We start from the raw sequence: 48,847 nt of genomic DNA on the forward strand, positions 1-48,847 counted from the left end.
GGCCGTGCCCGCCGGCCGGCGCGGAGGCGGCCCGGCCCCGGCGCGGGGCCGGGCGGCCGGACCCGCCGCCGCGCCGCGCGGCCTGTGGTCCGACGCCTGGCGGGACCTGCGCCGCAACCCGGTCTTCGTGGCCTCCGCCCTGATCATCCTCTTCCTGGTGCTGATCGCGATCTGGCCGCAGCTGATCACGGACGGAAATCCGTACCGCGGCGACCTGGCCAAGGCCCAGGACGGCCCGGCGCCCGGCCACCCCTTCGGCTACGACCTCCAGGGCCGCGACGTCTACACCCGCACCGTCTACGGGGCCCGCGCCTCCATCACCGTCGGCATCTGCGCCACCGCGGGCGCGGCCCTGCTCGGCAGCGTGCTCGGCGGGCTGGCCGGGTACTACGGCGGCTGGTGGGACGCCCTGCTGTCGCGGATCGCCGACGTCTTCTTCGGCATCCCGATCCTGCTGGGCGGCCTGGTGTTCCTGTCCGTGGTCACCAGCGGCTCGGTGTGGCCGGTGGTCGGCTTCATCGTGCTGCTGGGCTGGCCCCAGATCTCCCGCATCGCGCGCGGGGCCGTCCTGACCGCGAAACGGCACGACTACGTCCAGGCGGCGCGGGCGCTGGGCGCGAGCGACCTGCGGACGCTGCTGCGGCACATCGCGCCCAACGCCGTGGCCCCCGTGATCGTCGTCGCCACCATCGCGCTCGGCACGTACATCGCGCTGGAGGCGACGCTGTCCTTCCTCGGCGTGGGCCTCAAACCGCCCACCGTCTCCTGGGGGATCGACATCTCCTCCGCCTCCACCCAGATCCGCAACGCCCCGCACATGCTGCTGTGGCCCGCCGGGGCGCTGAGCGTCACCGTGCTGGCCTTCATCATGCTCGGCGACGCGGTGCGCGACGCGCTCGACCCGAAGCTGCGGTGAGGGGGCCGGGGATGAGCCGCGCGGACCGGGACGCAGAGCAGGACGCCGGGCAGGACGCCCAGGGGCCGCCCGCCGTGCCCCGGCTGCTGGAAATCCGGGATCTGCGGGTGGAATTCCGCACCCGGGACGGCGTCACCGAGGCGGTGAGCGGGGTGTCGTACGGCGTGGACGCGGGCCGGACCCTGGCGGTGCTGGGCGAGTCCGGCTCGGGCAAGTCGGTGACCGCCCAGGCCGTCATGGGCATTCTCGACTCCCCGCCCGCCCGGGTGACCGGCGGACGGATCCTCTTCCGGGGCCGGGACCTGCTGCGGATGGGCGAGGACGAGCGCCGCCGGGTGCGCGGCGCCAGGATGGCGATGATCTTCCAGGACGCGCTCTCCGCGCTGAACCCGGTGCTCTCGGTGGGCGCCCAGCTCGCCGAGATGTACGAGGTCCACCAGGGCCTGTCGCGCCGCGCCGCGCGCGCCAGGGCCGTCGAGCTGATGGACCGGGTGCGCATCCCGGCGGCCAAGGAGCGGGCCGGGGACTATCCGCACCAGTTCTCCGGCGGGATGCGCCAGCGCATCATGATCGCCATGGCGCTGGCGCTGGAGCCGGACCTGATCATCGCCGACGAGCCGACGACCGCGCTGGACGTGACCGTCCAGGCCCAGGTCATGGACCTGCTCGCGGAGCTGCGGCGCGAGATGGACATGGGCCTGATCCTGATCACCCATGACCTGGGCGTGGTCGCCGACGTGGCCGACACGATCGCGGTGATGTACGCCGGCCGGATCGTGGAGACCGCGCCCGTGCGTGACCTGTACCGACGCCCGGCCCACCCGTACACCCGAGGGCTGCTGGACTCGGTCCCGCGCCTGGACGGCGGGGGCCGGGAGCTGTACGCGATCAAGGGGCTGCCGCCCGGCCCGGCGGACCTCCCGCCCGGCTGCCCCTTCGCCCCGCGCTGCCCCCGCGCCCAGGACGTCTGCCGCGCCGAGAGGCCGCCGCTGTACGAGGTGGCATGCGGGGACGCGCCCGTGCGGCGGGCCAGCGCCTGCCACTTCTGGAAGGACGAGCTGGATGCCCGCGACCCCATCGCCGCCCCCTGAGCCCGCCGCCGAGCCCGGCGCTCCCCTCCTGGAGGTGCGCGACCTCACCAAGGTCTACCCGCTGACCCAGGGGGTCCTCGTCAAGCGCCAGGTCGGCGCGGTCAGGGCCGTCGACGGGGTCTCCTTCGACCTGCGGCGCGGCGAGACCCTCGGCGTCGTCGGCGAGTCGGGCTGCGGCAAGTCGACCCTCGCCAGGCTGCTGGTCACCCTGGAGCAGCCGACCGCGGGGGAGATCCGCTACCGGGGCGAGGACATCACCAGGCTGTCGGGGCGGGCCCTGAAGGCCGTCCGGCGCAACATCCAGATGGTGTTCCAGGACCCGTACACCTCGCTGAACCCCCGGATGACGGTGGGCGACATCATCGGTGAGCCCTTCGAGATCCACCCCGAGGTGGCCCCGAAGGGCGACCGGCGCCGCAAGGTGCGGGAACTCCTGGACGTGGTGGGGCTCAACCCGGAGTACATCAACCGCTATCCGCACCAGTTCTCCGGCGGTCAGCGCCAGCGCATCGGCATCGCGCGCGGCCTGGCCCTCAACCCGGAGATCATCATCTGCGACGAGCCGGTCTCCGCGCTGGATGTGTCGGTGCAGGCCCAGGTCGTCAATCTGCTGGCCCGGCTCCAGGAGGAGTTCGCGCTCTCGTACCTCTTCATCGCGCACGACCTGTCCGTGGTCCGCCATATCTCCGACCGGGTGGCCGTGATGTATCTGGGCCGCTTCGCCGAGACGGGCACCGGACCCCAGATCTACGACCACCCCACCCACCCGTACACCCAGGCCCTGCTGTCCGCCGTCCCGGTCCCCGACCCCGACTCCCACCGGGGCCGCGAGCGCATCATCCTGGCCGGAGACGTGCCCTCCCCGGCCGACCCGCCGTCCGGCTGCCGCTTCCGCACCCGTTGCTGGAGGGCCCGGGACAAGTGCGCCAAGGAGGTCCCCCTCCTGGCCGTCCCCGAGCGCTTCGCCGGCGCGGACACACCGGCGGCGCACGAGTCGGCGTGTCATTTCGCCGAGGAGCGCCTGGCCGCGCCGAGCCGCTGACCGCCGCCGCTCAGCCGCGCGCCAGCCGCTCCCGTCCGCCGTCCGCCCGTCAGCCGCGGGGCTCCGCCGCCTCCACCGCATAGCCGGGTACGGACGGCCAGCGCACCGTCAGCACCACCGACTCCTCCTCCGCGACCCAGGAGTGGTCGACCCCGCGCCCCCACACCACGTAGTCGCCCTGCTGCTCCAGCAGCACGCTGCGGCCGGGCAGCTCCACGCGGAAGCGGCCGCTGATGAGGACCAGCAGGGCCGTTCTCTCCTCGCCCCTCACCCACTCGGCCCGCTCGTCACCCGGGGGGTGGACGCCCCACTTGATCTCCACGGCGTCGCTGTGGCGGGGGTCGCCGGCGTCCTTGAAGTGCCCGAGGAGCCAGCCCCGGTCCAGCGCCGCGTCCTTGCCCGCGTTCCCCACGTACACGGTCTCGTTCACGTTGTCGTTCACGCTGTCGTTCACAGACGCGGACGCTAGCAGCTCTCAGTCCTTGTGGATGTCCTCGGCGGCTATCAGGGCCGGGTCGAGGATCACGTCCTCCTCGCGGGCCGCGACGCTCGGGGCCTCGGGGAAGTGGCAGGCGGACAGATGGCCCTCGTGGTTGCCCTCGAGGCGGACCAGCGGGGGCTCCTCGCGAGCGCACTTGTCCTGGGCCTTCCAGCAGCGGGTGCGGAAGCGGCAGCCGGAGGGCGGGTTGATCGGGGAGGGCACGTCGCCGGCGAGGCGGATCCGCTCGCGGCGGGCTATGTCGCCCCCGTCCGGGTCCTCACTCAGCAGGACCGGCTCGGGCACCGCCGAGAGCAGGGCGTGGGTGTAGGGATGGCGGGGTCGGTGGTAGATGGAGTCACGGTCGCCCACCTCCACGATCTTGCCGAGGTACATGACCGCGACGCGCTGCGAGAAGTGGCGCACGACGGCGAGGTCATGGGCGATGAACAGGAAGGCGATGCCCAGCTCGCGGCGGAGCTCCTGGAGAAGGTTGACGACCTGGGCCTGGATGGAGACGTCGAGCGCGGAGACCGGCTCGTCGGCGACGATCAGCTTGGGTTCGAGGGCCAGCGCGCGGGCCACCCCGATGCGCTGGCGCTGGCCGCCGGAGAACTCGTGGGGGAAGCGGTTGTAGTGCTCGGGGTTCAGGCCGACGGTCTCCAGCAGCTCCCGCACCCGGGCCTCGCGGCCGCCCGGCGGCTCGATGCCGTTGATCTCCATCGGGCCGGAGATGATCGCGCCCACGGTCTGCCGGGGGTTCAGCGAGGAGTACGGGTCCTGGAAGATCATCTGGATCTGGGAGCGGATCGGCGCCAGCTGTTTGCGGTCCGCGTGGGTGATGTCCTGGCCCTGATAGGTGATCGTCCCGCCGGTGGGCTCCAGCAGCCGGGTCAGCAGGCGGCCCGTGGTGGACTTGCCGCAGCCGGACTCGCCGACCAGGCCGAAGCTCTCGCCGGCCCGCACGGTCAGGTCGATGCCGTCCACCGCCTGGACCGCCCCGACCTTCCGCTTGAAGGGGAAGCCACCCATGATCGGGAAGTGTTTGGTGAGCTTCTCCGCGACCAGGAGGGGCTCCCCGGAGGCGGGCGACGCGTTGCTGCTCATGGTCGGGGACTCCTAGGACAGCCGGGGTTTGATCTGCTCGGTGAAGATGGTCTGATTGCGGTCGGCGGCCAGATGGCAGGCCGCGCCCCGCCCCGCGGGCAGCGTCGGGCGCTCGGTGGCGCAGCGGTCGCCCTCGACCTCCGCGGGATAGGCGCAGCGCGGGTGGAAGGGGCAGCCGGGCGGCGGGGCGAGGAGGCTGGGCGGGGCGCCGGGGATGGGGTTCAGCGGCTCGTCGACGGCGGAGGTCAGGCGCGGCATGGAGCCCAGCAGCCCCCAGGTGTACGGGTGCTGGGGGGACCGGAGCACCTCGCGGACCGTGCCGCGCTCCACGGCCCGGCCCGCGTACATGACCAGCAGGTCGTCGGCCGTGTTGGAGACCACGCCCAGGTCGTGGGTGATGAGGATGATCGCGGAGCCGAACTCCTGCTGCAGGTCCTTGAGCAGGTCGAGGATCTGGGCCTGGACGGTGACGTCCAGGGCGGTGGTCGGCTCGTCGGCGATGAGCAGGTCGGGGTCGCAGACCAGGGCCATGGCGATCATCGCGCGCTGCCGCATGCCGCCGGAGAACTGGTGCGGATAGTCGCGCACGCGCAGCTTGGGGTTGGGGATGCCGACCTTCTCGAGCATCTCGATCGCGCGGTCCCACGCCTCGCGCCGGGAGGCACCGGTGTGCTTGCGGTAGGGTTCGGCGATCTGGCGGCCGACGGTGTAGTAGGGCGAGAGGGCGGTGAGCGAGTCCTGGAAGATCATCGCCATCTTGTGGCCGCGCAGCTTCTCCAGGGTGCGCTCGGGCGCCCGGGTCAGCTCCTGGCCGTCCAGCCGGATCTCGCCGCGGATCTCGGTGGTGCGCGGGTCGTGCAGGCCCAGGACGGCGAGGTTGGTGACGGACTTGCCGGAGCCGGACTCGCCGACGATGCCGAGGGTGCGACCGCGCTCGAGCTCGAAGGACAGGCCGTCCACGGCTTTGACGACGCCGTCCTCGGTGGCGAAGCGCACGTACAGATCGCGCACGGACAGGAAGGCGTCGCCCGCGGCGGGCGCCGGGGCGGCCTCGGACTTGGTCAGGGTGGTCACGTCGGTCGTACTCCTAGGCGAGGCGCACGCGCGGGTCGATGACGGCGTACAGCGCGTCCACGATGATGTTGGCGATGACGATCGCCGTGCAGCTGAAGAGCATCACGCCCATCAGCATGGGGAGGTCCTTCTCGGTCACCGACTCCACCGCGAGCCGGCCGAGACCGTGCAGGGTGAAGGTGAACTCCGTGATCATCGCCCCGCCGAACAGCGAGCCGAGGTCGATGCCGACGATGGTGACGATGGGGGCGATCGCGCCGCGCCAGGCGTAGCGGAAGAAGACCGTGCGGCCCGACATGCCCTTGGCCCGCGCGGTGCGCACATGCTCCTCGCTGAGCTGCTCGACCATCTGGGAGCGCGTCATACGGCTGTAGTTGGCGATGAAGATGATGGAGAGCACCAGCCAGGGCAGCAGCAGCCCGCTGAACCACTTGGCCGGGTTCTCGGTGATCGGGTAGTACTCGGGCCGGTCGATCAGGCCCCAGCTGTCGACCAGCAGCCACAGCGCGATGACGCCGACGAAGTAGATCTGGAGGGAGTTGCCGATCAGCGACAGGGAGCTGAAGAACTTGTCGGTGAAGGTGCCCCGCCGGGCCGCCGCGATCATGCCGATGCCGACCCCGATGAGCAGGAAGACGGCGGCGCCGCCGACGGCGAGCGACAGCGTGGTCGGGTAGCGGTCCATGATGGTCTCCCAGACCGGCTGGGAGTTGGTGAAGGAGTACCCGAAGCAGGGGGCCGGGCAATGGCCGACCTCGAAGTCCCGGCCGGCGAAGATGCCCACCAGATAGTGCCAGTACTGGACGGGGACCGGCTCGTCCAGGCCCAGGTTCTTGTTGATGAGGGCGATGGCGTCCGGGCCGCAGTTCTTGCCGCAGGCCAGCTGCGCCGGTTCGGAGGGCAGCGCGAAGAAGCAGAAGAACGTGATCGCGCTGATCAGGAGGATGATGACGATCGCGCCGAGGGAGCGGCGTACGAGGAAACGAAGCATGGCGTCGCGGGTCTTCCGGTACGGGCGCCTTGGGCGACCAGGTCGGGATCGGACGGGCGGCGCCGTCCGTCACCCGCTCGGGGTGGCGGACAGCGTGCCCAGGGAGCTGGTGGAGCGCCACGCGGCGGGGCCGGCTGTGTCGGGACGAGGCTCCGCCGCGTGGCGTTCGCGGTGCTACTTCACATACACCCCGGTCGGGTTCGCGGTTCCGTATACCGGGTGGTAGGTGATGCCGCCGAGCCCCGAACCCCAGATGGACCACTGGCGGTTGTAGAAGAGCGGGACGCCGGGCACGTCGTCGGTGAGGATCTTGTTGGCGAGGGTGACCCACTCACCGGAGGCCTTCTCCACGTCCGCGATCTTCAGGATGCGGGCGATCTCGGCGTCCACCTTGCCGTCCTTGAGGTGCCAGTAGTTCTGCGAGCCGTCGGCGACGGCCTTGCTGTCGAACAGCTGCGGCACCACGGTGGAGCCGACCGGCCAGTCGGCGCCCCAGGAGACGCGGTAGATGTCGAAGCCGTTGTCGACCTTGGCGATCTCGGTGGTGTAGTTGTTGGAGTCGATCTCCTTGCGCTCCACCTTGAACCCGGCGGCCTTCAGGGCCTTGGCGACGACCAGCGAGACGTTCTGGTACTCGGTGGTGTTGGGGTAGGCGTAGACGATCTCCTGCCCCTCCTTGCCCGCCTCTTTCAGCAGCTGCCTGGCCTTCTTGATGTCGCCGCCCTCGTTGCCCTTCTTGGTCTTGCCGAAGGGGTCGAAGTCCTTCCAGCCGGCCAGGGAGGGGGCGACCAGGTTGCCCGCGACCTGCCCGGCCCGCTTGCCGCCGAACTGGCCCAGGATCTGGGCGTTGGGCATGGCGTAGGCGATGGCCTCCCGGACCTTCTTGTCCTTGATCCGGTCCATGTTGATGGCCATGTAGTCGACGTACGGCTGCACCTCGAGGAAGGTGCGCGACTTGGTGCCCGGGTCGTTGGCGACCTCCTCGCCGGCCTCCAGGGTCACCGCGTTGGTGAACGACATGGTCTGCTTGTCGCTGCCCCGGTCGGCCAGCAGCCGGCGGGCCGAGTCGGGCTCCTGGATGCCGAAGCGGATGTCGAACTTGTCCGGGTACTGGTGGCGGACCGGGTCCGTCTTGGGGTCCCACTCCGGGTTGCGCACCAGCGTCAGCGACTTGTCCGGGTTCAGCTTCTCGATCTTGTAGGGGCCGGAGGACACCGGGTGGTTGGTGTACTTGTCGCCGGTGTCCTTCTTGCCGTCGGAGGGCACCGCGCCGATGTTGGGCATGGCCACCGCGTAGGGGGTGTCCGCGTGCGGCTCCTTGAAGTGGAAGACGATCGTCTTGTCGTCGGGCGTGTCCAGTACGTCCTTGGGCAGGTGCTTGCCCTTGTAGGGGCCGTCGGGCAGCGCCTTGCGGAAGCTCTGGCCCTCGCCGGAGAGCCACTGCGGGATGTACAGCGGGCCGTCGGTGGCCCACTTGGCGTAGAGCCGCTCGACCGACTGCCGGACATCGGCGGAGGTGATCGGGGACCCGTCCTCGAACTTGAGGTTGTCCTTGAGCGTGTACGTCCAGGTCTTGCCGCCGTCCGAGGACTTGCCGGTGTCGGTGGCGAGGTCGCCGACGAGCTTGACCCGGCCCTTGGCGTCGATCTTGTAGCTGGTCAGCGACCGGTTGTAGAGCATCTGGACGGTCAGCATGTCGGCGTAGTAGATCTGCGCCGGGTCCAGGTAGGTGAAGGCGTCGCGTTGCAGGACGTTGACCGTCCCGCCCTTCTTGGCGCCCGGCACCTCGGGGGCCGGGCCCGCGGAGTCGGCCGCGGTGCCCAGCGAGTAGTTCTCGGCCCGGTTCTTGTCCGGCTTGTTCTCCAGGGGCTCGTCGCCACTTTTGCCCCCGCCGCTGCTGCAGGCGGAGAGCACGAGGGCCCCGATCGCCAGAGAGACGGCCGCCAGCCGCCCTCTGCCCCGCTGAGATGAGGTCATGTGTCGTTGCACCTGCCTAGCGCTTAGTCTTCGGATCGAATGCGTCCCGGACCGAGTCCCCGAGCAGGTTGAAGGCCACCACGAAGATCACCATGGCCACGCCCGGGAAGAACATGTACGTGATGTCGTTCTGGTAGTGCCGGGCTCCGGTGGCGAACATCCGTCCCCAGTCGGGGGTCGGTTCGACGAGCCCGACGCCGAGGAAGGAGAGCCCGGCCTCGGCGGTCACGAAGGTCGGCAGCATCAGCGTCGACTGCACCAGGATCGGCGTCCACAGATTCGGCAGCAGCTCCTTGCGGATGATCCGCCAGGGGGAGGCGCCGGTCACCTTGGCGGCCTCCACGAACTCCCGCTCGCGCAGGCTGAGCACCTGCCCGCGCAGCAGTCGCGCCAGGCCCATCCAGCCCAGCGCCCACTGGACCAGGATCAGGGTGATGACCCGCAGATACGTCGGCGTCTCCTTCTCCGGGCTGACGAAGAGCGAGTAGACGACCGGGGTGAAGGCCACGAAGGAGAGCTGGGCGGGGAAGGCCAGGAGCAGGTCGATGAAACGGCCCAGGAAGTAGTCGGTCCTGCCGCCCATGTAGCCGGCCGTGACGCCCACGACGATGCCGGTGATGGTGCACAGGATGGTGACGGCGACCGCGATCAGCAGTGACGTGCGTATGCCGTACAGGAGTTGGGTGAACACGTCCCGGCCGAGCTGGGGCTGCAGGCCGAACCAGAACTCGCCGTCGATGCCCCCGTTGGGCTTGATCGGGTAGTAGAACTCGTTGAGCAGCCCGGGCCGGTCGAGTCCGTAGGTGGTGTACGGGTCCTTGCCGTACAGCCAGGCGATCACCGGAGCGAGTAAGGCGATGAGGAAGAAGAAGATCACGACGTAGGCCGAAATCACGCCTGTCTTGTCGCGTTTGAAGCGCCGCCACATGAGCTGGCCGGGCGAGCGCCCCACCGGCGGGGCGCCCTCCTTGCCGACCTGGCCCGTCGGCTCGGCGTCCGGGCCCGGCACGGGGGCGTTCGCCCCGGCCGCGGCGGCCTGGGAAGGACTCGTCATCGCGTAGCGCCCCCCGCACTGATCGCTTGTGTGTCGCGCTTGTCTACTCGCGTCATGTCGCTGCCCGGTCGCCGATCGTGCGCGTCTCGGGATGAGCGGACTTTCGCAATCCTTGAACAGCCCAGTCAAGGGGCCAGCGGAAGCGGAAGGTGCCCACCGGGCAACCTTGAGCGAACATTTTGCAGATCGAGGTCCCGGCGTGCTTGACAGAGATCATCCGAGGGCGGCAAACGGTGAGCAACAGGCATCAACCGCGTTAACAGGCAAGCAACTTGGCCGACGCGAGACCGATATACGGACGCGTCAGGCTGAACTGCGTACGGCCGTGCGGGTGCCGTAGACCGGCCGGGGCGCGCCATGTCGCCCCGGCCGGTCGCCCACCCCGGCGGTGCCGGGGCGCGCCGGACCCTCCCGGGGTGCGCCGGCACATTGGTGGCGCCGGGACGGTTGATCGGGGGCCGGGGCGGGGCAAACCTACAGCCATGGGGCAGGGACGGATTCTCAACCGCGGGGCACGCGTCTTCGGCGCGCTGGTCTGCGCCGTGCTCGGGCTGATCTCACTGGCGTGGATCATCCGGGACTTCGACAAGGCCCACGAGGCCAGTCGCGTGTGGTGGGCCTGGGCCGGGATGCCGTACGGGATCCCCGGCGGCGTCTTCGGCTCCTCCCTCGCCGACCTGCTCCTGCTGGCCGTCTACGCGGTCGTCGGGATGACCGCGCTGCGCTCCCCGGCCGCCGGCGGGGCGCTGGCCTCGGCCGGCCTCGCGACGGTCGCGCTGCGCCTGCCCAGCCTGTGGAACCTGCCCGCCGACTGGATGCAGGGCATCCCCGGTGAACTGAAGACCCGCGCCCAGCTGAGCGCGTGGACGGCGGTCCTGCTCGGGGCCGCCCTGCTGGTCGTCGTGGCCGTCGGCCGGCGCCCGGCCGACGCGGCCGCCCCCGACCACGCCGTCCCGCCCGCCGACCGGCCGCCCGCCCGGCCCACATCCGGGGCCGGGGGGACGGCCGCGCTGTTCCTGGGGGCAGCCGCGGTCGTCGGGGGCGCCTGGCAGATCTACGCCGCCCAGAAGCAGGACTGGGACATCTACAAGCACCAGCTCACCGGCAAGTACATCTTCACCACGCTGCTCGCGCCGCCCAGCGCCTGGGCCGCCTGGACGGTGGCCCTGCTGGCCCTGGCGGCGGCCTTCGCGGCCCTCGGCCGGTCGGCGCCCGCCCGGCCGGTGGGGATGACGGCGGCGTTCCTGGTGCTGGGCTACGGCATCGCCACGCTCTCGCTGTACATCAAGTTCGACTTCGTGGACCACTTCGACGACCTGGCGACCGTCGGCCAACTCTCCGTACTGACCGCGTTCTTCGAGATCCTCGTCGGCCTGGTCGTCCTGATCGCGCTGGCCCAGCCCGGGGTCCCGGCCGACGGCGCGCCGCCCGCCGGGTGGGGACAGCCCGCGGCACCGCCGTACGGGGGCTACGGCGGCTACGGCGGCTACGGCGACTACGGCAACCAGGGTGGCGCGGACGGCGGTTACGGGGGCTACGGCGGCGCGGACGGCGGCTATGGCTACGGCCCGCCGCCCGCGAGCCCGCCCCCGCCCCCGGCGCCCCCCGCGACGCCGCCCACGGTCCCGCCGCCCCCCTCCTCGCCCCCGCCGCCGCCCCCGCCGGGCTGGTAGAGGCGGGGGCGCGCGGGCTCAGCTCACGCCCAGCGAGCGCCTCAGGAAGTCCACCTGCAGCAGGAGCAGGTTCTCGGCGACCTGCTCCTGGGGCGTCATGTGGGTCACCCCGGACAGCGGCAGCACCTCGTGTGGCCGCCCGGCGGCGAGCAGCGCGGAGGACAGGCGCAGGGCGTGCGCGACGACCACGTTGTCGTCCGCCAGGCCGTGGACGACCATCATCGGACGGTGCGGCTCCGCCGCGCCGGACAGTCCCTCGTCGGTCACCAGCGAGTTCTCGGCGTACACCTTCGGCTGCTCGTCGGGATGGCCGAGATACCGCTCGGTGTAGTGGGTGTCGTACAGCCGCAGATCGGTGACGGGGGCGCCCACGATGCCCGCGTGGAAGACGTCGGGGCGGCGCAGCACCGCCAGCGCGGCCAGATAGCCGCCGTACGACCAGCCCCGGATGGCGACCCGGGACAGGTCCAGCGGATAGCGCTCGGCCAGCGCCTCCAGCGCCTCGACCTGGTCCCGCAGCGTCACGGCCGCCAGGTCGTCGCGGACGGCCTTCTCCCAGGCGGGGGAGCGGCCGGGCGTGCCGCGGCCGTCGGCGACGATCACCGCGAACCCCTGGTCGGCGAACCACTGCGAGGTGAGGTGGGCGTTGTGGGCGGCCACCACGCGCTGGCCGTGCGGGCCGCCGTAGGGGTCCATGAGGACGGGCAGCGGCCCGTCCCCCTCACTGTGGCCGTACGGCAGCAGCACCGCGCAGGGGATGTCGCGCTCGCCCGCGAAGACCAGGTGCGGGCGGGCGGTGATGACGGGCCGCTCGGCGTGCGAGGGGATCTCCGCGAGGCGGTCGGCCGAGCCGTCGGCGGCGGGCCTGAGCACCTCCACCGTCGCGCCGGGCCGGTCGAGCCCGGCGTACGACAGGACGACGACCTCGCCGCCGCGCACGGCCGAGGACACGGCCGGGTGGGGCCGCTCGCCCACCGGCTCCCAGCCGCCCTGGTCCCCGCTGCCCCGGAACCAGGCGCGGAAGACGCCGATCTCGCCGGGCCCCTCGGGCAGGGCGGCGTCCGCGCCCGGCGAGGCGGAGAACAGCACGTCCTCGTCGCCGACGTCGAGCACGGAACGGACGTGCAGCGCCCCCGAGGTGAGCTTGCGGTCGCCGACCATCAGCACCCGGGCGCCGCCCTCGTCGGCGATGCGGACCAGCCGCCCGTCCGGCGTCCAGGACGGCACTCCAGGGAAAAGATCAAGCCAGACCGGGTCCTCGTCCACATGCACCGTGCGGGTGCGCCCGGTCGCGGTGTCCACGGCCAGATAGAGCTGGCTGCGCTGGTCGCGCGCCTGGACCAGCAGCAGCGGCGGGCCGTACGCGGACCAGTGCACCCGGGCCAGGTACGGATAGCGCCGCCGGTCCCACTCGATCTCCGTGCGCGACCCGTCCAGGCCCAGCAGCACCAGCCGCACCTCCGCGTTGTCGGTGCCCGCGGCCGGGTACGCGACCTCGGCGGGCCGCCGGTCGGGGTGCGCGGGGTCGGCGATCCACCACCTGCGCACCGGCGCCTCGTCGACCCGGGCGACCAGCAGCGCGTCGCTGTCCGGGGACCACCAGAAGCCGCGCGAGCGGTCCATCTCCTCGGCCGCGATGAACTCCGCGAGCCCATAGCTGACGGTGTCGCCCTCGGGCCGGGCCAGCGCCCGGTCGCCGCCGCCCCCGTCACCGCCCCCAGCCCCCTCGTCGAGGTCTCTTACGCGCAGCGCGCCCTGCGCCACATAGGCGATGCGGCGTCCGTCGGGTGACGGGCGCGGGTCGACCACCGGCCCGGGGGCGGGGAGTTCGCGGGTCACGCCGGCGCGCAACTCGGAGGCGAACAGCCGTCCCGAGAGTGTGAAAGCGGCCAATTCGACGGCCAGGTCGGTCGCGTAGCCGACGATCCCCGCCGAGCCCTCGCGGCTGCGCTCGCGGCGCGCCCGCTCCTCGGCGGACAACTCCTCCTCAGCGCCGCCGAGCAGGGCCGCCGGGTCCGCGGCGGGGTACTCCCGCCGCTCGGCGAGGTCGTACACCCACAGGAGATTGGCCCGATCGGTGCCGGAGCGGGAGCGCAGGAACACCACCCGCGAGTCGTCGGGCGCCACCGTGAAGGCCCTCGGCGCGCCGAGGGTGAAGCGCTGGGTGCGGGCGTGTTGCCGGGGGAACGAGAGCTGTCCGGTCATAGGGCGAGCGTACGGCTCCGCTCCGATTGCCCCCGGCATGTTCAGCCCGTGGCGGACGCGGAGCCCATGTCGTCGGATGTGGCGAGAATCAGGCCTGATGACGAGGCCGACGGTGCGAACAGGCATGCGCCCCTGTCATGCTCCCGTGCACCGAGTCGTGCGCACGGGCCCATAGTTATGATCGATTGCGCATAGTGGGTAGGCCCCCTGTGGCATGAATATGTCGTCCGTTCGAGCGCGTGTACCTGGAGGTGAGCCGCTGTGGCGCTCTCGATTTCGTTGGTCGTGCTGCTGCTGATCATCGTCGTCATGCTCGTCCAGAAGGCTGGGCTGAAGTCGGGGCACGCACTCCTCTGTGTGCTGCTCGGCTTCTACCTCGCCAGTTCCTCGATCGCCCCGACGATCGACGACCTCACGACGAACGTGGCGAACATGATCGGAGATGTCGACCTCTGATCCATGGCTGACCCGCGGCTCAGGCCGCGGGGCTCGTAGGCTGTGCCCATGACCCCGGTCCTTCCCGCCCGTCGCCTGCTTCTGGTACACGCACATCCGGACGACGAGTCGATCAACAACGGCGCGACCATGGCCAAGTACGCCTCCGAGGGCGCCCACGTCACCCTGGTGACCTGCACGCTCGGCGAGGAGGGCGAGGTCATCCCGCCCGCCCTGGCGCACCTCGCCGCCGACCGCGACGACGCGCTCGGCGCCCACAGGGTGGGCGAACTCGCCGTGGCGATGAAGGCGTTGGGGGTCAGCGATCACCGCTTCCTGGGCGGGCCCGGCCGGTACCGCGACTCCGGGATGATGGGCGCCCCGCAGAACGCCCGCCCGGAGTGCTTCTGGCGGGCGGACGTCGACGAGGCGGCCGCCCACCTGGTCGAGGTGATCCGCGAGGTGCGCCCGCAGGTCCTGGTCGCCTACGACCCGCACGGGGGCTATGGCCACCCCGACCACATCCAGGCCCACCGCGTCGCCATGCGCGCCGCCGAGCTGGCCGCGGAGCCGGTCTACCGCCGGGACCTGGGCGACCCCCACGAGATCGCCAAGGTCTACTGGAACTGCGTCCCGCGCTCGGAGCTCGAGGAGGGCTTCGCCCGGCTGCGCGCCGCGGGCGCGGACGCCCCCTTCCCGGGGATCGCCTCGGCCGGCGATGTGCCGGGGGTGGTCGACGACGACCGGGTGACGGCCACGGTGGACGGCTCCGCCCACGCCGAGGCGAAGGCGGAGGCCATGCGGGCCCACGCCACCCAGATCGTGGTGGACGGGCCCTTCTTCGCGCTCTCGAACGATCTGGGTCAGCCGCTGTTCACCAGGGAGCACTATCTGCTCGTCAAGGGGCGGGCGGTGCCGCCGCCCGGCGCGGACCGGGGCCGCGAGGACGACCTGTTCGCCGGGGTGACGGCGTGAGGGCCGGGCGCGTGGCGGCGTATGTGCTGCTCGGAGTGGTGGGGGTGCTGGTCGCCGCCGCGGGCGCGCTGGTCCAAGCGGCCTGGTTCCCGGGCGGGTTGCTGCTCGCGCTCCTCGCGGTGGGTGCCCTCTGCTACGGCGGGGTCAAGGCCATGGGCACCCGGCTGGGCGGGGCGGTGCCGGCCGGGGCGTGGGTGATCGCGGTGCTGTTCCTCACGGTGGCCCGTCCCGAGGGGGACTTCCTTTTCGGTGCCGGAGCGGGTTCGTATGCTTTTCTCCTGGGCGGAATGTTCGCCGGTGTGATGTGTGCCACGATGCCGAAGGTGTCGCAACCGGGCAGCGGCCCGGCCCGACTTGGTAAGTGACGTCACGTTTTCGCCGGGGCGTTCCCAGGACGGCGGGCGGCGCCCGCCGGTGCGCGGGCTGCGGCGATACAGCGGTCGTCAAGTGCGTGCCCGTGTGGCCCAGTAAGGTGGTGCCGCCGCCGAGCCGCCCGCGCGAGTCTGACGGGCGGCGGAGCTAACTGGGAGAACCTGCTTTGAGCCGTGAATCTGACAGTTCGTCCTCCGGGGCCCGGAAGGGCAGCGGCGCCGCCGCCTACCCGCCCGGCACCCCGCCGTACGGATCCCGCCAGTACCCGTCGCCGAACCCGACGCAGGAGGCCCGGCAGGGCGGTTCCGGCGACGGCGAGGCGCGTGCCGCGGCCAGGCCGGAGGAACCGAAGACCGAGACCACGCTGACGACCCGGATCAAGATCAACATCCCGGGCTCGCGACCCATCCCCCCGGTCGTCATGCGTACCCCCGTCGGCGAGGAGGGCGTGCCGGGCCCCCGGTCCGCCGACGACGCCGAGAGCGCCGGCGACGCCGCCCGGCCCGGCCCCGCCCCGGCGGCGGGCCCGGGAGCGGCCGGGGCGGCGCGCGGGGAGCACCCGGAGAAGCCGGAGAAGAAGGAGGAGCGGACCAGCGACTGGTTCGCGCCCCGCAAGCCCAAGGGCGGCGCCGCCACGACGGGCGGCTCGCCCCAGCCCCCGGCCCCGCCGTCCGGCGCCACGCAGTCCGGGCCCGTGCCGTCCGGGTCGGGGCCCTCCCGGACCGCGCCCGAGACCACGCAGCAGTTCCCCGTCGTCGCCGAGGCCACCCAGCCGATTCCGACGGTGGAGAGCGGGCAGCCGTTCCCGGGCTCCGACTTCTCCTCGCCGCAGACCACCCAGCAGTTCCCCGCCGTGTCGCAGGACGGCGGGCCGGGCGCCGACCTGCCGTACTTCACCGACACCCCGCAGGGCGGCTTCCCCAGCGCGCCGGAGCCCAGCGGCCCGACGACCGGCCCGGTCACCGGCGAGATGCGGCTGCCCACGCGGGCCCCGGGCGCCACCCGGCCGCCGGCCGCGGGCGGCGGCGGGGGCGCGGCGCAGCCGCCCACCCCGCCGAACGGCTCGCCGCTGTCCGGCAGCCTCGGCGCCACCACGGGCACGGGCCCCGCGCCGTCGTCCGGGCCGCTCGGCGGCCTCGGCGGCAAGCCGGGGCAGGACTCCGCGACGACCCCGCCGATCTTCCGCGACCCCGACCCGACCCCCGGCGGGGGCGCGCCGGCCGAGCATGTCTCCGGAGAGACGCTGGTCAGCGGCATCCCCGTCGTCCCGCCCACGGGCAACCGGCCCGGCTCGCCCTTCCCGCCCGCCGGGAGCGGCACCGACGCGCCCGCCCCGGCCGCCGAGGACCCCACCCCGCCGAGCGGCCCCAAGCCCCCCGCCGCCCCGGCGCCCGCCCGCCCCAAGAAGAAGGGGCGCTCCAAGCTGGTGATGGCCGTGGGCGCGCTCGTCGTCCTCGGCGGCATCGCCTACGGCGCGGGCCTGGTGATGAACCACGCCGACGTCCCGAACGGCACCACCGTGCTGGGCGTCGACATCGGCGGCACCTCCAAGGAGACGGCCGTCCAGAAGCTGGACACCGCGCTGGAGGGCCGTACCACCGCCCCGCTGAAGGTGTCCGTGGACGGCCAGCAGAAGGAGATCAAGCCGTCCGTCGCGGGCCTGACCCTGGACACCGAGGCCACGGTCCGCGGCGTCGCCGGCCGCGACTACAACCCGGTCACCGTGATCGGCTCGCTGTTCGGCGGCACCCACCAGGCCGAGCCCGTCGTCACGATCGACGAGGAGAAGCTCAAGGACGCGCTGGAGCGGCTCGCGGGCACCTCGGGCACGGCCCGCGAGGGCACGATCAAGTTCGAGCCCGGCAAGGCCGTCGCGGTGTACGGCAAGGCCGGCAAGGCGCTGGACGTCGACAAGGCGGTCGCGGCGGTGGACGAGGCGTTCCGGCAGCGGGCCGCCACCGGGCAGAACAAGGTCATCACCCTGCCCGTCGTCACCAAGCAGCCGCAGATCAGCAACGCCGAGGTGGACCGGAAGATGCGGACCTTCGCCAAGCCCGCGATGTCGGACCTGGTGAAGGTCCAGACGGACCCGGCGCACTCGCTGCCGCTGAGCCCGCAGAACTCGCTGTGGAAGGTCCTCTCCATGCGGGTGGTGGACGGCAAGCTGGTGGAGCACTACGACCTGAACGCCCTGAAGGAGCTGTACGGCGGCTTCTTCGACGGCGTGCTGGTCGAGCGCGGCAACGGCAGCAAGCAGCCCGTCGCCCCGACGGACGTCGCGGTGGCGCTGGCCAAGGCGCTGCAGGGCAAGACCCCGGCCGAGCGGATCGGGATCATCCAGACCAACGGCAACTGAGCCCGGCGCGTACCACGGCCCCCGCCCGGCACCGGGCGGGGGCCGTGGTACGCGCCCGTCGCCGTACGGGAGCCGTGGTGCCCGGTGCCGTACGAGGGCCGTGACACGCCTGGTGCCCGATGGGGCCGCGCGCGCCCGGCCCGCTCAGTTCAGCATCGCGCGGGCGGCCCGCGCCTGGCGCCGTACGGCCTCCGCCGCGTTCGGCTCCATCGCGGCCACCACCTCCGCGTACTGCTCCATCTCCTTCGCGCCGGCCACGAAGTCCCCACGCTCCACGAGCAGTTTGGCCCGCTCGTAGCGGAGCCGGGCCGGGTGGCTGGGCAGCAGCAGGGACAGCTCCACCGCCCAGAGCTGGACATCCGTACGCTCCGGGCGGGCGGCCGCCCAGGCGCGGATGTTGTTCAGGATCCGCAGCACGATCTCCAGCGGGGTGGCCGGGGCCAGTGCCGCCGGGGCCAGTGGGGTCCCCAGCGCGCCCGCCACCAGCAGCGCCGCGTCCTCGTCGGACAGCACCCGGCCGCCGTCGAAGGGGTCGGCCAGCACATGGCTCCCGTAGGGGTCGCCGAAGCCGACCACGAAGTGGCCCGGCAGCGCCACCCCGTACACCGGCGCGCCCGCCCGCCGCGCCACCTCCATCCAGACCACGGACAGCAGGATCGGCAGCCCGCGGCGCCGTCGCAGCACCTCGTGCAGTAGCGAGGACTCCAGCCGCCGGTAGTCGCCGGCGGAGCCGCGGAAGTCCAGCCGGTCCCCGAGCAGCCCGGCCAGCGCGGCGGCCCAGGCGTCGGGCGCGCCGGGGGAGTAGGGCACCAGACCGGCCAGCCGGTCCAGCTCGATCTGCGCGGCGTCGATTCCGTCCTCGTCCAGCTCCGGATCGGCTTCCTGGCCCACCAGCAGGCACAGCAGCGCCAGGTCGGGCCGCTCCTCGCGGGCCGCCTCGGCGAAGCGCCGGCGCCGGGCCGGGGTGTCGTTCATGCGTGGCATAGGTGCCTCGTACCCGCTCAGCGGTGGTTCTCGTGGGGTGCGCGCCAGTGGTGGTAGCTGTGGTGGGTGGTGAAGCCCATGCCCTCGTAGAGCGCCCGGGCACCGTCATTGTCCGTCTCGACCTGCAGATACGCAGCCGAGGCGCCCTCCTGGAGGGCCCTGCGGGCGAGCGCGGTCATCACGGCGGTGGCCAGGCCGCGCCGGCGCAGCAGCGGGTCGGTCTCCACGGCCGTGAACCCGGCCCAGCGGCCGTCCACCACACACCGCCCGATCGCGGCCGGGGCAACCGCGGTCCCCTGCTCCTCCGTGCCTTCCGTCTCCTCCGTGTTCGCAATGGTCGCGAACCACACCGACGGGCCGCCGCTGAGCACCCGCACCACCTCGGGGGCGGGCTCTTCGGAGGCGGAGCGCTGGTAGCGGGCCAGCCAGGCGTCGTCGATGTCGCGGGAGAGGGCGACCCGTGAGACATCGGCGTCTATGTCCGCGAGGGGCGCGAGGGCCGCGATCCGTATCTCCGCGGAGACCTCCCGGGTCCAGCCGTGCTCCGCCAGCTCCGCTGCCAGCAGCTCCTGCGTTCCCTCCGCGCCGGTGCTGACCTGGATGTACGCGGGCAGGCCGCGCTCGGCGTACCAGGCGGCCACCCGCCGCAACGCGTCCCGCACCGGCATGCCGGGGTCGCCCAGCGGCAGGACCGAGTTGGCGCGCCGGGTGAAGCCGCCCGCCGCGCGCAGCTCCCACCCGCCCAGCCGCTCGCTGACCACGGGCGGCCAGGCGCGGGCCGCGGCCCGGTCCAGCTCCGCCGCGGTGGCCGCCGGGCCGCGCCGGCGGGCCGGAGCCGCGGGCACCACCTTGCCCGCCACCAGTGAGGATTCCGGAATGCGGACCTCCGCACCCGTCCTCCGCGTGACGCACAGCACACCGCCCGTCCACGATGTGAGCACCCCGACCACGTCGGTGAACCGCGCGCCGCTCTCGCCATCCTTGACCGTCAGCCTGACGGACACGCGTTTTCCCACGTCAGACGGGTCAATTCGGATCTCAAGACGTCCGCCGGTGGTGAAATCCACAGCTCTGTTCGCCCCTCATGTGCGTCTGGTGCCCAAGACCGGAGATACTAGGTGCGGGCATCGACGACGCCGCGCTCCCGCGCGATAGCAGCCCTAACGAGGAGGAACGACAGCGTGACCTACGTCATCGCGCAGCCTTGTGTCGACCTGAAAGACAAGGCGTGCATCGAGGAGTGCCCCGTCGACTGCATCTACGAGGGCCGGCGGTCCTTGTACATCCACCCGGACGAGTGCGTCGACTGCGGGGCCTGTGAGCCGGTCTGCCCGGTCGAGGCGATCTTCTACGAGGACGACACTCCCGAGGAGTGGAAGGACTACTACAAGGCCAACGTCGAGTTCTTCGACGAGCTGGGCTCGCCCGGTGGCGCGAGCAAGCTGGGCCTGATCGAGCGTGACCACCCCTTCATCGCCGCCCTGCCCCCGCAGGAGCACGACGAGTGACCTCGCGGCGCGCGGGGGCGTTCTGAAGACGTCCCGGCACCGCGCAGCCCTCGGTCCCGCACGCCACCCCGGCCTGCGGGGCCGGGCTGTTTTACCCGAGAAAGCGAGCCAGTTGTGCCACCCGTCTCCGCCCGTCTCCCGGTCTTCCCCTGGGACCGGCTCGAACCGTACAAGGCGACCGCCGCGGCGCACCCGGACGGCATCGTCGACCTGTCGGTGGGCACCCCCGTCGACCCGGTCCCCGAGCTGATCCGCGAGGCGCTGACCGGCGCGGCCGACAGCCCCGGCTATCCGACCGTATGGGGCACCGCCGCGCTGCGGGACGCGCTGACCGGCTGGGTGGAGCGGCGGCTGGGCGCGACGGACGTGGACCACACGCAGGTGCTGCCGGTCGTGGGCTCCAAGGAGCTGGTGGCGTCGCTGCCGGCCCAGCTCGGCATCGGCCCCGGCGACCGGGTCGCCTTCCCGCGGCTGGCCTACCCGACGTACGAGGTGGGGGCGCGGCTGGCGGGCGCGGAGCCCGTGCCGTACGACCCGGAGACCTTCGCGGCCGGCGCCGCGGGTACCGAGCTGGACCCGGCGGGGCTGAAGCTGCTGTGGCTCAACTCCCCGTCCAACCCGACCGGCCGGGTGATGGACAAGGACGAGCTGCGGGCCGCGGTGACCTGGGCGCGCGAGCACGGCGTGCTCCTGGCCAGCGACGAGTGCTACCTGGAGCTCGGCTGGGACGCCGACCCGGTGTCCGTGCTGCACCCCGAGGTGTCCGGCGGCTCCTTCGAGGGCCTGGTGGCGGTCCACTCGCTCTCCAAGCGCTCCAACCTGGCGGGCTACCGCGCGGCGTTCCTCGCCGGTGACGCGGCGGTGCTCGGCGAGCTGCTGAAGATCCGCAAGCACGGCGGGATGATGGTGCCCGCGCCCGTCCAGGCCGCCACCGTCGCGGCCTTGGGCGACGACGCGCACGTCGCCGAGCAGCGCGAGCGTTACGCCCGCCGCCGGTCCGCGCTGCGCGAGGCGCTGGAGGGGTGCGGCTTCCGCATCGAGCACAGCGAGGCGTCGCTGTACCTGTGGGCGACGCGGGACGAGCCGTGCTGGGACACCGTCGGCGCGCTCGCCGAGCTGGGCATCCTGGTGGCGCCGGGCGACTTCTACGGCCCGGCGGGGGAGCGGAACGTCCGGGTCGCGTTCACCGCGACCGACGAGCGGGTGGCCGCGGCGGCCCGCCGCCTGGGCGGCGGCCTGCCCAAGGCCTGAGGGACGCGGCTGAGCGGACATACGACGGGCCCGGGGAGCCGAAGCTCCCCGGGCCCGGTTGCGCCGAAGGGGCGCGCCGCCCGCGCCGGAGGCGCTGATGTCGCCGTGAAAGGGAGAGCGCGCGGAGGCCCTGAGGAACGAAGGGCCGAGGCTGTGATCGATAGGCGGCTACCGCCGCGTGGTCGACCGTCGACAGCGGCTGAGGCGCCCCGGAGGCGAGAGCCCCTGAAGAAGGAGGCGTCAGCCGCCGAGGAGGGGGAGGCCCTTGACCGCCAGGCCGTCGGACAGCGGGGAGGCCGGCAGCGGGTTCTGGGCGGCCGGGGCGGCGGGGGTGGCCGGGCGCTCGGCGGTCTTCGCCGCCTTGCCGACCTTGCCCGTGACGGCCTTGCCGACCTTGCCGGCCATGGCCTTGCCGCGGCTCGGCGCCGCGTGACGGCCCTTGCCCTTGCCCTTGGCCGCGCCGGCCACGGCCTTGCCGTGGTCGCCCTTGACGGCCTTGACGGCCTTGACGGCCTTGACGCTCTTGGCGCCCTTGGCGGCCTTGGTGCCGGAGGAGGCCGCCTTGCCGGTGGCCGTCTTGGCCCCGGAGACGGCCTTGCCCGCGGCGGGAGCGGCCTGGCCCGCGGTCTTGCCCGCGGCGGGAGCGGCCTGGTCCTGGCCCGGGAGAACACGCTTGACGGTCCCGCCGGCCTTGCCGCTGACCTCGCCCGCCGCGCTCCCGACGTGCTGCGAGGCGGAGTCCGCGAGGCTGCCGACCGCGGCGGTGTCGAGTGCGCTCAGCCCACCGAGCTTGGAGGTCTGCGGCAGGGCGAGGTCCGCCGCGCTCGCGGCGCCGGCCGCACCGACCACGGGAGCTGCGCCCGCTGCGACCAGCAGCGCGGTCCGGGCGATCCGACGCGTGAGGGGGAGGGACATGATGCTCCTTTGACGGAGGGACATTTGGCGTGGGTGTCCGGCAGGCGGACGCAGTGAATACCGCGTGAGAAGCGGGAAGGTTGCGGTGCGCCAAGGTAAAGAATTGGCAATGCGTCGCATAATCCGTTTCGGATATGGGTGTCCGTCCGGGAATGCCGCCGCAGCTGCCCTGACCCCCCGTCACCAGCGGCGACGCGCCCCGCTATCGGGCGGTGACGATCCGCACTTCCGCCCCGGAACCCGTGTCGGTGGTACGCCAACCACCGTCCGAATTCCCGGCGTTCCACACATGGTCGCCGTAAGAAACGCGTTCGATGCGCAACTCGTCCGAGTGGGCCACCGCCCAGTAGGCCAATTCCCAGCCGCGCCGCTCCCCGTCGTCCCGGGCCGTGGCCGCCCCGGCCTGGACGCGCACCACATGCGGGGCCGCCGTGCGCCCACCGCCCTGCCCGGCCGGCCGGATCACGGCCGCCACCTCCGCGCCGAACTCCCGCTTCAACTGCGCCCGGACCAGAGCCGGATCGCCCGCGACCCCGTCGTCCACCGGGCCGGGGCAGGAGAAGGCGGCCTCCGAACGCCCCGTCAGCGCCGCGGTCAGCACCACGGCCTCGGTCTCGTGCTTCGCGTACGCCTGCGGGAAGCCGCTGTACTGCACCCGCTGGGCGGCCACCGTGAGCGGGAGCCGCGAGTAACCGGGGACCCGCACCAGGCGGTCGTAGAACCTGCCCGTGGCGTAGACCGGGTCCTGGATCTGCCGCGCGGTCCCCCAGCCCTGCGAGGGCCGCTGCTGGAAGAGCCCCAGCGAATCCCGGTCGCCGTGGCGGATGTTGCGCAGCCCGGACTCCTGCAGCGCGGTGGCGAGCGCGATCGTGACGGCCCGCTCGGGCAGCCCCCGGGAGGCGGCCACCGCCTCGATCGTGGCCGCGTTCACCGCCTGTTCGGGATCCAGCGACACGTCCTCGCCGTCCACCCGGGCCGTACAGCGCGGCGGCCCCCAGCCGCCGGTCTCGACGAGCAGCGCCGCATAGCCGACCAAGGCCAGCAGAACGGCGAACGCGATCGTGGTACGCCCCCTACGGGCGCGGCTGGCGAGGACGGACAGGGGCACGGCCCACACGTTACTTCAGCGCCACCCGGCCCCGGGGCGGCATGTGCCAAGCGGCACATCACCCTCCGGACGGCCACCGAGGCCACCGCGCCCGGCCCGGACGGCGCCGTACCCGAGGTCCTCGTCTAGGGTCGGCTCCATGGCACACCCCGCACTCGATCTGTCCCTGGACGCCGCCCGGCTCACCGCCCGGCTCGTCGACTTCCCCTCGGTCAGCGGCGACGAGAAGGCGCTCGCCGACGCCGTCGAGCAGGCCCTGCGCGCCCTGCCGCACCTGACCGTCGACCGCGACGGGGACGCCGTCGTGGCCCGGACGAACCTGGGACGGGCCGAGCGGGTGGTGCTCGCCGGGCACATCGACACCGTGCCGATCGCCGACAACGTGCCCTCGCGGCTCGACGAGCACGGCGTGCTGTGGGGCTGCGGCACCTCCGACATGAAGTCCGGCGTGGCCGTCCAGCTGCGCATCGCCCGGACCGTGCCCGCCCCGAACCGCGATCTGACCTTCGTCTTCTACGACCACGAAGAGGTGGCCGCCGAGCTCAACGGGCTGGGGCGGCTGGCCGGCCGGCACCCCGAGTGGCTGGCCGGCGACTTCGCCGTCCTGCTGGAGCCCACCGACGGCAAGGTCGAGGGCGGCTGCCAGGGCACCCTGCGGGTGCGGGTCACCGCCACCGGCCGGCGCGCCCACTCCGCGCGCAGCTGGCTCGGCGAGAACGCCATCCACAAGGCCGCGCCCATCCTGGACCGGCTGGCCGGCTACCTGCCGCGCCGCGTGGAGATCGACGGGCTCACCTACCGCGAGGGCCTCAACGCGGTGCGCGTCGAGGGCGGCCACGCGGGCAACGTCATCCCGGACCTCTGCGTGGTGACCGTGAACTACCGGTTCGCCCCCGACCGCTCCGAGGCGCAGGCGCTGGAGCATGTGCGCGAGGTGTTCGCCGGTTTCGAGGTCGAGGTCACCGACAGCGCGCCCGGCGCCCTGCCCGGCCTGACACGCCCGGCCGCCGCGGCCTTCGTCGAGGCGGTCGGCGTGGAGGTGGCCCCCAAGGACGCCTGGACGGACGTCGCCCGCTTCTCGGGCCTCGGCGTGCCCGCGATCAACTACGGCCCCGGCGATCCGAAGCTCGCCCACACCCGGGAGGAGCACGTCGCCACCGCGGCCGTGCTGGAGGCCGAGGAGCGGCTGCGGGCGTGGCTGACGCGCTGAACACCCTTTTTCTTGGCTCCGCCCGCCGCCGGGGGGCCTAGGCTGAACGACAGATCTGCGGCTGATCCGAGGCAGATCTTGGCGAAGGGAGCACACATGGGCAAAGCCGACGACGAGCGAGCGCCGCAGGAGCAGCGCCAGGGCCCGGTCGTGCGCCGACGTCACCAGGTACGGGCCGGCACGACCGACCAGCGGCTGCTGGACACCCAGGGCGCGACGCACTGGGTGCACGAGGACCCGTTCCGGGTGCTGCGCATCCAGTCCGAGTTCGTCGAGGGGTTCGGCACGCTCGCCGAGCTGGGCCGGGCGGTCAGCGTCTTCGGGTCCGCCCGCACGCCGGAGGGATCCCCCGAGTACGAGGCGGGGGTGCGGATCGGGCGGGCCCTCGCGGAGGCGGGGTTCGCGGTGATCACCGGCGGCGGCCCGGGCGCGATGGAGGCGGCGAACCGGGGCGCGTGCGAGGCGGGCGGGGTCTCCGTCGGACTCGGCATCGAGCTGCCGTACGAGCAGGGGCTCAACCCGTACGTCGACATCGGCGTGAACTTCCGCTACTTCTTCGTCCGCAAGACGATGTTCGTGAAGTACGCGCAGGGCTTCGTGGTGCTGCCCGGCGGGGTCGGCACCCTGGACGAGTTCTTCGAGGCGCTCACCCTCGTCCAGACGAAGAAGGTGACCCGCTTCCCGATCGTCCTCTACGGCAGCGCCTACTGGCAGGGGCTGGTGGGCTGGCTGAAGGACACGCTCGTCGCGCAGGGCAAGGCGAGCCCGGTGGACCTGGAGCTGTTCCGCCTCACGGACGACGTGGACGAGGTCGTCGAGCTGATGACCAAGGAGTCCGGCGGCTGACCGATCGCCGGCCCCACCGCCCCCGCTCCGCGCCGTCGGGCCCCGTCCGGCGCCGCCGGTCCAGCGCCCGGAGCCGTCAGGCCAGTCCGCGCCGGGCGACCGCCGGGCCAGGTCGCGCCGGGCGACCGCGTCAGGCCAGTCCGCGCCGGGCGACCGCCGGGGGCCGGTGGCCGGCGATGGCCGAGACCATGTCCAGCACCTGGCGGGTCTCGGCCACCTCGTGCACCCGGTAGACCCGCGCGCCGAGCCAGGCCGAGACCGCGGTCGTCGCCAGGGTGCCCAGCAGCCGCTCCTTGACCGGGCGGTCGAGCGTCTCGCCGACGAAGTCCTTGTTGGACAGCGAGACCAGCACGGGCCAGCCGGTCTCCGCCAGCTCGCCCAGCCGCCGGGTCGCCTCCAGCGAGTGCCGGGTGTTCTTGCCGAAGTCGTGGCCCGGGTCGATCAGGATCGACTCGCGCTCCACGCCCAGCTCGAGGGCGCGCCGCGCCAGCCCGAGCGTGACCCGCAGGATGTCGGCCACCACGTCGTCGTACGCGACCCGGTGCGGCCGGGTGCGCGGCTCGGCGCCGCCCGCGTGGGTGCACACCAGGCCGACGCCGTGCCGGGCCGCCACCTCCGCCAGCTTGGGGTCCACCCCGCCCCACGCGTCATTGAGCAGATCCGCGCCCGCCTCGCAGACCGCCTCCCCGACCTCATGGCGCCAGGTGTCCACACTGATCACCACGTCGGGGTGGCGCCGGCGCACCTCGGCGACGAAGCCGACCGTGCGGCGCGCCTCCTCGGCGGCGCTCACCTCTTCCCCGGGACCGGCCTTCACCCCGCCGATGTCGATGATGGCCGCGCCCTCCGCCACCGCCTGCTCGACCCGGGCCAGGGCCGGCTCGTCGCGGAAGGTGGCCCCCTGGTCGTAGAAGGAGTCCGGCGTCCGGTTCACGATCGCCATGATCACCTGTTCGTTCTCGCCGAACTCACGCCGTCCGAGCCGCAGCATTCCGTACTTCCTCTCGCTTCCTCTTCAGAGGGCTTCAGCGACGATAACTGTCGGTGGGGCATGGCACGATCGAGGCAGACTGATAGGACGTACGGGTAGGACGTACGCGCGCACCCCGGGGAGACGGTCGTCGTGTTTTGGTTCTTGCTGATCGCGCTGGTCGTGGTGGTCGGCGCGGTCACGCTCGCGGTCGTCGGGGGCGGTGACGGCGGCGCGCTGGCCGAGGCGCCCCCCGACCGGCTCGACGACGCGCTGCCCGCCGACCGGCCGCTGGGCCGGGCCGATGTGGAGGCCCTGCGGCTTCCGATGACCGTGCGGGGGTACCGCATGGCCGATGTGGACGATGTGCTGGGCCGGCTCGGCGCCGAGCTGGCCGAGCGCGACGCCCGGATCGCCGAGCTGGAGACGGCCCTGGCCGGGGCGCGGGCGTCGGCGCACGGCGGGGCCGGCCCGTTGGAGCGGCCCGGCGGCTTCCCACCGGGGGACACCGCCGCGCCGGGTCTGCCGCCCCACGACACCGCCCCGCCCGGCCTGCCGCGCGACCTGCCGCCGCCCGGGCCGCCCGCCCATGACCTGCCGACACACGATCTGTCCCCGCACGATCCGCCCCCGCACCATCCGCCGCTGCCCGACACCCCGCCGCGCCGACCCGACGGGGAGGGGGCGTGAACGCCGGGGGAGCGGTTCCGGGTCCGGACGGGCTGGTGCGCTGCCCGTGGGGCCTCGAGGCCGAGACCATGGCCGACTACCGCGTCTACCACGACACCGAGTGGGGCCGCCCGGTCCACGGCGACGACGCCCTGTTCGAGCGGATCTCCCTGGAGGCGTTCCAGTCCGGCCTGTCCTGGCTGACGATCCTGCGCCGCCGCGAGGGCTTCCGCGCCGCCTTCGCCGACTTCAAGATCGCGGCGGTCGCGGAGTTCACGGTGGCGGACGAGCAGCGGCTGCTCGGCGACTCCCGCATCATCCGCAACCGGGCCAAGATCTCCGCCGTGGTGGCCAACGCGCGGGCGGCCGCCGGGATGGCGGCGGGCGAGCTGGACGAGCTGATCTGGTCGCACGCCCCGGACCCGGCCACCCGCCCGGCGCCGCGGACCTCCGCCGACGTCCCCGCGATCACCCCGGAGTCGACGGCGCTGGCCCGCGACCTCAAGAAGCGAGGCTTCCGTTTCGTCGGACCGACCACGGCCTACGCCCTGATGCAGGCCTGCGGCCTGGTCGACGACCACCTGGCCGACTGCCACGCCCGGGGCTCGGGGGCGGCACTCAGCGGCCGGTGAAGCGGGGCTTCTCCTTCTTGACGAAGGCGTCCACCGCGGCGAGGTGGTCCTCCGAGGCGCCCGCGCGCCGCTGCAGCTCGTCCTCCTTGGACAGCGCCTCGGTCAGGCTGTGCCCGGCCGCGTAGGCGAGGGATTCCTTGATCGCCGCATAGGCCCCGGTGGGGCCCTCCGCCAGCCGCCGGGCCACCGCCGCCGCCTCGGCGGCCAGCTCCGCGGCCGGGACGACCTTGTTCGCGATGCCCAGCTCGTAGGCCTCCTGGGCGCCCACGGAGCGCGGGAAGAGGAGCAGGTCGGCGGCGCGGCCGTGGCCGATCAGGCGCTGCAGGGTCCAGGAGGTGCCGGAGTCGGCGGTGAGGGCGACCCCGGCGAAGGAGGTGTTGAAGGAGGCCGTGTCAGCGACGACGCGGTAGTCGGCGGCGAGGGCGAAGCCCGCGCCCGCGCCCGCCGCGACCCCGTTGACCGCGGCGACGACCGGCTTCGGCATCCCCGCGATGGTGGTCACGATCGGGTTGTAGTGCAGCGCGACGGTGCTCATCGTCGAGCCCTCGCCCTGGCCCGCCCGTTCGGCCGCCAGCAGTCCGATGTGCTCCTTGAGGTCCTGGCCCACGCAGAAGGCGCGGCCGCTGCCGGTGAGCAGCACGGCCCGCACGGCCGGGTCCCCGGCGGCCTGCCGCAGGGTGTCGCGCAGCGCGACCTTGGCGTCGATGTTGAGCGCGTTCATGGCGTCGGGACGATTCAGGGTGATCGTCGCGAGTCCGTCGGTCAGCTCGTAGAGCACGGTGTCGGCCATGGTGGGTCCTCCGGTGCGGCTGGGTCGCGGCTCGGTGCGCCGCACCGGCGGCCCGGTCGGGCCCGGCGCGGCGGTCAGCGCACAGCATGCCGGAGATCGGCGCGGGGCGACACGCGACCGTGCCCGAGATATGACCGCGGCCGACATGCGACCGTGTTCGGCGTATGACTGTGCCCGACATGTGACCTGCGTCAAACAACCGGCCCCTTCCGGGCCGCCGCGGGGAGGCACCTCGGGCGTCGGCGCCCGTACGGTATCGCGACCCCTCCCCGAATTGGGTGGTTTTGGGTGAGCGCGTTGCGCAGGGGTTGCCGACCGATGTTGGTCATCGGGTCGTGCCATGCGGGATAATGACAGGGAAGCAACGTGTTCGATGCCGGTGACACCTGGGTTGTCGGCTGCGATGAGCTGGTTTCAGGAAGGGGAACGAGCATGGCGGCCATGAAGCCGCGGACGGGCGACGGCCCGCTCGAGGTGACCAAGGAGGGGCGGGGCATCGTCATGCGCGTTCCGCTCGAAGGCGGCGGTCGGCTCGTCGTCGAGCTGACCCCGGACGAGGCCGACGCGCTCGGCGATGCCCTGAAGAAGGTCGTCGGCTGAAGCCATCGGTCCCACCACCACCCGTGTGCCGCCCCGGCGGCCGGTATGTCCATACCGGCCGCCGGGGCGGTGCTTTTGCGCCCGCCGCCGCCCGAGCCGCCCTCACCCGCGCTTGACCGCGCAGAGCAGCCCGTCGCCCACCGGCAGCAGCGACGACTGGAGCACGGTGGACTCCCGCACGGTGCGCAGCAGCTCGCGCAGGCGCAGCACCTCGGCCGGCTGCACCGCGGAGTCCACGGTCCGCCCGTTCGCGAAGACGCCCTCGAAGCACACCAGCCCGCCAGGCCGCAGCAGGCGCAACGATTCACCGAGGTAGTCGAGGCACTCGGAGCGGTCGCCGTCGCAGAACACCAGGTCGTAGCCGCCGTCGGCGAGCCGGGGGAGGACGTCGAGCGCTCGGCCGGGGATGAAGCGCGCCCGGTTCCCGGTGAAGCCCGCGGCGCGGAACGCCTGCCGGGCCAGCTGCTGCATCTCCGGTTCGGAGTCCACGGTGGTCAGCACGCCGTCGGGCCGCATGCCGTGCAGCAGGTGGATGCCCGAGACGCCGGTCCCGGTGCCGATCTCGGCGACGGCCTTGGCGTCCGCGGCGGCGGCGAGCAGGCGCAGCGCCGCGCCCGTGCCGGACGACACCGAGCGCATCCCCGCCTCCCGGGCCCGCTCACGGGCCCAGCGCAGGGCTGCGTCCTCGGCTACGTACGCGTCGGCGAACGCCCAGCTCGTCTGCCGGTTGCCGGTAATGGCCCTCTCCTGTCCCCGTAGTTGACGCAAGCGTGACTGTAGCCGCTGCGCCCGGGAACCCGCAGATGGGACCGGGCGTTGGAAGAGGAAGGGGGAGCTTGTGGACCACGAACAAATGCAGGTCAAAAATGCTTATCCGGAGCTAACGGGCGAGGTGGATATGGTAGGGGCTCTACTGGACACCACCAGAGCCGACAGGGGAGGTGCGGCTGCGGCCGGTGACCGGGGAGTGCTGAGGCGCTTTCGCAGGTCAGCGGGCGAGCCGAAATCCGTGACCGACATTGCTGACCGTCCTCGTTCCGCCGATTCCGCTACGACCGCGACCTTCGCCACCGACGCGGACGCCCCGGCGTGGACGCCTCCCACCTGGGAGGAGATCGTCAGCACGCACAGTGCCCGGGTCTACCGCCTCGCGTACCGCCTCACCGGGAACCAGCACGACGCCGAGGACCTCACCCAGGAGGTCTTCGTCCGCGTCTTCCGCTCGCTGTCCACGTACAGCCCCGGCACCTTCGAGGGGTGGCTGCACCGCATCACCACCAACCTCTTCCTCGACATGGTCCGCCGCCGGCAGCGCATCCGCTTCGACGCGCTCGGTGAGGACGCGGCCGAGCGGCTCCCCAGCCGTGAGCCCTCTCCCCAGCAGCATTTCAACGACACCCACTTCGACGCCGATGTGCAGCAGGCCCTCGACACCCTCGCGCCGGAGTTCCGCGCCGCCGTGGTGCTCTGCGACATCGAGGGGCTGTCGTACGAGGAGATCGCCGCCACCCTCGGTGTGAAGCTCGGCACGGTGCGCAGCCGGATCCACCGCGGCCGCTCGCACCTGCGCAAGGCCCTGAAGCACCGCTCGCCCGAGGCCCGGGCCGAGCAGCGCACGGTGACCGCGGTGCCCCGCCGCGTCGCCGCGCCCAGGCTGAGCGGGGAGGTCGGAATCGCGTGACCCGGTCAGGCGGTCAGTCCCCCGCCGAGCAGCATCTCGGCGACCGCCTTGCAGCTCTGGTCGATGGCGAGCTGGGGCACGACGCGCGCGAGCGCGTACTCGCGCACCTCGCGACGTGCTGCAAGTGCAAGGCGGAGGCCGACGCTCAGCGGCGGCTGAAGAACGTGTTCGCGCAGACGGCGCCCCCCGCTCCCTCGGAGGGCTTCCTGGCGCGGCTCCAGGGCCTGCCGGGCCTGTCGTCGGCCGACGGGCCCGACGGCGACGGCGCCGGGAGCGACGGCTCGCCGTTCGGCGGCTCCGGCGTCTTCGGCGCCCGGGACACCGCGGGGGTGCGCGGTGCGCACGAGCCGCGGGAGCAGCCCTTCGCGTATCTGCCGACGGCCGGGCCGGCCGGCCCGGCCGCCGCGCGTGTCGCCGCCTCCCGTGAGCGCGGCTTCCGCATCCATGAGGTCGGGCGCTCCGCCCCGCGCCGACGGTTCGCCTTCGCGGCGGCGGGGGCGGTGTCCCTGGCCGCGTTCGCGCTCGGCGGCGCGCTTCCGCTGGACGCGGCGGTCGAGTCGCCCGGCAGCCAGGCGGAGGGCTCGGACAGCGCGGTGAGCCCGGTCGGTGCGAGCACCAAGGTGGAGGACGCCGTAGGGGTGTGGGAGCGCACCCGCCGCGACCTGGGCCTGATGGACGCGGCGGCCTCCCAGGGCACGCCGTCGCCGAGCTTCACGGGATCCCAGACCCTCAGTGAGCTTTCCGGCAGCGTCCCGGACCCGCTGATCCAGCCGATCCTGGCGGCCACCCGGCTGCTGCGCGCCGCGACGTCCACGCCCCCGGCCCCCGCGCCGACCGAGATGGTGGGCCCCTCCCAGTCGGCGTCCCGGACCCCGCCGTACCACGGGGTGGCCGCCCCGCCGGAGTAGGCCCCGCCCCGGCGCGGCTCCCGGCATACGCCTGGCGAGCCAGCCGAAGGGGCGCGCCGCTGTCGAAAGGGAGAGCGCGCGCAGGCCGCGAGGAACGAGTGGCCGAGCACGGTCGACCGTCGACAGGGGCTGAGGCGCCCCGGAGGCGAGCTTGAAACATGGGGAGGAAGCGAGCCGCGCTGTGGTGGCGGACCTGATTGAATCGCTTCCGGGCGGCGCCACCCGGTGGCGGTGACGGCCGTCCCGAGGCGGCGCAGTCCGCGTCGTGTCGCGGGATACCTGGGGAGATCATGGACGAGGGAAAGGCCACCGGGCCCAAGCCGAAGTGGTGGAACCGCCCGGTCACACGACCCGCCGGCCGGTCGTCATCCGAGGCCGAGCCGAAGCCCGCGGAAGACGCCACGGCAGGGGACTCCGTGGCGCCGGGCGCGGCTGACGGCGCGTCGGTTCCGTTGGTTCCGTCGGTTCCGTCGGTTCCGTCGGTTCCGTCGGTTCCGTCGGCGGGGGCCCGAAGCCCCGCCGACAACGCTGTCGGTGACGCTGTCTCCGGAGGCGACCGTGACGGTGCGTCGGACCGGCCGGCGGAGCCCGCCGAACACACCGGGGCACAAGCCGACGCGGCAGCGGCAGACGCGGCAAGCGAGTCCGGCACCGCAGCGGCAGACGCGGACGCGGTGGGCAGCCGGCAAGCGGCGGACAGTCAGCACGCGGCCGGGAGCCGGCCCGAGGCGGGGAGCCGGCCCGAGGCGGGCCGGTCGGGCGCCGAGAGCGCGCCGGGCCCCGAGAGCGCGCCGGGCGCGCAGGCCGCCGTCCATCCGCTGCACGAACCCGATCCGTACAGCACCCCGCCCTACGGCGGCCCCGGCCCCTGGGCCCCGGCCCCTCCCGTGCAGCGGCCCATGCCCACCCCGGCTCACGGTACCCACCTTCCGCCCGGCCTTCCCCCGGGCGCGACGCCCGCTCACGGCACCCACCTTCCGCCCGCCGCCGCGCCCCAGGCCGTGCCGCCGCCCGGGATGACCCCGGCCCATGGCACCCAGCTCCCGCCGGGCGCGCCGGCGGACCCGGGCGCCGCCACCGCCCAGCTCCCGCAGCAGCCCGGCCGGCCCCCGCAACCCCAACCCGGCGGGCCCCAACCCGGCGGGCCCCAACCCGGTGGGCCCCAACCCGGCGGGCCCCAACCCGGTGGGCCCCTGCAGGCCCAGCCGGGCCAGGCCGCGCAGTGGCAGCACTACGACCCGTGGACCTCGGCCCCGTCGCCGGACGCGCCGCGGAAGGCCCCCCGGCGCCGCGGTCTGGCCGGGGCCGTGCTGATCGCGCTGATCGCGGGCTGCCTCGGCGGCGGCATCGGCGCGTATCTGGAGCACGAGAGGGCCGGCGAGGGCAGCGCGATCCACCTGCCGCAGGCGCCCGCCGAGGACGAGCCACGGGACCCGGACAGCGTCGCGGGCATCGCCGCCGGCGCCCTGCCGGGCGTGGTGACCATCCATGTCAGCGGCGGCACCGAGCAGGCCACCGGCACCGGCTTCGTGCTCGACAAGCAGGGCCACATCCTCACCAACAACCACGTCGTGGAGCCCGCCGGGGCCGGCGGCGACATATCGGTGACGTTCAGCGGCGGCGAGGTGGCGGACGCGAAGGTCGTCGGCCGGGACAGCGGCTACGACCTGGCGGTCATCAAGGTCGAGGGCGTCTCCGGGCTGCATCCGCTGCCGCTCGGCAACTCCGACTCGGTGCGCGTCGGCGACCCCGTCGTGGCCATCGGCGCCCCGTACGACCTGGCGGGCACCGTGACCTCCGGGATCATCAGCGCCAAGGAGCGCCCCATCACCGCGGGCGGCGAGCAGGGCGACGGCAGCGACATCAGCTATGTCGACGCGCTTCAGACCGACGCCCCGATCAACCCGGGCAACTCCGGCGGCCCGCTGGTGGATTCCAAGGGGCGGGTGATCGGCATCAACAGCGCCATCCGGGCGGCCGACGACGGCTCCGGGGCCGACGGCGGCCAGGGCGGCAGCATCGGCCTGGGCTTCGCGATCCCGATCAACCAGGGCAAGCGGGTCACCGAGGAGCTGATCAACACCGGCAAGGCCACCCACCCTGTGATCGGCGTCACGCTCGACATGGAGTACACGGGGGACGGCGCGCGGGTGCACACCCGGGGCGCCGGCGGCCCGCCGGTCACCCCGGGCGGCCCGGGTGACAAGGCCGGGATCGAGGCCGGCGATGTGATCACCGAGGTGGACGGCGTCCGGGTGCACAGCGGCCAGGAGTTGATCGTCAAGATCCGCAGCCACCGGCCCGGCGACCGGCTCCGGCTGACGCTGCGCCGGGACGGCGGGGAGCGGACCGTGGAGCTGACGCTCGGTTCGGCCGGGGGCAGCGGCTGAGACCGTCCGGCGGCGGGGAGCGTGGACGACGCCCGATGTTGGTCCGGGCGTCTCCCGCCCCGCCCCTACGGGCAGGTACCGTGTTCTGTGGCCTGGACCGTGGCCTCAGACGTCTCTAGGAGCTGCAAGGTGTTCTTCGACATAGGACCCCTCGAGCTGATCGCGCTCGTCATCCTTGCGGTGCTCGTCTTCGGTCCCGAGAAGCTCCCGAAGGTCATCCAGGATGTGTCGCGGTTCATACGGAAGGTCAGGGAGTTCTCCGACAACGCCAAGGAGGACATCCGCTCCGAGCTGGGCCCGGAGTTCAAGGACTTCGAGTTCGAGGACCTGAACCCGAAGAACTTCGTCCGCAAGCACGTGCTGGACTCGGACGACCTGGGCCTCAAGGAGATCCGTAACGGCTTCGACCTCCGCAAGGAGATGGCCGAGGTCGCGGACGCGGTGAACGGCCGGGAGAGTGACTCCGCGCAGGGCTCTTCCGGTTCTTCCCCGGGCTCGCGGTCCGGTGGCGGCTCCGGGTCCGGCGGCGGCTCCAGCACCCCTGACCTGCTGCGCAAGCGCGAGGAGCCGGGGCGGGAGGATCGTCCGCCCTTCGACTCCGACGCCACTTGATCCCCCCGTATGCCCAGGCTGGTTGACCCGTATGGCTATCCTCCCTTTGTCCGGGGTGAGGTCGCCTGAGGGGGGCGGGCCGCCCACGACGCAGGGCAACGAGGAGGCTCCGCGCAGATGGAGACGACGAGTCGGCTGGGGACGGAAGGGGCCGCCGGTGGATCGGGCGCGCCCGGCGGCGACGCCGGGGCGGCCGCGCAAGGCATCCCCGCCGACGCTCGGCGGAAGGTCGACGGCTATCTGATGGCCGCCTTCCCGTGGTACGGCCTTGACGAGGCGTTCACGGGGCGGCGCTGGCTGATGCAGGTGGGCGCGGCCGCGGACGGGACGGTCGAGCACGGCTCCACCGGCCACGGCGACGAGCCGTCGCTGCGCGCGGAGACCGAGCCGGACCAGCAGCGCTTCGCGGTCGTGGTGACCGTGGCCAGCCGCCCGGTGCGGGACAGCGCGGACGGCACCGGCGTGCTGGAGGCCACCTCGGTCTCCTCCGCGGCCTGGCTGGCCGGCTCCGGCCTGCTGTCGTCCACCTGGCCGACGCGCATGGAGCGGGCGCTGCGCCAGGACTGGCTGGACCAGCAGACGGCGATCGCCTGGGAGCTGGCGGACGACCTCGACGGCCCGAGCTGGTCGCAGCTCTCCCTGCCGGTGGACGGGGTGCCGACCGACTTCCACTACCGCGAGTCGGAGTACGGCTGGGTGCTGGCCGGATCCGCCCGCGAGGGTGTGCACATCGGCGCGTACGGGCGCGGGATGAGCGCGTACGGGCTGGGCTTCGCGGTGGTCAAGGACATCACCGCGTACGAGTAGGAAGAACCGCCTGCGACCGGGACGCGGGGAATGAGTCGGGGCGGCCCCCTGGGGAGGCCGCCCGTCGCCCACCGCCCTCACCGGGCGCCGTCAGGCCGTCAGAACTTGTTGCGCGGCGTGATCCCCAGCGACATGCCCGCCAGCCCGCGCTGCCGCCCGCCGAGCTTGCCCGCGATGGCCCGCAGCGCGCTGCCCGCCGGGGAGTCGGGGTCGCTCAGCACGACCGGCTTGCCCTCGTCGCCGCCCTCGCGCAGCCGCACGTCGATCGGGATGGCCCCGAGCACCGGCACGGTGGCCCCGGTGGCCCGGGTCAGCCCGTCGGCGACCGTCTGGCCGCCGCCCGTGCCGAAGACGTCCACCATCTCGTCGCAGTGCGGGCAGGGCAGCCCGGACATGTTCTCGACCACGCCGACGATCTTCTGGTGGGTCTGGACCGCGATCGACCCCGCCCGCTCGGCGACCTCGGCGGCGGCCTGCTGCGGCGTGGTGACGACCAGGATCTCGGCGTTGGGCACCAGCTGGGCCACGGAGATCGCGATGTCCCCGGTGCCCGGCGGCAGGTCGAGCAGCAGCACGTCCAGGTCGCCCCAGTAGACATCGGCCAGGAACTGCTGGAGCGCGCGGTGCAGCATCGGCCCGCGCCACACCACCGGCGTGTTGCCCGGCGTGAACATGCCGATGGAGATGACCTTCACGCCGTGGGCGGACGGCGGCATGATCATGTTCTCGACCTGGGTGGGGCTGCCGTCGGCGCCCAGCATGCGGGGGACCGAGTGGCCGTAGATGTCGGCGTCGACCACCCCGACCTTCAGGCCGTCGGCGGCCATCGCCGCGGCCAGGTTGACCGTCACCGACGACTTGCCGACGCCGCCCTTGCCGGACGCCACCGCGTAGACCCGGGTCAGCGAGCCGGGCTTGGCGAAGGGCACCTCGCGCTCGGCCTGGCCACCGCGCAGCGAGGCGGCCAGCTCGCGCCGCTGCTCGTCGCTCATCACATCCAGCTCGACGGTGACGCCGGTCACCCCGGCGACCTGGGCCACCGCCTCCCGCACCCGGGCGGTGATCGTCTCGCGCATGGGACAGCCGGAGACCGTCAGATAGACCGCCACCGCGACCGTACCGTCCGCCGCGATCTCGACGGATTTCACCATGCCGAGGTCCGTGATCGGCTTGTGGATCTCCGGGTCGTTGACCGTCGCGAGCGCGGCGCGCACCGCGTCCTCGGTCGGTGTGGGGGCAGTGTCGGTAGCCATACGGAGATGGTACGGCGCGCGGGGTACTCAGCGGTAAGGCGCGTCAGCGGTCCCGTTCCTCATGGGGGGCGGGGGACGGGGCGGCCGGCCCCCTCTCCCGCTCCATCTCCCTGACCAGGTCCTGGAACTCCGAGCGGATCCAGTCGCGGGTGGCCACCTCGCCCATGCCCATCCGCAGCGCCGCGATCTCCCGGGCCAGGAACTCGGTGTCGGCGATGGACCGCTCGTCCCGGGCGCGGTCCTGCTCGAGGGTGACGCGGTCGCGGTCGGCCTGCCGGTACTGGGAGAGGAGGATCAGCGGGGCCGAGTAGGAGGCCTGGAGGGAGAGCATCAGCGTGAGGAAGATGAACGGGTAGGAGTCGAACCGCAGCCGCTCCGGGGCCAGGATGTTCCAGCCGAGCCATACGGCGACGAAGACGGTCATCCAGGCGATGAAGCGCCCGGTGCCCAGGAAGCGGGCGATGTGCTCCGACGCCTTGCCGAACGCCTCCGGGTCCCACCGCGGCAGTCGCACGCGGCGGCGCTCCCGGGGCCGGTCGAGCCGGGTTCCCTCACCGGACATCGGGGGCCTCCGGCCGGCCGGCGGGGACCTGGGGCGCGCGGTCGGCGACCGGCGGCAGCGCCATGCCGTACAGCTCCCGCTCCCGCCAGTCCGGCGGCAGCAGGTGGTCCAGCACGTCGTCCACGGTCACCGCGCCCAGCAGCGAGCCGCCCTCGTCCACCACCGGCGCCGTGACCAGGTTGTAGGTGGCCAGATAGCTGGTCACCCCGGGCAGCGGGGCCTCGGGCGGCAGCGGCCGCAGATCGGTGTCGACGACCGAGCCGACGAGCGTGTACGGCGGCTCGCGCAGCAGCCGCTGGAAGTGGACCAGGCCCAGGTAGCGGCCGGTCGGCGTCTCGTCGGGCGGCCGGCAGACGTACACCTGCGCGGCCAGCGCCGGGGTCAGGTCCTGGTCGCGCACCCGCGCGAGGGCGTCCGCGACCGTCGCGTCGGGGCGCAGCACGATCGGGTCGGGCGTCATCAGCCCGCCCGCCGAGCCCTCCTCGTACGACATCAGGCGCCGCATGTCCGCCGCGTCCCGGGGGCGCATCAGGGCCAGCAGCCGCTCCTTGTCCTCCTCGGGCAGCTCGGAGAGCAGGTCGGCCGCGTCGTCGGGGTCCATCGCCTCCAGCACATCGGCGGCGCGCTCCTCCTGGAGCTTGCCGAGGATCTCGACCTGGTCGTCGTCCGGCAGCTCCTCCAGCACATCGGCGAGCCGCTCGTCGTCCAGCGCCGCGGCCACCTCGCCGCGCCGCTTCTCCGACAGGTGGTGCAGCACGTTGGCGAGGTCCGCGGGGCGCAGCTGCTCGAAGGTGGCCAGCAGGCTCTCCGCGCCCTGCCCGTGCTCCTCCAGGGAGAAGCCGGTGACCGCGGACCAGTCGACGGTCAGCGTCTCCCCGCGCCGCCGCAGCGCGCGGGACCTGCCGCGGCGTACGAAGACCTTGTTGATCTCCCACTCGCGGCGCGCGGGCAGCTGTCCCATGGCCACGTCGAGGACGGTGACCTCCTCGCCGGTCTCCACCAGCCGTACGGTCCGGTCCAGCAGCTCGCCGAGGACCAGTGTCTCGGTCGGGCGCTGCGCGAAGCGCCGCATGTTGACCACGCCGGTGGTGATGACCTGCCCGGACTCCACGCCGGTCACCCGGGTCATGGGCAGGAAGATCCGGCGGCGGGTGACCACCTCGACGACGAGCCCCAGGACGCGCGGCGGCCGGCCGCCCAGGCGCAGCATGGCCACCAGGTCGCGGACCCGGCCCACCTGGTCGCCGTTCGGGTCGAAGACGGGAACACCCGCGAGGTGTGAGACGAACACCCTGGGGGCGCCTGCGGGCATGTCATGCGCCTCCCTGTGCCAAGAGTCCTTCTGTGCCGACCTGCTGCCGTACGCGGCTTTTGATGCTTGATGCCGGGTTCAGGCTAGCGCGCCCGGCCCCGCCGTGCCGCCGGACCAGTGGTCCCTCGGGACCGTGCCCACACCCCCGGACGGCACCGGTACGCTGCCCCTGCACCGGCTTCAGGAGGCAGAGCAGACGTGCGCACCCGGAACACGGCTCTCGTGGCGGCGATGTGCGCGGGGTTGGCCGCGGCGCTCGCCGGATGTGGCGGCGACGACGGCGGCGGCGAGGACCCCGACGCGGGCACGAACGGCGTGGGCAAGCTCCCCGCCACCAAGATCGAGAGCAGAGCCAGGAAGGCCGCCGGCGCCGCCGAGGCGGTACGCCTGTCCGGCCAGCTCGTCACCAAGGGGCGCACCTACAAGGTCGACATGCGGCTCAAGGCGGACGGCGGCACCGGCCAGGTCTCCACCGAGGGCAGCACCTTCGAGCTGCTGCGCGTCGGCAAGGACCTCTACCTCAAGGCCGACGCGGGCTTCTGGACGCACAAGACCGGCAACCACGCGGGGAGCGGCGCCGGGCAGAACAGCGCCGGGCAGAACAGCGCCGGGCAGAACGGCGCCGGCGTGGGCGACAAGCTCGACGACAAGTACGTCAAGGTGCCGGTCCGCGACCCCTCGTACAAACGGCTCAGCGGACTGACCGACAAGACCCTGCTGCTCGACGGGCTCCTCGGCCTGCACGGCGGGATCTCCACCGGCGACCGTGGCACGGTCGGCGGCGTACGCACCATCCGGATCCGCGGCGGCCAGGGGAGCGGTGGGACGCTCGACGTCTCCCTGGAGGGGAAGCCGTACCCGCTGCGGCTCCAGCGCGCGGGCGGCGCGGGCGTCATCCGGCTCGCCGACTGGGACAAGGACTTCCCCCTGACCGCCCCCGCGAAGGACGAGGTGGTCGACTACGGGCAGCAGATCCCCAGCGGTACGTAGGGGGGCTGCCCTCGGCGGCTCAGCCGCTCCGGCGGGGGCGGCCGCGGCGGGCGAGGAGTTTGGGGAGGCCGGCGGGCATGGGGCGGCGGGTGAGGGCGGGGCTCGGCCGAGGGGGCGCGGCGAGGGAGTCGGACGGCAGCTCCTCCAGCGGGCCGGGGGCCGGCTCGAGGCGCAGCACCCGGCACTCCCGGGCCCAGCGCTCGGCGATCCGCTCGGCGTCCGGCGCGTTCAGCCGCTTGCCCTTGAGCTCCTCCACGGCGGCCGTCCACGCATCGCCGCCGGGCGGGAGTTCGGCCACCCGGGCGGGCCAGCTGACGAGCCGGCCGCCCTTGTCCTTGCTGCGTACGGTGACGGTGGCCGCGCCGCCGTCCACCAGCCCGAGCCCGTTCAGCGGCTGCTCCCCGGGGCCGTCCCCGACCAGGCAGACCGCGCCCTCGTGCCACACGTGCCACAGCGCGCGCTCGGCGGCCGGGGCGGGGCCCGCGCCCCGGACCCAGATCAGGGCGGACTTCTTGGTCGCCTCCTCGACGAGCGCGCGGTCCATGGGGGTCTGCGTCATGCGGACACCCTATGACCACGGGAGACAGGACGGTCGCGGGACCGCCGCCGACCGCCTGACGGACAGCCGTTCCACCACGTGGGCGTGCGGTTCCCCGGGCGGCCCGTGCCCCCTACGCTGAGGCGGTGTCCAGTGCCAGCTCCAGCCGCCCCGGAATGTCCCCCGGTGCCGCTCCGGCCGGTCAGGCCGGGCCCGTCACCCCTGCCCCGAAGCCCACTCCGCGGCCCGAGCGGAGTCCTGGGCGGGGTCCCGAGCGGAAGCCGCCCGCCGGGCACCCCGGCGGCCCCCTCGATGTCGCGCTGCTGGCGCTCGCCGTCGCCTCGGTCTCGTTCTCCGCGCCCCTGATCGCCGCGACGGCCGCCCCGGCGCTCGCGGTCGCGTTCTGGCGCAACGCCATGGCCGTCGGTGCCCTCACCCCCCTGGCGCTGCTGCGCCACCGCCGGGAGCTGCGCGGGTTGGGGCGCCGCGGGGTGCTGTTGTCCGCCGGGGCCGGGGTGCTGCTCGCGCTGCACTTCGGGGCGTGGCTGCCCAGCCTGCACATGACCTCCGTCGCCTCGTCGACCGCGCTCGCCACCACCACCCCCATCTGGACCGCGCTGCTGCTGCGGCTGCGCGGGCAGCGCCCGCCCGCCCTGGCCTGGGCCGGCATGGTGGTCGCCGTCCTCGGCGTGGTCATGCTGACCGGCGTCGACCTGGCGCTCTCCCCCCGCGCGCTCGCGGGCGACGCGCTCGCGCTGGTCGGCGGCATCGCGGCGGCGGGGTACGTGGTGCTCGGCGCCGAGGTGCGGCGGACGGCGTCCACGACGGCGTACACCTACGTCTGCTACGGCACCACCAGCGTGCTTCTGCTGCTCACCTGCCTGGCCAGTGGCACGGCCCTGGGCGGCTACAGCGGCGCCACCTGGCTGAAGCTGGCCGCGCTGACGGTCACCGCCCAGCTCCTCGGCCACTCGATGATCAACCGCGTGGTCAAGGGGCTGGGGCCGTCCGTCACCTCGACCGCGCTGCTGCTGGAGACGCCGGGCGCGGCCCTGATCGCCGCGCTCTGGCTGGGCCAGACGCCGCAGGCGATCGCCTACCCGGCGCTCGCGGTGATCCTCGTCGGGCTGGCGCTGGTGGTCCTGGCGGACCGCAGACGGCCCGGCTGAGGGCGCCCGGGCCGGCGGCCCCCGCCGGGCCCACCGGGGCCCCGGTGGGCCCGGCGGGTCACAGCCAGCCGTTGCGCTTGAAACCGCGGTGGATCACGAAGCAGATCCCGACCGTGACCAGCAGCACCGCCGGGTAGCCGAACTTCCAGCGCAGCTCCGGCATGTAGTCGAAGTTCATGCCGTAGATCCCGGCGATCATCGTGGGCACGGCGAAGATCGCCGCCCAGGAAGTGATCTTGCGCATGTCCTCGTTCTGGGCGACGGTGGCCTGCGCCAGGTTCGCCTGGAGGATCGAGTTGAGCAGGTCGTCGAAGGCCAGCACCTGCTCGTTGACCCGGGCCAGGTGGTCCGCGACGTCCCGGAAGTACTTCTGGATGTCCGGGTCCACCACCCGCATCGGCCGCTCGCTCAGCAGCTGCATCGGCCGCAGCAGCGGCGAGACGGCCCGCTTGAACTCCAGCACCTCGCGCTTGAGCTGGTAGATCCGCCCCGCGTCGCCGCCCCGCCGGGAGCTGGCCGCCGAGAAGACGTCGATCTCGACCTCGTCGATGTCGTCCTGGAGGGCGTCGGCGACCGCCAGATAGCCGTCCACGACCTGGTCGGCGATCGCGTGCAGCACCGCCGAGGGACCCGTGGCGAGCAGCTCGGGGTCCTGCTGGAGGCGGTGGCGCAGCGCGCGCAGCGAGCCCTGGCCGCCGTGCCGGACGGTCACGATGAAGTTCCGGCCGGTGAAGCACATCACCTCGCCGGTCTCCACCACCTCGCTGGTCGCGGTGAGTTCGGCGTGGTCCACGTAGTGGATCGTCTTGAAGACGGTGAACAGCGAGTCGTCGTACCGCTCCAGCTTCGGCCGCTGGTGCGCCTGCACCGCGTCCTCCACGGCCAGCGGGTGGAGTCCGAACTCCTGTGCGATGCCCGAGAACTCGCGCTCCGTCGGCTCGTGCAGCCCGATCCAGGCGAAGCCGCCCTCCGCGCGCACCCGCTCCATGGCCTCGGCCGGGCTCAGGTGGTCGCTGACCCGCCGCCCCTCGCGGTAGACGGCGCAGTCGATCACCGCCGTGGAGACGGACGGGTCGCGGGTGGTGTCGTAGTTGCTGGTGGTGCGGGTGCGGCGCAGGGCGGGGCGGACGGCTGCGCGCAGGTCACGGATCATCGACATGACGGGCTCCTTCACGGGCCGGCCGTCAGCGGCGGGCGCGCGGCGCAGCGCGGCCCGGAAGGTGGACGTACGGGTTCGACGGCCCTACGTCCGCAAAGCGGGCGGCACTCCGTGCGATGGCGCTGACGGGAGTTCGCGGGGAAACGCTGGACAAAAGGTTCTGAAGCGTTGCGAAGGCGCTCTACCGTCAAGTGCCCCGGATGCGAGAAGACTTCACGTGTTTCACCGCGAGGCGGTGGGGTACGGAAGGTTTCAGATCACGAACAGCCGCATACCAAGGGGAAGAGGACGGGAGAACTGTCGGTACTGCACGGTCGACTAGGATCCACTGCAGCCCCACCTCCTCCGGTCGGTCCCCCTTGAGGGATGACGTGTAACTCCTCGGGCAGGGGCCAAGGCTATCAGCCGGTTGACGCGGCAAGACGTCGCTTTGCCTGTTCGATACGCGATCTATGCTCGCCGCATGTCAGACGTTCTTCAGCTGGTCGAGACCCGGCTGCGCACGGCGCTGGGCGAGCCGGACGCCCGCGCGGCCGTCACCTTCGTGGGCACGGACCGCATCGAGGTGCTGCGCTTCCTCGACGGTGACGTGGTCCGCTACGCCACGCTCGGCATGTCCGACCGGCCGATGACCGACCCGACCGCCGTCCTCGCCGACCCGCTGCGCGGCCCGCGCGCCGAGCTGGTGCTGACGGTGCGGATCGGCGGCGCCGGCCCCGAGCTGCCCGTGCTGGACGAGGTGCTCCGCCCGCTCGCGGTACTGGCCGCCTCCCCCCAGGTCGAGGGCGTGGTGGTGACGCCGGGCGCGTCGCTGGACCTGGGCGGGCCGCTGTGGTCGGGGGCGCCCTTCACCTCCGTCCTGGTGGCCGAACCCGGCGGACTGGTCGAGGACTTGGAGCTCGACCCGCCCAGGGACCCGGTCCGGTTTCTGCCGCTGCTGCCCATGACCGGCAACGAGGCGGCGTGGAAGCGGGTGCACGGGGCGGGGGCGCTCCAGGACCGCTGGCTCCGGCACGGCACGGATCTGCGGGACCCCACCCGCTCGGGCGTACCGCTGGCGAACTGAAGGGTTCCCGCGCGGCCCGCGTCGCATCCGGACGGGTGATCGTCCTTGACGCGGGGGCGCGCGGGTAGGACCGTGGGGCCCTATGAGGGGCGAACCCAGTTGCCCGAAGTGCGGTGGCCGGGTGCGGGCGCCCGGTCTCTTCGCCGACTCCTGGCAGTGCGCGGTGCACGGTACGGTGCACCCTCTCCAGCCGGTCGTCCCGCCGAGCGTCGAGGCGCTCGTGGTGGTGACCAACCGCGCCCGGGTGCCCGTGTGGATGCCATGGCCGCTGCCGGTCGGCTGGCTGTTCACCGGCGTCGCGTGCGCGGGCGACGACCGCAGCGGCGGCCGGGCCACCGCCGTGGCCTGCTCCGGCCCCGGCCCGCTGGGCGGCCCCGGCGAGCTGCTGCTGGTCGCGGAGGAGCTGGGGGTGGGGCTCGGCGCGCGGTACGCCGGGATCCGCGGCCCCGACCCCGGTCCGGGCATGCGGGTCGACCGGGCCCCGCAGGTCAAGGTGTTGGCCGCCGGGCGGCCCACCCCGCTGTGGCTGGTCGAGGGCACCCCGGAGGACCGGGCGGTGTTCGCGGGCGAGGCGTGCGGGCTGTGGCTGTGGGCGATCGTATGGCCCGAGCAGACCGGTCTGATGATGTACGACGAGATGGTGCTCACCGATCTGCGGGACGCGGGGGCCGAGGTGGACCTGGTGCCCTGCGGGGCGCTGTCGCCCCGCATCCTGGGCTGACCGCTCCTGGGCCGGCGGCTCCTGGGCCGGCGACCCGGCGCGCGAGGGCAAATCCGGCGGGCGGTTATCCTGAAGCGTCCCCTCCGTTCCACCGCCGCAGCTTGGAGTCCGTGTCGTGCGCATCGATCTGCACACCCACTCCACTGCGTCCGACGGCACGGACACCCCCGCCGAGCTGGTGCGCAACGCCGCCGCGGCCGGGCTGGACGTCGTCGCGCTCACCGACCACGACACCGTCGGCGGCTACGCGGAGGCGAAGCGGGCGCTGCCCGCGGGGCTGACCCTGGTCACCGGCGCCGAGCTGTCGTGCCGGCTGACGGCGGCCCCGGGGCCCGGGGCTCCGGGGGGTTTCGAGGCTCCCAAGGGATCCCAGGGCTCCGAGGGGTCCGAGAGGTCCGGGGGCGACTCGGCGGGTGTGAGCCTGCACATGCTGGCGTATCTCTTCGACCCGGCCGAGCCGGAGCTGGCCCGCGAGCGCGAGCTCGTACGCGACGACCGGGTGCCGCGCGCCCGGGCCATGGTCGACAAGCTGCGTGAGCTGGGCGTGCCGATCACCTGGGAGCAGGTGGCGCGGATCGCCGGCGACGGGGCCGTGGGACGGCCGCACGTGGCCACCGCGCTGGTCGAGCTGGGCGTCGTCGACAGCGTCTCGGACGCCTTCACACCGCAGTGGCTGGCCAACGGCGGCCGGGCCTACGTCGAGAAGCACGAGCTCGACCCCTTCGAGGCGATCCGGCTGGTCAAGGCGGCCGGCGGGGTGACCGTCTTCGCGCATCCGCTGGCCCTCAAGCGCGGGCAGTGCGTGCCCGAGAGCGCCATCGCGGAGCTCGCCGCCGCGGGGCTCGACGGCATCGAGGTGGACCACATGGACCACGACGAGGCCACCCGCGCGCGGCTGCGCGGGCTCGCCGCGGAGCTGGGTCTGCTCACCACCGGCTCCAGCGACTACCACGGCAGTCGTAAGACCTGTCGGCTCGGTGAGTACACGACGGATCCCGAGATCTACGGAGAGATCGTCCGCCGGGCGACCGGGGCCTTCCCGGTGCCGGGCACGGGGGGCTGAACGGGCGCCGCCCGCCCGTCCGCGCGACGCCGGCCTCCTGACGCTGGCCCCACCCCCTTCTCTCTCCACGATCTCCGCTCTCTCTTGCGCAAGGCCCCATCACCGTGTTCGACCTCGCCGTCTTCGGCTCGCTCTTTCTCACCCTGTTCGTGATCATGGACCCGCCGGGCATCACCCCGATATTCCTGGCGCTCACCTCCGGCCGGCCCGTCAAGGTCCAGCGCCGGATGGCCGGCCAGGCGGCCCTCGTCGCCTTCGGGGTCATCGCCGTCTTCGGGGTCTGCGGCCAGCAGATCCTCGACTATCTGCATGTCTCGGTCCCCGCGCTGATGATCTCGGGCGGGCTGCTGCTCCTGCTGATCGCGCTCGACCTGCTGACCGGCAAGAACGACGAGCCCACCCAGACCAAGGACGTGAACGTCGCCCTCGTGCCGCTCGGCATGCCGCTGCTGGCCGGGCCCGGGGCCATCGTCTCGGTGATCCTGGCGGTGCAGCACGCGGACGGGCTCGGCGGTCAGGTCTCGGTGTGGACCGCGATCGCGGCCATGCATGTGGTGCTCTGGCTGACCATGCGCTACTCGCTGCTGATCATCCGGCTGATCAAGGACGGCGGGGTGGTGCTGGTCACCCGGCTGGCCGGGATGATGCTCTCCGCCCTGGCCGTGCAGCAGATCATCAACGGGGTCACCCAGGTGGTCAACGGCGGCTGAGCGGGGCGCCCGGACGCACGTGCGCCCCCGTGCGATGAGGCACGGGGGCGCGGCGTGCGAGCTGACTACGGCGTGTGGATCAGCGACGTAACGTACCGTAACGAACGGTAGCGAACAAGAATGAACGATAACGACAAGCTACGTATAGCTACGCATCCACGGGCGGGGCGTTACCGGGCGGAGCTTTCGGCGGGGCGGATGTAGATGCGCTGGCCGATCGCGGCGGCCTGCTGCACGATCCGGTTGACGGAGGCGGCGTCCACAACGGTGCTGTCCACGGCGGTGCCGTCGACGTCGTCAAGGCGCATGATCTCGAAGCGCATGGCTTCTCCCTTCGTCTGATCCTCCTGAGGAGAACTGTGATGTGAGACGGACGCCTGCGGCGCCTGTGCCGCGAGCATCCGTACGGTTCAACAGTGAGTGCCCCGGAAAACATTCCCTACGCTAAAGAAAATTTTCGGGAGTCTAATTACCGTCTCGTACCAGGTCCGGTTGTGCCCTCGCCGCACGGGCCCGGAGAATGAACCGCGTATGAGTGACGCAACGCCTCCGGGCCAACCAGACCTCGCCTCGATCGCCGCCGGCATCGAGCGCACCAACGAGCTGCTGCAGCGCGTGCTCGCCGAGGTCGCGACCACACCTTCCACCCACGCGATATTCGTCGACGCCGGCTATGTCTACGCGGCCGCCGGCCGGCTGGTCGCCGGGACGGAGGACCGCAGGGCCTTCGAGCTCGACGCCGAAGGGCTCATCGAGGCGTTCATCGACAAGGCCCGGACGATCTTCCCGGACAGCAGACTGCTGCGCGTCTACTGGTACGACGGCGCCCGGCGCCGGATCCACACCTCCGAACAGCAGAGCATCGCCGAGCTGCCCGACGTCAAGGTCCGCCTCGGCAACCTCAACGCGAACAACCAGCAGAAGGGCGTCGACTCGCTCATCCGCACCGACCTGGAGTCCCTCGCCCGGCACCGCGCCATCGGCGACGCGGCGCTGATCGGCGGGGACGAGGACCTGGTCTCCGCGGTCGAGGCCGCGCAGGGATACGGCGCGCGGGTGCACCTGTGGGGCATCGAGGCCGTCGAGGGGCGCAACCAGGCCGAGCCGCTGCTGTGGGAGGTCGACAGCCAGCGCACCTTCGACCTCGACTTCTGCAAGCCGTACGTCACCCGCCGCCCGGCGGGCTTCGAGCCGTACGGCGCCGACCCGGGGCAGTGCGGGCCCGCGCCCAGCCGCGACGACGTGCGCTTCGTCGGGGCCCAGATCGCCGCGCGATGGCTGTCCTCACGCGGCCGGGAGTCCCTCGCCGAGCTGCTGCCCGGCCACCCCTATCTGCCCGGCTCGGTCGACCAGGAACTGCTGATCGACGCCGAGGCCCTGCTGCGGCTGTCCCTGCGCACGCACGCCGACCTGCGGCGGGCGCTGCGCGACGGCTTCTGGGAGCACCTGCAGGCCCAGTACTAGGGGTTGGTGCGGCCGCTGGGCCAGGCTATTGCCGGGCGAGGCCGTCCCAGAAGGCGATCAGCGCTTCGGCGGTGGATTGCGGCCGCTCGGCGTTGGGGGAGTGCCCGGCACCCTTGATCACCGTACGGTGGGCGGCGAGCCGCTCGGCCATCTCGTCCATCAGCGGCACCGGCCAGGCGTAGTCCAGCACCCCCGACAGCACATGCTTGGGCAGCGGCACCGCGGCCAGCTCCGCGACCCGGTCAGGCTCCCGGTTCAGCTGCCGCCCGGTGGCCATCAACTGCTCGGGGACGGTGGCGAGCCACCGCTTGTGGAGGAAGCCCTCCACCGCGGGCGACGTCGACTCCTCGGGCGCCTCCGGCGGGTCCAGCTCGCGCATCGCCTGCCAGACGGACTCCATGTCGCTCACGGTCAGCGCGTCGATCAGCAGCTTGGTGCGGGCCTGCTGCGGCTCGGAGATGGCGGCCGGGCCGGAACTCATCAGCGTCAGCGAGGCGAACGTCTCCGGGGCCCGCATCACCGCGGCCCGCACGATCAGCCCCCCGAGCGAGTGACCGAGCACATGCAGCGGCACGCCCCGCTCAGCTGCGCCGCCGCCGGCTCCGACCTCCAGCGCGGCCGCCTGCGCCAGCACGTCCTGGGCCAGCTCCTCCTGCGCGTACGCCGCCTCGTCCCGCGGCCCCTCCGTCTCGTGCTGCCCCCGCCCATCCACCGCGACGGCCCGGAACCCGGCCCGGACCAGCGGCTCCAGCAGCGCGATGAAGTCCTCCTTGCTCCCCGTGAACCCCGGCACCAGCAACACCGCCCCCCGCGCCGCCCCCTCCGGGCGCGCGTCATGCACGGCGAACTCCCCGCGCACGGTGCGAAGACGGTACGCCCGGGCACACCCGGGCAGCGTGAGGAACGGCGGCCTGCTCATGGGCCGAGGCTAGCGCGTACACGGAAAATCCTGGCTGACCCCCCATGACACGCGCCGCGCGCGGCGTACGGCGTTCCGCGCCCCCTCGGCACGCGGGCGGCAGCCGCTCCCGGCCCCCGCCGGCGGCCCGCCGCCCGCGCTGCGTGCGGCGTCCCGCGCCCCTCAGCATGCGGCCGTCGGGCGCGTCCGGCGACCGGGTCGGCGGGTCGGTGCCCGGTGGGCGGGGGCGGGGGGTGCGGTTGACGGGGGCTGCGGCGGGTGGAGGCCATCGCCCGGTGGGGTGGCTGCGGGGCG

The 48,847-nt window shown here is 73.1% G+C and carries 46 protein-coding genes and 2 pseudogenes; 27 read left to right on the plus strand and 21 right to left on the minus strand.

All coding sequences use genetic code 11. The annotated features are described in order from the left end of the window. The 3 genes from ABFY07_RS37655 to ABFY07_RS37665 form a co-directional block, all read left to right on the plus strand. Positions 1 to 916: ABC transporter permease (locus tag ABFY07_RS37655; protein ID WP_428837076.1), on the plus strand; the 916-nt coding region annotated here is incomplete at its 5' end. 11 nt (positions 917 to 927) lie between these two features. After that, entirely contained in the window at positions 928 to 2,007 is a 1,080-nt protein-coding gene (locus ABFY07_RS37660) for an ABC transporter ATP-binding protein (RefSeq protein ID WP_346178796.1), read from the plus strand. Further along, positions 1,979 to 3,049, plus strand: a complete 1,071-nt coding sequence (locus ABFY07_RS37665) for an ABC transporter ATP-binding protein (RefSeq protein WP_346178797.1) — start codon at positions 1,979 to 1,981, stop codon at positions 3,047 to 3,049. Before ABFY07_RS37660 ends, ABFY07_RS37665 begins: the two co-directional genes overlap by 29 nt. A 49-nt stretch (positions 3,050 to 3,098) precedes the next feature. On the opposite strand, the gene ABFY07_RS37670 is transcribed toward ABFY07_RS37665, so the two are convergent. From ABFY07_RS37670 to ABFY07_RS37695, 6 genes are all read right to left on the minus strand, one after another. Continuing rightward, entirely contained in the window at positions 3,099 to 3,479 is a 381-nt protein-coding gene (locus tag ABFY07_RS37670; protein WP_346178825.1) for a cupin domain-containing protein, read from the minus strand. Positions 3,480 to 3,524: 45 nt separating this feature from the next. Beyond that, entirely contained in the window at positions 3,525 to 4,634 is a 1,110-nt protein-coding gene (locus tag ABFY07_RS37675) for an ABC transporter ATP-binding protein (RefSeq protein ID WP_346178798.1), read from the minus strand. A 12-nt stretch (positions 4,635 to 4,646) separates the two neighbouring features. After that, the gene (locus tag ABFY07_RS37680; RefSeq protein ID WP_346178799.1) at positions 4,647 to 5,708 is read right to left on the minus strand and encodes an ABC transporter ATP-binding protein; all 1,062 of its coding nucleotides are present in this window, start codon (positions 5,706 to 5,708) and stop codon (positions 4,647 to 4,649) included. Positions 5,709 to 5,721: 13 nt separating this feature from the next. After that, on the minus strand, positions 5,722 to 6,699 hold the full coding sequence (locus tag ABFY07_RS37685; RefSeq protein WP_065964089.1) for an ABC transporter permease: 978 nt from the start codon (positions 6,697 to 6,699) through the stop codon (positions 5,722 to 5,724). A gap of 174 nt (positions 6,700 to 6,873) precedes the next feature. Next, positions 6,874 to 8,676, minus strand: coding sequence for an ABC transporter substrate-binding protein (locus tag ABFY07_RS37690; RefSeq protein ID WP_346178800.1), 1,803 nt, complete (start codon positions 8,674 to 8,676; stop codon positions 6,874 to 6,876). 16 nt (positions 8,677 to 8,692) lie between these two features. Next, complete coding sequence (locus ABFY07_RS37695) at positions 8,693 to 9,730, minus strand: ABC transporter permease (RefSeq protein ID WP_076970783.1); 1,038 nt, start codon at positions 9,728 to 9,730, stop codon at positions 8,693 to 8,695. A gap of 482 nt (positions 9,731 to 10,212) precedes the next feature. On the opposite strand from ABFY07_RS37695, the gene ABFY07_RS37700 reads away from it, so the two are divergent. Continuing rightward, the gene (locus ABFY07_RS37700) at positions 10,213 to 11,403 is read left to right on the plus strand and encodes a hypothetical protein (RefSeq protein WP_346178801.1); all 1,191 of its coding nucleotides are present in this window, start codon (positions 10,213 to 10,215) and stop codon (positions 11,401 to 11,403) included. A gap of 18 nt (positions 11,404 to 11,421) precedes the next feature. Here the strand turns inward: ABFY07_RS37700 and ABFY07_RS37705 are convergent, their stop codons facing one another. Beyond that, the gene (locus tag ABFY07_RS37705) at positions 11,422 to 13,608 is read right to left on the minus strand and encodes a S9 family peptidase (protein WP_346178802.1); all 2,187 of its coding nucleotides are present in this window, start codon (positions 13,606 to 13,608) and stop codon (positions 11,422 to 11,424) included. Between the two features lie 261 nt (positions 13,609 to 13,869). Between ABFY07_RS37705 and ABFY07_RS37710 the strand changes: the two genes are divergently transcribed. The 4 genes from ABFY07_RS37710 to ABFY07_RS37725 all read left to right on the plus strand — a co-directional run bounded on the left by ABFY07_RS37710 (position 13,870) and on the right by ABFY07_RS37725 (position 17,746). After that, positions 13,870 to 14,064: a hypothetical protein gene (locus ABFY07_RS37710; RefSeq protein ID WP_065964097.1), complete on the plus strand. Its 195-nt coding sequence runs from the start codon at positions 13,870 to 13,872 to the stop codon at positions 14,062 to 14,064. A gap of 48 nt (positions 14,065 to 14,112) precedes the next feature. After that, entirely contained in the window at positions 14,113 to 15,018 is a 906-nt protein-coding gene (gene mshB, locus ABFY07_RS37715; RefSeq protein ID WP_065964098.1) for an N-acetyl-1-D-myo-inositol-2-amino-2-deoxy-alpha-D-glucopyranoside deacetylase, read from the plus strand. Beyond that, on the plus strand, positions 15,015 to 15,383 hold the full coding sequence (locus ABFY07_RS37720; protein WP_346178803.1) for a DUF6113 family protein: 369 nt from the start codon (positions 15,015 to 15,017) through the stop codon (positions 15,381 to 15,383). Before mshB ends, ABFY07_RS37720 begins: the two co-directional genes overlap by 4 nt. A gap of 173 nt (positions 15,384 to 15,556) precedes the next feature. Then, positions 15,557 to 17,746, plus strand: coding sequence for a peptidoglycan binding domain-containing protein (locus tag ABFY07_RS37725; RefSeq protein WP_346178804.1), 2,190 nt, complete (start codon positions 15,557 to 15,559; stop codon positions 17,744 to 17,746). A gap of 144 nt (positions 17,747 to 17,890) precedes the next feature. Here ABFY07_RS37725 and ABFY07_RS37730 read toward each other — a convergent pair whose 3' ends face one another. Together ABFY07_RS37730 and ABFY07_RS37735 are read right to left on the minus strand one after the other, a co-directional pair. Continuing rightward, positions 17,891 to 18,730 (minus strand): transglutaminase family protein, encoded by an 840-nt coding sequence (locus tag ABFY07_RS37730; RefSeq protein WP_346178805.1) that lies wholly within the window; start codon positions 18,728 to 18,730, stop codon positions 17,891 to 17,893. 17 nt (positions 18,731 to 18,747) lie between these two features. Then, positions 18,748 to 19,797 carry a GNAT family N-acetyltransferase gene (locus ABFY07_RS37735; protein ID WP_346178806.1) on the minus strand — a complete coding sequence of 350 codons (1,050 nt, stop codon included), beginning with the start codon at positions 19,795 to 19,797 and terminating at the stop codon, positions 18,748 to 18,750. A 114-nt stretch (positions 19,798 to 19,911) separates the two neighbouring features. Between ABFY07_RS37735 and fdxA the strand changes: the two genes are divergently transcribed. Both fdxA and dapC read left to right on the plus strand, forming a co-directional pair. Next, positions 19,912 to 20,238: a ferredoxin gene (fdxA, locus tag ABFY07_RS37740; protein ID WP_065964105.1), complete on the plus strand. Its 327-nt coding sequence runs from the start codon at positions 19,912 to 19,914 to the stop codon at positions 20,236 to 20,238. A 114-nt stretch (positions 20,239 to 20,352) separates the two neighbouring features. Next, positions 20,353 to 21,489, plus strand: a complete 1,137-nt coding sequence (gene dapC, locus ABFY07_RS37745; RefSeq protein WP_346178807.1) for a succinyldiaminopimelate transaminase — start codon at positions 20,353 to 20,355, stop codon at positions 21,487 to 21,489. Positions 21,490 to 22,053: 564 nt separating this feature from the next. On the opposite strand, the pseudogene ABFY07_RS37750 reads toward dapC, so the two are convergent. Further along, positions 22,054 to 22,404 (minus strand): annotated as a pseudogene (locus tag ABFY07_RS37750) (ATP-binding protein); the annotation flags it as partial. 202 nt (positions 22,405 to 22,606) lie between these two features. After that, positions 22,607 to 23,521: a VldE C-terminal domain-containing protein gene (locus ABFY07_RS37755; RefSeq protein WP_346178808.1), complete on the minus strand. Its 915-nt coding sequence runs from the start codon at positions 23,519 to 23,521 to the stop codon at positions 22,607 to 22,609. A 130-nt stretch (positions 23,522 to 23,651) separates the two neighbouring features. Between ABFY07_RS37755 and dapE the strand changes: the two genes are divergently transcribed. Both dapE and ABFY07_RS37765 read left to right on the plus strand, forming a co-directional pair. Further along, entirely contained in the window at positions 23,652 to 24,722 is a 1,071-nt protein-coding gene (gene dapE, locus ABFY07_RS37760; protein ID WP_065964110.1) for a succinyl-diaminopimelate desuccinylase, read from the plus strand. Positions 24,723 to 24,818: 96 nt separating this feature from the next. Continuing rightward, entirely contained in the window at positions 24,819 to 25,568 is a 750-nt protein-coding gene (locus ABFY07_RS37765) for an LOG family protein (protein WP_065964113.1), read from the plus strand. A 130-nt stretch (positions 25,569 to 25,698) separates the two neighbouring features. On the opposite strand, the gene folP is transcribed toward ABFY07_RS37765, so the two are convergent. Continuing rightward, positions 25,699 to 26,559 (minus strand): dihydropteroate synthase, encoded by an 861-nt coding sequence (gene folP, locus ABFY07_RS37770; protein ID WP_065964114.1) that lies wholly within the window; start codon positions 26,557 to 26,559, stop codon positions 25,699 to 25,701. Positions 26,560 to 26,691: 132 nt separating this feature from the next. On the opposite strand from folP, the pseudogene ABFY07_RS37775 reads away from it, so the two are divergent. Further along, a pseudogene (locus tag ABFY07_RS37775) lies at positions 26,692 to 27,099 on the plus strand (DivIVA domain-containing protein); the annotation flags it as partial. Between the two features lie 125 nt (positions 27,100 to 27,224). Continuing rightward, a complete protein-coding gene (locus ABFY07_RS37780; protein ID WP_346178809.1) occupies positions 27,225 to 27,839 on the plus strand; it encodes a DNA-3-methyladenine glycosylase I in 615 nt (204 codons plus the stop codon). Here ABFY07_RS37780 and chcB read toward each other — a convergent pair. Then, positions 27,826 to 28,629: a 2-cyclohexenylcarbonyl CoA isomerase gene (gene chcB / locus ABFY07_RS37785; RefSeq protein WP_346178810.1), complete on the minus strand. Its 804-nt coding sequence runs from the start codon at positions 28,627 to 28,629 to the stop codon at positions 27,826 to 27,828. The genes ABFY07_RS37780 and chcB overlap by 14 nt on opposite strands. A 432-nt stretch (positions 28,630 to 29,061) precedes the next feature. Between chcB and ABFY07_RS37790 the strand changes: the two genes are divergently transcribed. Next, positions 29,062 to 29,229 carry a DUF3117 domain-containing protein gene (locus ABFY07_RS37790; RefSeq protein ID WP_003966491.1) on the plus strand — a complete coding sequence of 56 codons (168 nt, stop codon included), beginning with the start codon at positions 29,062 to 29,064 and terminating at the stop codon, positions 29,227 to 29,229. Positions 29,230 to 29,331: 102 nt separating this feature from the next. Here ABFY07_RS37790 and ABFY07_RS37795 read toward each other — a convergent pair whose 3' ends face one another. Continuing rightward, positions 29,332 to 29,997, minus strand: coding sequence for an O-methyltransferase (locus tag ABFY07_RS37795; RefSeq protein WP_346178811.1), 666 nt, complete (start codon positions 29,995 to 29,997; stop codon positions 29,332 to 29,334). A gap of 130 nt (positions 29,998 to 30,127) precedes the next feature. On the opposite strand from ABFY07_RS37795, the gene sigE reads away from it, so the two are divergent. The 5 genes from sigE to ABFY07_RS37820 all read left to right on the plus strand — a co-directional run bounded on the left by sigE (position 30,128) and on the right by ABFY07_RS37820 (position 35,627). Continuing rightward, positions 30,128 to 30,910, plus strand: a complete 783-nt coding sequence (gene sigE / locus ABFY07_RS37800) for an RNA polymerase sigma factor SigE (RefSeq protein ID WP_346178812.1) — start codon at positions 30,128 to 30,130, stop codon at positions 30,908 to 30,910. Next, entirely contained in the window at positions 30,907 to 31,818 is a 912-nt protein-coding gene (locus tag ABFY07_RS37805; protein ID WP_346178813.1) for an anti-sigma factor family protein, read from the plus strand. Before sigE ends, ABFY07_RS37805 begins: the two co-directional genes overlap by 4 nt. 290 nt (positions 31,819 to 32,108) lie before the next feature. After that, entirely contained in the window at positions 32,109 to 34,208 is a 2,100-nt protein-coding gene (locus ABFY07_RS37810) for a trypsin-like peptidase domain-containing protein (RefSeq protein ID WP_346178814.1), read from the plus strand. Positions 34,209 to 34,337: 129 nt separating this feature from the next. Continuing rightward, entirely contained in the window at positions 34,338 to 34,820 is a 483-nt protein-coding gene (locus ABFY07_RS37815; RefSeq protein ID WP_065964123.1) for a sec-independent translocase, read from the plus strand. Between the two features lie 117 nt (positions 34,821 to 34,937). After that, on the plus strand, positions 34,938 to 35,627 hold the full coding sequence (locus ABFY07_RS37820) for a hypothetical protein (protein ID WP_428837077.1): 690 nt from the start codon (positions 34,938 to 34,940) through the stop codon (positions 35,625 to 35,627). A gap of 98 nt (positions 35,628 to 35,725) precedes the next feature. Here the strand turns inward: ABFY07_RS37820 and ABFY07_RS37825 are convergent, their stop codons facing one another. From ABFY07_RS37825 to ABFY07_RS37835, 3 genes are read right to left on the minus strand one after another with little or no spacing between them, the layout of a single operon-like run. Further along, complete coding sequence (locus ABFY07_RS37825) at positions 35,726 to 36,880, minus strand: Mrp/NBP35 family ATP-binding protein (protein WP_065964126.1); 1,155 nt, start codon at positions 36,878 to 36,880, stop codon at positions 35,726 to 35,728. 43 nt (positions 36,881 to 36,923) lie between these two features. Next, positions 36,924 to 37,442 (minus strand): DUF1003 domain-containing protein, encoded by a 519-nt coding sequence (locus tag ABFY07_RS37830; RefSeq protein ID WP_346178815.1) that lies wholly within the window; start codon positions 37,440 to 37,442, stop codon positions 36,924 to 36,926. After that, positions 37,432 to 38,754 carry a magnesium transporter MgtE N-terminal domain-containing protein gene (locus ABFY07_RS37835; RefSeq protein ID WP_346178816.1) on the minus strand — a complete coding sequence of 441 codons (1,323 nt, stop codon included), beginning with the start codon at positions 38,752 to 38,754 and terminating at the stop codon, positions 37,432 to 37,434. Before ABFY07_RS37835 ends, ABFY07_RS37830 begins: the two co-directional genes overlap by 11 nt. A gap of 198 nt (positions 38,755 to 38,952) precedes the next feature. On the opposite strand from ABFY07_RS37835, the gene ABFY07_RS37840 reads away from it, so the two are divergent. Beyond that, the gene (locus ABFY07_RS37840; RefSeq protein ID WP_428837078.1) at positions 38,953 to 39,744 is read left to right on the plus strand and encodes a hypothetical protein; all 792 of its coding nucleotides are present in this window, start codon (positions 38,953 to 38,955) and stop codon (positions 39,742 to 39,744) included. Positions 39,745 to 39,763: 19 nt separating this feature from the next. On the opposite strand, the gene ABFY07_RS37845 is transcribed toward ABFY07_RS37840, so the two are convergent. Next, a complete protein-coding gene (locus ABFY07_RS37845; RefSeq protein ID WP_346178817.1) occupies positions 39,764 to 40,303 on the minus strand; it encodes a hypothetical protein in 540 nt (179 codons plus the stop codon). A gap of 125 nt (positions 40,304 to 40,428) precedes the next feature. Here ABFY07_RS37845 and ABFY07_RS37850 point away from each other — a divergent pair, with 125 nt between their 5' ends. Next, positions 40,429 to 41,451: a DMT family transporter gene (locus tag ABFY07_RS37850; RefSeq protein ID WP_346178818.1), complete on the plus strand. Its 1,023-nt coding sequence runs from the start codon at positions 40,429 to 40,431 to the stop codon at positions 41,449 to 41,451. 58 nt (positions 41,452 to 41,509) lie between these two features. On the opposite strand, the gene ABFY07_RS37855 is transcribed toward ABFY07_RS37850, so the two are convergent. After that, on the minus strand, positions 41,510 to 42,610 hold the full coding sequence (locus tag ABFY07_RS37855) for a magnesium and cobalt transport protein CorA (protein ID WP_346178819.1): 1,101 nt from the start codon (positions 42,608 to 42,610) through the stop codon (positions 41,510 to 41,512). A 463-nt stretch (positions 42,611 to 43,073) separates the two neighbouring features. Here ABFY07_RS37855 and ABFY07_RS37860 point away from each other — a divergent pair, with 463 nt between their 5' ends. The 4 genes from ABFY07_RS37860 (at position 43,074) to ABFY07_RS37875 (ending at position 46,170) form a co-directional block, all read left to right on the plus strand. Next, positions 43,074 to 43,676, plus strand: a complete 603-nt coding sequence (locus ABFY07_RS37860; RefSeq protein WP_346178820.1) for a suppressor of fused domain protein — start codon at positions 43,074 to 43,076, stop codon at positions 43,674 to 43,676. An 82-nt stretch (positions 43,677 to 43,758) separates the two neighbouring features. Continuing rightward, complete coding sequence (locus ABFY07_RS37865) at positions 43,759 to 44,397, plus strand: DUF6758 family protein (RefSeq protein WP_065964140.1); 639 nt, start codon at positions 43,759 to 43,761, stop codon at positions 44,395 to 44,397. 115 nt (positions 44,398 to 44,512) lie between these two features. Continuing rightward, entirely contained in the window at positions 44,513 to 45,460 is a 948-nt protein-coding gene (locus ABFY07_RS37870) for a PHP domain-containing protein (RefSeq protein WP_346178821.1), read from the plus strand. A 104-nt stretch (positions 45,461 to 45,564) separates the two neighbouring features. Next, on the plus strand, positions 45,565 to 46,170 hold the full coding sequence (locus ABFY07_RS37875) for a MarC family protein (RefSeq protein ID WP_346178822.1): 606 nt from the start codon (positions 45,565 to 45,567) through the stop codon (positions 46,168 to 46,170). Between the two features lie 170 nt (positions 46,171 to 46,340). Here the strand turns inward: ABFY07_RS37875 and ABFY07_RS37880 are convergent, their stop codons facing one another. Then, the gene (locus tag ABFY07_RS37880; RefSeq protein WP_014176661.1) at positions 46,341 to 46,493 is read right to left on the minus strand and encodes a hypothetical protein; all 153 of its coding nucleotides are present in this window, start codon (positions 46,491 to 46,493) and stop codon (positions 46,341 to 46,343) included. A 208-nt stretch (positions 46,494 to 46,701) separates the two neighbouring features. Between ABFY07_RS37880 and ABFY07_RS37885 the strand changes: the two genes are divergently transcribed. After that, entirely contained in the window at positions 46,702 to 47,634 is a 933-nt protein-coding gene (locus ABFY07_RS37885; RefSeq protein ID WP_065964146.1) for an NYN domain-containing protein, read from the plus strand. Between the two features lie 25 nt (positions 47,635 to 47,659). On the opposite strand, the gene ABFY07_RS37890 is transcribed toward ABFY07_RS37885, so the two are convergent. Continuing rightward, entirely contained in the window at positions 47,660 to 48,553 is an 894-nt protein-coding gene (locus ABFY07_RS37890; protein WP_346178823.1) for an alpha/beta fold hydrolase, read from the minus strand. Positions 48,554 to 48,847 lie beyond the last annotated feature (294 nt).

Origin of the sequence: Streptomyces sparsogenes subsp. cuspidosporus (assembly GCF_039532705.1) — a bacterium.
Taxonomy (GTDB): Bacteria; Actinomycetota; Actinomycetes; order Streptomycetales; family Streptomycetaceae; genus Streptomyces; species Streptomyces sparsogenes.

Coding starts and splice junctions, on each gene's coding strand:
- ABFY07_RS37660 (WP_346178796.1), top strand. CDS start 928: ATGAGCCGCGCGGACCGGGACGCAGAGCAGGACGCCGGGCAGGACGCC.
- ABFY07_RS37665 (WP_346178797.1), top strand. CDS start 1,979: ATGCCCGCGACCCCATCGCCGCCCCCTGAGCCCGCCGCCGAGCCCGGC.
- ABFY07_RS37675 (WP_346178798.1), bottom strand. CDS start 4,634: ATGAGCAGCAACGCGTCGCCCGCCTCCGGGGAGCCCCTCCTGGTCGCG.
- ABFY07_RS37685 (WP_065964089.1), bottom strand. CDS start 6,699: ATGCTTCGTTTCCTCGTACGCCGCTCCCTCGGCGCGATCGTCATCATC.
- ABFY07_RS37690 (WP_346178800.1), bottom strand. CDS start 8,676: ATGACCTCATCTCAGCGGGGCAGAGGGCGGCTGGCGGCCGTCTCTCTG.
- ABFY07_RS37695 (WP_076970783.1), bottom strand. CDS start 9,730: ATGACGAGTCCTTCCCAGGCCGCCGCGGCCGGGGCGAACGCCCCCGTG.
- ABFY07_RS37700 (WP_346178801.1), top strand. CDS start 10,213: ATGGGGCAGGGACGGATTCTCAACCGCGGGGCACGCGTCTTCGGCGCG.
- ABFY07_RS37705 (WP_346178802.1), bottom strand. CDS start 13,608: ATGACCGGACAGCTCTCGTTCCCCCGGCAACACGCCCGCACCCAGCGC.
- mshB (WP_065964098.1), top strand. CDS start 14,113: ATGACCCCGGTCCTTCCCGCCCGTCGCCTGCTTCTGGTACACGCACAT.
- ABFY07_RS37730 (WP_346178805.1), bottom strand. CDS start 18,730: ATGCCACGCATGAACGACACCCCGGCCCGGCGCCGGCGCTTCGCCGAG.
- dapE (WP_065964110.1), top strand. CDS start 23,652: ATGGCACACCCCGCACTCGATCTGTCCCTGGACGCCGCCCGGCTCACC.
- ABFY07_RS37765 (WP_065964113.1), top strand. CDS start 24,819: ATGGGCAAAGCCGACGACGAGCGAGCGCCGCAGGAGCAGCGCCAGGGC.
- folP (WP_065964114.1), bottom strand. CDS start 26,559: ATGCTGCGGCTCGGACGGCGTGAGTTCGGCGAGAACGAACAGGTGATC.
- chcB (WP_346178810.1), bottom strand. CDS start 28,629: ATGGCCGACACCGTGCTCTACGAGCTGACCGACGGACTCGCGACGATC.
- ABFY07_RS37790 (WP_003966491.1), top strand. CDS start 29,062: ATGGCGGCCATGAAGCCGCGGACGGGCGACGGCCCGCTCGAGGTGACC.
- sigE (WP_346178812.1), top strand. CDS start 30,128: ATGGTAGGGGCTCTACTGGACACCACCAGAGCCGACAGGGGAGGTGCG.
- ABFY07_RS37810 (WP_346178814.1), top strand. CDS start 32,109: ATGGACGAGGGAAAGGCCACCGGGCCCAAGCCGAAGTGGTGGAACCGC.
- ABFY07_RS37820 (WP_428837077.1), top strand. CDS start 34,938: ATGGAGACGACGAGTCGGCTGGGGACGGAAGGGGCCGCCGGTGGATCG.
- ABFY07_RS37825 (WP_065964126.1), bottom strand. CDS start 36,880: ATGGCTACCGACACTGCCCCCACACCGACCGAGGACGCGGTGCGCGCC.
- ABFY07_RS37830 (WP_346178815.1), bottom strand. CDS start 37,442: ATGTCCGGTGAGGGAACCCGGCTCGACCGGCCCCGGGAGCGCCGCCGC.
- ABFY07_RS37835 (WP_346178816.1), bottom strand. CDS start 38,754: ATGCCCGCAGGCGCCCCCAGGGTGTTCGTCTCACACCTCGCGGGTGTT.
- ABFY07_RS37845 (WP_346178817.1), bottom strand. CDS start 40,303: ATGACGCAGACCCCCATGGACCGCGCGCTCGTCGAGGAGGCGACCAAG.
- ABFY07_RS37855 (WP_346178819.1), bottom strand. CDS start 42,610: ATGTCGATGATCCGTGACCTGCGCGCAGCCGTCCGCCCCGCCCTGCGC.
- ABFY07_RS37860 (WP_346178820.1), top strand. CDS start 43,074: ATGTCAGACGTTCTTCAGCTGGTCGAGACCCGGCTGCGCACGGCGCTG.
- ABFY07_RS37865 (WP_065964140.1), top strand. CDS start 43,759: ATGAGGGGCGAACCCAGTTGCCCGAAGTGCGGTGGCCGGGTGCGGGCG.
- ABFY07_RS37880 (WP_014176661.1), bottom strand. CDS start 46,493: ATGCGCTTCGAGATCATGCGCCTTGACGACGTCGACGGCACCGCCGTG.
- ABFY07_RS37885 (WP_065964146.1), top strand. CDS start 46,702: ATGAGTGACGCAACGCCTCCGGGCCAACCAGACCTCGCCTCGATCGCC.
- ABFY07_RS37890 (WP_346178823.1), bottom strand. CDS start 48,553: ATGAGCAGGCCGCCGTTCCTCACGCTGCCCGGGTGTGCCCGGGCGTAC.